The 56,821-nt window shown below is 71.1% G+C and carries 52 protein-coding genes, 3 tRNA genes and 1 pseudogene (1 of these 56 cut by a window edge); 30 read left to right on the top strand and 26 right to left on the bottom strand.

The genetic code is table 11. The features are described 5' to 3' along the window. Positions 1–110: 110 nt before the first annotated feature. The 8 genes from L1785_RS05540 to rpmH all read right to left on the bottom strand — a co-directional run bounded on the left by L1785_RS05540 (position 111) and on the right by rpmH (position 7,772). Complete coding sequence (locus tag L1785_RS05540) at positions 111–1,262, bottom strand: ParB/RepB/Spo0J family partition protein (RefSeq protein WP_443627193.1); 1,152 nt, start codon at positions 1,260–1,262, stop codon at positions 111–113. A gap of 304 nt (positions 1,263–1,566) precedes the next feature. Beyond that, the gene (locus L1785_RS05545) at positions 1,567–2,469 is read right to left on the bottom strand and encodes a ParA family protein (RefSeq protein ID WP_236088271.1); all 903 of its coding nucleotides are present in this window, start codon (positions 2,467–2,469) and stop codon (positions 1,567–1,569) included. Positions 2,470–4,266: 1,797 nt separating this feature from the next. Continuing rightward, complete coding sequence (rsmG, locus tag L1785_RS05550; protein ID WP_236088213.1) at positions 4,267–4,944, bottom strand: 16S rRNA (guanine(527)-N(7))-methyltransferase RsmG; 678 nt, start codon at positions 4,942–4,944, stop codon at positions 4,267–4,269. Between the two features lie 209 nt (positions 4,945–5,153). Continuing rightward, positions 5,154–5,723, bottom strand: coding sequence for a Jag family protein (locus tag L1785_RS05555; protein WP_236088214.1), 570 nt, complete (start codon positions 5,721–5,723; stop codon positions 5,154–5,156). Positions 5,724–5,736: 13 nt separating this feature from the next. After that, positions 5,737–6,807, bottom strand: a complete 1,071-nt coding sequence (gene yidC, locus L1785_RS05560; protein WP_236088215.1) for a membrane protein insertase YidC — start codon at positions 6,805–6,807, stop codon at positions 5,737–5,739. A 72-nt stretch (positions 6,808–6,879) separates the two neighbouring features. After that, positions 6,880–7,221, bottom strand: coding sequence for a membrane protein insertion efficiency factor YidD (yidD, locus tag L1785_RS05565; RefSeq protein WP_236088216.1), 342 nt, complete (start codon positions 7,219–7,221; stop codon positions 6,880–6,882). Next, positions 7,218–7,631 (bottom strand): ribonuclease P protein component, encoded by a 414-nt coding sequence (gene rnpA / locus L1785_RS05570; protein WP_236088217.1) that lies wholly within the window; start codon positions 7,629–7,631, stop codon positions 7,218–7,220. Before rnpA ends, yidD begins: the two co-directional genes overlap by 4 nt. Positions 7,632–7,634: 3 nt before the next feature. Further along, positions 7,635–7,772 (bottom strand): 50S ribosomal protein L34, encoded by a 138-nt coding sequence (gene rpmH, locus L1785_RS05575; protein ID WP_236088218.1) that lies wholly within the window; start codon positions 7,770–7,772, stop codon positions 7,635–7,637. A gap of 326 nt (positions 7,773–8,098) precedes the next feature. Here rpmH and dnaA point away from each other — a divergent pair, with 326 nt between their 5' ends. The 5 genes from dnaA (at position 8,099) to L1785_RS05600 (ending at position 14,368) form a co-directional block, all read left to right on the top strand. After that, positions 8,099–9,532, top strand: coding sequence for a chromosomal replication initiator protein DnaA (gene dnaA / locus L1785_RS05580; RefSeq protein WP_308113264.1), 1,434 nt, complete (start codon positions 8,099–8,101; stop codon positions 9,530–9,532). A 667-nt stretch (positions 9,533–10,199) separates the two neighbouring features. Beyond that, positions 10,200–11,333, top strand: coding sequence for a DNA polymerase III subunit beta (gene dnaN / locus L1785_RS05585; protein ID WP_236088219.1), 1,134 nt, complete (start codon positions 10,200–10,202; stop codon positions 11,331–11,333). 102 nt (positions 11,334–11,435) lie between these two features. Next, positions 11,436–12,332, top strand: a complete 897-nt coding sequence (gnd, locus tag L1785_RS05590; RefSeq protein WP_236088220.1) for a phosphogluconate dehydrogenase (NAD(+)-dependent, decarboxylating) — start codon at positions 11,436–11,438, stop codon at positions 12,330–12,332. Positions 12,333–12,588: 256 nt separating this feature from the next. Continuing rightward, on the top strand, positions 12,589–13,782 hold the full coding sequence (recF, locus tag L1785_RS05595) for a DNA replication/repair protein RecF (protein ID WP_236088273.1): 1,194 nt from the start codon (positions 12,589–12,591) through the stop codon (positions 13,780–13,782). Positions 13,783–13,873: 91 nt separating this feature from the next. Further along, positions 13,874–14,368 carry a DciA family protein gene (locus L1785_RS05600; protein WP_236088274.1) on the top strand — a complete coding sequence of 165 codons (495 nt, stop codon included), beginning with the start codon at positions 13,874–13,876 and terminating at the stop codon, positions 14,366–14,368. Between the two features lie 74 nt (positions 14,369–14,442). Here the strand turns inward: L1785_RS05600 and L1785_RS05605 are convergent, their stop codons facing one another. The 3 genes from L1785_RS05605 to L1785_RS05615 form a co-directional block, all read right to left on the bottom strand. Next, on the bottom strand, positions 14,443–15,387 hold the full coding sequence (locus L1785_RS05605; protein ID WP_236088221.1) for an LPXTG cell wall anchor domain-containing protein: 945 nt from the start codon (positions 15,385–15,387) through the stop codon (positions 14,443–14,445). A gap of 201 nt (positions 15,388–15,588) precedes the next feature. Then, positions 15,589–16,461: a hypothetical protein gene (locus L1785_RS05610; protein ID WP_236088222.1), complete on the bottom strand. Its 873-nt coding sequence runs from the start codon at positions 16,459–16,461 to the stop codon at positions 15,589–15,591. A gap of 191 nt (positions 16,462–16,652) precedes the next feature. Next, entirely contained in the window at positions 16,653–17,765 is a 1,113-nt protein-coding gene (locus L1785_RS05615) for a hypothetical protein (RefSeq protein ID WP_236088223.1), read from the bottom strand. Positions 17,766–18,137: 372 nt separating this feature from the next. On the opposite strand from L1785_RS05615, the gene gyrB reads away from it, so the two are divergent. The 9 genes from gyrB to L1785_RS05660 all read left to right on the top strand — a co-directional run bounded on the left by gyrB (position 18,138) and on the right by L1785_RS05660 (position 27,142). Beyond that, positions 18,138–20,258: a DNA topoisomerase (ATP-hydrolyzing) subunit B gene (gene gyrB / locus L1785_RS05620; RefSeq protein ID WP_372461791.1), complete on the top strand. Its 2,121-nt coding sequence runs from the start codon at positions 18,138–18,140 to the stop codon at positions 20,256–20,258. A 110-nt stretch (positions 20,259–20,368) separates the two neighbouring features. Continuing rightward, on the top strand, positions 20,369–23,020 hold the full coding sequence (gyrA, locus tag L1785_RS05625) for a DNA gyrase subunit A (protein ID WP_372461792.1): 2,652 nt from the start codon (positions 20,369–20,371) through the stop codon (positions 23,018–23,020). Beyond that, entirely contained in the window at positions 23,020–24,645 is a 1,626-nt protein-coding gene (locus L1785_RS05630) for a DUF3566 domain-containing protein (RefSeq protein ID WP_236088225.1), read from the top strand. The genes gyrA and L1785_RS05630 overlap by 1 nt, the downstream gene beginning before the upstream one ends. Before the next feature lie 129 nt (positions 24,646–24,774). Further along, positions 24,775–24,848: transfer RNA gene (locus L1785_RS05635), tRNA-Ile, on the top strand. A gap of 36 nt (positions 24,849–24,884) precedes the next feature. Then, positions 24,885–25,004 (top strand): DLW-39 family protein, encoded by a 120-nt coding sequence (locus L1785_RS05640; protein WP_236088226.1) that lies wholly within the window; start codon positions 24,885–24,887, stop codon positions 25,002–25,004. 16 nt (positions 25,005–25,020) lie between these two features. Beyond that, positions 25,021–25,096, top strand: a tRNA-Ala gene (locus L1785_RS05645). A gap of 222 nt (positions 25,097–25,318) precedes the next feature. Next, a complete protein-coding gene (locus tag L1785_RS05650) occupies positions 25,319–25,807 on the top strand; it encodes a MarR family winged helix-turn-helix transcriptional regulator (protein WP_236088227.1) in 489 nt (162 codons plus the stop codon). Positions 25,808–25,928: 121 nt separating this feature from the next. Next, positions 25,929–26,732: an MBL fold metallo-hydrolase gene (locus tag L1785_RS05655; protein WP_236088228.1), complete on the top strand. Its 804-nt coding sequence runs from the start codon at positions 25,929–25,931 to the stop codon at positions 26,730–26,732. Further along, the gene (locus L1785_RS05660; RefSeq protein WP_236088229.1) at positions 26,723–27,142 is read left to right on the top strand and encodes a nuclear transport factor 2 family protein; all 420 of its coding nucleotides are present in this window, start codon (positions 26,723–26,725) and stop codon (positions 27,140–27,142) included. Before L1785_RS05655 ends, L1785_RS05660 begins: the two co-directional genes overlap by 10 nt. Positions 27,143–27,316: 174 nt before the next feature. Here L1785_RS05660 and L1785_RS05665 read toward each other — a convergent pair whose 3' ends face one another. Continuing rightward, on the bottom strand, positions 27,317–28,417 hold the full coding sequence (locus L1785_RS05665; RefSeq protein ID WP_236088230.1) for a hypothetical protein: 1,101 nt from the start codon (positions 28,415–28,417) through the stop codon (positions 27,317–27,319). Positions 28,418–28,625: 208 nt separating this feature from the next. On the opposite strand from L1785_RS05665, the gene L1785_RS05670 reads away from it, so the two are divergent. Next, complete coding sequence (locus L1785_RS05670) at positions 28,626–29,165, top strand: peptidylprolyl isomerase (RefSeq protein ID WP_236088231.1); 540 nt, start codon at positions 28,626–28,628, stop codon at positions 29,163–29,165. A 111-nt stretch (positions 29,166–29,276) separates the two neighbouring features. After that, positions 29,277–30,086, top strand: a complete 810-nt coding sequence (locus tag L1785_RS05675) for a rhomboid family intramembrane serine protease (protein ID WP_236088232.1) — start codon at positions 29,277–29,279, stop codon at positions 30,084–30,086. A gap of 124 nt (positions 30,087–30,210) precedes the next feature. Here the strand turns inward: L1785_RS05675 and L1785_RS05680 are convergent, their stop codons facing one another. Beyond that, positions 30,211–30,465, bottom strand: coding sequence for a cell division protein CrgA (locus L1785_RS05680; RefSeq protein WP_236088233.1), 255 nt, complete (start codon positions 30,463–30,465; stop codon positions 30,211–30,213). Between the two features lie 256 nt (positions 30,466–30,721). Between L1785_RS05680 and L1785_RS05685 the strand changes: the two genes are divergently transcribed. From L1785_RS05685 to L1785_RS05700, 4 genes are read left to right on the top strand one after another with little or no spacing between them, the layout of a single operon-like run. Next, complete coding sequence (locus tag L1785_RS05685; protein WP_236088234.1) at positions 30,722–31,486, top strand: DUF881 domain-containing protein; 765 nt, start codon at positions 30,722–30,724, stop codon at positions 31,484–31,486. Beyond that, positions 31,483–32,349: a class E sortase gene (locus tag L1785_RS05690; protein WP_236088235.1), complete on the top strand. Its 867-nt coding sequence runs from the start codon at positions 31,483–31,485 to the stop codon at positions 32,347–32,349. Before L1785_RS05685 ends, L1785_RS05690 begins: the two co-directional genes overlap by 4 nt. Further along, positions 32,349–32,513 (top strand): hypothetical protein, encoded by a 165-nt coding sequence (locus tag L1785_RS05695; RefSeq protein WP_236088236.1) that lies wholly within the window; start codon positions 32,349–32,351, stop codon positions 32,511–32,513. The genes L1785_RS05690 and L1785_RS05695 overlap by 1 nt, the downstream gene beginning before the upstream one ends. A gap of 42 nt (positions 32,514–32,555) precedes the next feature. Beyond that, a complete protein-coding gene (locus L1785_RS05700) occupies positions 32,556–33,209 on the top strand; it encodes an aminodeoxychorismate/anthranilate synthase component II (RefSeq protein WP_236088237.1) in 654 nt (217 codons plus the stop codon). 134 nt (positions 33,210–33,343) lie between these two features. On the opposite strand, the gene pknB is transcribed toward L1785_RS05700, so the two are convergent. The 7 genes from pknB to L1785_RS05735 are packed head-to-tail and all read right to left on the bottom strand — an operon-like array spanning position 33,344 to position 42,908. Further along, positions 33,344–35,413 carry a Stk1 family PASTA domain-containing Ser/Thr kinase gene (gene pknB / locus L1785_RS05705; protein WP_372461794.1) on the bottom strand — a complete coding sequence of 690 codons (2,070 nt, stop codon included), beginning with the start codon at positions 35,411–35,413 and terminating at the stop codon, positions 33,344–33,346. After that, the gene (locus L1785_RS05710; RefSeq protein ID WP_236088238.1) at positions 35,414–37,027 is read right to left on the bottom strand and encodes a serine/threonine-protein kinase; all 1,614 of its coding nucleotides are present in this window, start codon (positions 37,025–37,027) and stop codon (positions 35,414–35,416) included. It abuts the gene before it with no gap. Further along, the gene (locus tag L1785_RS05715) at positions 37,024–38,526 is read right to left on the bottom strand and encodes a peptidoglycan D,D-transpeptidase FtsI family protein (RefSeq protein WP_236088239.1); all 1,503 of its coding nucleotides are present in this window, start codon (positions 38,524–38,526) and stop codon (positions 37,024–37,026) included. Before L1785_RS05715 ends, L1785_RS05710 begins: the two co-directional genes overlap by 4 nt. After that, entirely contained in the window at positions 38,523–40,130 is a 1,608-nt protein-coding gene (locus tag L1785_RS05720) for an FtsW/RodA/SpoVE family cell cycle protein (RefSeq protein WP_236088240.1), read from the bottom strand. Before L1785_RS05720 ends, L1785_RS05715 begins: the two co-directional genes overlap by 4 nt. Beyond that, positions 40,127–41,659 carry a PP2C family protein-serine/threonine phosphatase gene (locus tag L1785_RS05725; RefSeq protein WP_236088241.1) on the bottom strand — a complete coding sequence of 511 codons (1,533 nt, stop codon included), beginning with the start codon at positions 41,657–41,659 and terminating at the stop codon, positions 40,127–40,129. Before L1785_RS05725 ends, L1785_RS05720 begins: the two co-directional genes overlap by 4 nt. A 7-nt stretch (positions 41,660–41,666) precedes the next feature. After that, positions 41,667–42,182 (bottom strand): FHA domain-containing protein FhaB/FipA, encoded by a 516-nt coding sequence (locus tag L1785_RS05730; protein ID WP_236088242.1) that lies wholly within the window; start codon positions 42,180–42,182, stop codon positions 41,667–41,669. 9 nt (positions 42,183–42,191) lie between these two features. Beyond that, positions 42,192–42,908: an FHA domain-containing protein gene (locus L1785_RS05735; RefSeq protein WP_236088243.1), complete on the bottom strand. Its 717-nt coding sequence runs from the start codon at positions 42,906–42,908 to the stop codon at positions 42,192–42,194. Positions 42,909–43,361: 453 nt separating this feature from the next. Between L1785_RS05735 and L1785_RS05740 the strand changes: the two genes are divergently transcribed. Next, positions 43,362–43,445, top strand: a tRNA-Leu gene (locus tag L1785_RS05740). A gap of 182 nt (positions 43,446–43,627) precedes the next feature. Beyond that, a complete protein-coding gene (locus L1785_RS05745; protein WP_236088244.1) occupies positions 43,628–44,470 on the top strand; it encodes a class I SAM-dependent methyltransferase in 843 nt (280 codons plus the stop codon). A 24-nt stretch (positions 44,471–44,494) separates the two neighbouring features. On the opposite strand, the gene L1785_RS05750 is transcribed toward L1785_RS05745, so the two are convergent. After that, complete coding sequence (locus tag L1785_RS05750; RefSeq protein ID WP_236088245.1) at positions 44,495–45,547, bottom strand: alpha/beta fold hydrolase; 1,053 nt, start codon at positions 45,545–45,547, stop codon at positions 44,495–44,497. Between the two features lie 550 nt (positions 45,548–46,097). Between L1785_RS05750 and L1785_RS05755 the strand changes: the two genes are divergently transcribed. The 5 genes from L1785_RS05755 (at position 46,098) to L1785_RS05770 (ending at position 49,469) form a co-directional block, all read left to right on the top strand. Further along, positions 46,098–46,703 carry a low molecular weight protein-tyrosine-phosphatase gene (locus L1785_RS05755; protein WP_372461797.1) on the top strand — a complete coding sequence of 202 codons (606 nt, stop codon included), beginning with the start codon at positions 46,098–46,100 and terminating at the stop codon, positions 46,701–46,703. Between the two features lie 202 nt (positions 46,704–46,905). Further along, positions 46,906–47,775: an NAD(P)H-binding protein gene (locus tag L1785_RS05760; protein ID WP_236088246.1), complete on the top strand. Its 870-nt coding sequence runs from the start codon at positions 46,906–46,908 to the stop codon at positions 47,773–47,775. Further along, positions 47,772–47,897, top strand: a complete 126-nt coding sequence (locus tag L1785_RS22745) for a hypothetical protein (RefSeq protein WP_268914899.1) — start codon at positions 47,772–47,774, stop codon at positions 47,895–47,897. Before L1785_RS05760 ends, L1785_RS22745 begins: the two co-directional genes overlap by 4 nt. Further along, positions 47,894–49,087, top strand: coding sequence for an alpha/beta hydrolase (locus L1785_RS05765; protein ID WP_236088247.1), 1,194 nt, complete (start codon positions 47,894–47,896; stop codon positions 49,085–49,087). Before L1785_RS22745 ends, L1785_RS05765 begins: the two co-directional genes overlap by 4 nt. Positions 49,088–49,175: 88 nt before the next feature. Further along, a complete protein-coding gene (locus tag L1785_RS05770; RefSeq protein WP_236088248.1) occupies positions 49,176–49,469 on the top strand; it encodes a hypothetical protein in 294 nt (97 codons plus the stop codon). Positions 49,470–49,523: 54 nt separating this feature from the next. Here the strand turns inward: L1785_RS05770 and L1785_RS05775 are convergent, their stop codons facing one another. Then, positions 49,524–49,961, bottom strand: a complete 438-nt coding sequence (locus L1785_RS05775; protein WP_236088249.1) for an Lrp/AsnC family transcriptional regulator — start codon at positions 49,959–49,961, stop codon at positions 49,524–49,526. Positions 49,962–50,109: 148 nt separating this feature from the next. Here L1785_RS05775 and ddaH point away from each other — a divergent pair, with 148 nt between their 5' ends. Then, on the top strand, positions 50,110–51,015 hold the full coding sequence (ddaH, locus tag L1785_RS05780) for a dimethylargininase (RefSeq protein WP_236088250.1): 906 nt from the start codon (positions 50,110–50,112) through the stop codon (positions 51,013–51,015). A gap of 112 nt (positions 51,016–51,127) precedes the next feature. On the opposite strand, the gene L1785_RS05785 is transcribed toward ddaH, so the two are convergent. Then, complete coding sequence (locus L1785_RS05785; RefSeq protein WP_236088251.1) at positions 51,128–51,715, bottom strand: DnaJ family domain-containing protein; 588 nt, start codon at positions 51,713–51,715, stop codon at positions 51,128–51,130. Between the two features lie 596 nt (positions 51,716–52,311). Beyond that, the gene (locus L1785_RS05790) at positions 52,312–53,808 is read right to left on the bottom strand and encodes an HNH endonuclease signature motif containing protein (protein WP_236088252.1); all 1,497 of its coding nucleotides are present in this window, start codon (positions 53,806–53,808) and stop codon (positions 52,312–52,314) included. A 201-nt stretch (positions 53,809–54,009) separates the two neighbouring features. Between L1785_RS05790 and L1785_RS05795 the strand changes: the two genes are divergently transcribed. Continuing rightward, a complete protein-coding gene (locus L1785_RS05795) occupies positions 54,010–55,179 on the top strand; it encodes a pyridoxal phosphate-dependent aminotransferase (RefSeq protein ID WP_236088253.1) in 1,170 nt (389 codons plus the stop codon). Positions 55,180–55,243: 64 nt separating this feature from the next. Here the strand turns inward: L1785_RS05795 and L1785_RS05800 are convergent, their stop codons facing one another. Together L1785_RS05800 and L1785_RS05805 are read right to left on the bottom strand one after the other, a co-directional pair. Further along, positions 55,244–55,738 (bottom strand): DUF6328 family protein, encoded by a 495-nt coding sequence (locus L1785_RS05800; RefSeq protein ID WP_236088254.1) that lies wholly within the window; start codon positions 55,736–55,738, stop codon positions 55,244–55,246. A 138-nt stretch (positions 55,739–55,876) separates the two neighbouring features. After that, positions 55,877–56,165 (bottom strand): annotated as a pseudogene (locus L1785_RS05805) (SDR family oxidoreductase); the annotation flags it as partial. Between the two features lie 368 nt (positions 56,166–56,533). Here L1785_RS05805 and L1785_RS05810 point away from each other — a divergent pair. Beyond that, on the top strand, positions 56,534–56,821 hold the 5' end (the start) of the coding sequence (locus L1785_RS05810) for a PAS and ANTAR domain-containing protein (protein ID WP_236088255.1). The gene runs 444 nt beyond the window's last position; the window shows 288 of its 732 coding nt (coding positions 1–288); the start codon lies at positions 56,534–56,536; its stop codon lies off the right edge, out of view.

Genomic DNA, 56,821 nt, shown 5'->3' on the forward strand with positions numbered 1-56,821 from the left:
CCCCCGCCGGCGTCCGTCCGCCCGCCCGGGGGGGGGGGGGGGCCGCGGCCCCCCCCCCCCCCCCCCGGCCAGTTCTCTGTGCGCGTTCGGTTCTGGCGCGTCAGGCCTGGTCAGTCCTCGTCCAGGTCGTCGCCGCTCGCCCCGTCGTCAGTCTGGGACCGGAGCAGGCCCGGATCCTCGGGCGCCATGACGGCCAGGATGCGATTGAGGTCGTCCACCGAGGCGAACTCCACGGTCAGGCGACCCTTGCTCCTGCCGACATTGACCTTCACGCGGGTCTCGAACCGGTCGGAGAGGCGCGTGGCGAGGTCGTCGACCGCCTCGAGCCGACCCCCGGCACGCGGTGCCTTGCGGGGCTTTGTTCCCGCGCCGCCGGTCTCCGTGAGCATCACGATCTCTTCGGTGGCACGCACCGAGAGGCCTTCGGACACGATGCGCTGGGCGAGTCGCTCGATCTCCGCTGCATCGCTCAGGCCGAGCAGTGCACGCGCGTGGCCGGCAGAGAGAACCCCTGCCGCAACCCGTCGCTGCACGAGAGGCGGCAGCCGCAGGAGCCGGAGCGTGTTGGAGATCTGCGGTCGACTCCGGGCGATGCGGGACGCGAGCTGCTCGTGGGTGCAACCGAAGTCGTCGAGGAGCTGGCGATAGGCGGCTGCCTCCTCGAGCGGGTTGAGCGCCGCACGGTGGAGGTTCTCGAGGAGCGCGTCCCGGAGCATGTCCGAGTCGTCGGTCTCCCGGATGATCGCCGGGACGGTGTCGAGGTTCGCGGCCTGCGTGGCGCGCCAACGGCGCTCGCCCATGATGAGCTCGTATGCGCCCGGCGTCGTCTTGTCGGGCCGGACGACGATCGGCTGCAGCACGCCGATCTCCTTGATCGACTCGACCAGCTCGTCGAGCTCGCCCTCGTCGAAGATCGTTCGCGGCTGCCGCGTGTTCGGCCGGATCGCCCCGACGGGAATCTCGGCAAACCTGGCGCCGGGGACCGGCAGGAGGTCCTGGGTTTCACGTGAAACGTCGCCGCCGAAGAACGCTGAGTCCAGCGCGCTCGCCGAGTCGCTGGGCGTGCCGTCGTTCGAGACCGACAGGCGCCCGCTCTCGATCGCCGCGTCCCACTTCGGCCGAGAGGCCGGGCGGAAGGCCGACGGTGCCCGCCTTCCCGGCTCCACGACGTGCGACGCGTCCCCAGCCGACTCTGTCTCTGCCGCAGGTCCGGGCTCCCCGTCAGGCGTGGCGGAGACGATCTCGGTCGCGACCGGCGCCACTGCGCTCGCCTCTGGCGCCGCGCCCGCCGGGAGCCCGTCCGCACTGGGTGCGGTTACCGCCGCAGGTGCGGGGGCTTGATGGGGTGCCGCGACAGGCTCGGGCGTGACTGCCGGCTCATCAGGAGCGCCGGCCCCGGCGATCGCGGGAGGAGCCGGCCGCTCCTCGACTGCGAGAGCGGTCACCGCACCAAGACCGTCGCGCCGATCGTCATCCTCCGGGGAGGTAGGGATCAGTGCGCCCAGGCCGCGCCCGAGTCCTCGCCGCTTCTGGGTGCTCATCGTGCTTCCTCCATCGTCAACGCCCTCACCACTGGCCATCCTGCGCGACACCCGCCGGGCTCGGACGACGCGGGCTCGAGAAGCCCTGTCCTCGCTCCGCGAGCTCCCGAGCGGCCTCGAGATACGCCAGCGCGCCGGTCGACGACGGGTCGTAGGTCATGACCGTCTGGGCGTAGCTCGGAGCCTCAGAGATGCGCACCGACCGCGGGATCGTCGTGCGGAAGGTCTCGTTCGGGAAGTGCGTTCGGACCTCGCTCGCGACCTGCTGGGCGAGGTTGGTGCGGCCGTCGTACATCGTCAGGAGGATCGACGAGACGCGCAGGTCAGGGTTGAGGTGAGCGCGGATCATGTCGATCGTCTTCAGCAGCTGGCTCAGACCCTCCAGCGCGTAGTACTCGCACTGGATGGGGATGAAGACCTCGCGCCCCGTGACGAACGCGTTCACCGTGAGCAGGCCGAGGCTGGGCGGGCAGTCGATCAGAACGTAGTCGATCCGCTCCTCCCCGTTCGCGATGCGCTGTTCGAGGTACGTGTCGAGCGCGCGGCGAAGTCGCGTTTCACGTGAAACGAGCGACACGAGCTCGATCTCGGAACCGGAGAGGTCGATCGTCGCGGGGACGCCCCAGAGGTTTGGGACGTCGGGGCACTCCTGCACGGTGCTGGCGATCGGCGCGTCCTCGATGAGGACCTCGTAGACAGAGGGTGTGCCTGCGCGATGCTCCAGGCCGAGTGCTGTCGACGCGTTGCCCTGCGGGTCGTTGTCGATCACGAGGACGTTCAGACCGGCCTGAGCCAGGCCGGCGGCGAGGTTGACGGTGGTTGTCGTCTTGCCGACGCCACCCTTCTGATTCGCCACCGTGATGATGCGCGTCTTCGGGGGGCGCGGAAACTTGCGCCCGTGGAGCTCGAGGCGACGACGGGCGTCCATCGCAAGCTCGGCGGCAAGTGGTGTGGTCTCGTCGACGATCGGGACGCTGGCGATGAGTGCCGCACGGCGGTCTTCCTCGCTCACGTAGCGGTCCTCGCCGAGGCCCTGGGCGGACTGGGGCGTATTCGAGGGCCACTGCTCCGCCGACGCCGTTTCACGTGAAACGGCGGGGGTCGGAGCGGAGAGCCCTTGCACAGGGATCGGATCCGTCACGCGCACACTGTAGTCGCTGCGGTTGTCGTTCGGGCTGCTATCCGCGCTGGTGGGCGCCGACTCGCCGACGGCCTCGCCGGTGTCGGCACCCGCGTCCACCTCTGCGGGACGCACGGCCAGCGCCACAGAGGCCGACGACGCAGCGGCCGGTCCGGCGACGATCGCCTCCGAACGAATCCCGTCGAGCGACCCCGGCACGAGCGATGTCGCGCGGCCGGCCGGTTCTCGATCCGTGTCCACGACGGACCCGGCCGCCGACTCCTCGGCATCCTGCTCCTCGCCGTCCGAGTCCTCGCCCACCGAGTCCGCCGCCGAGTCCTCGCCCACCGAGTCCTGAGCCACCGATTCGGACGGGGAATCGGACGGGGAGCCGACCGCCGACGTGGCCGACGCGCCGGACGAAGGCTCGACGGCAACCTCGGGCTCAGGTGAGCGCTCGGTGTCCACCTCTGGATCGGACGGGTTGCCCGGATCCACCTCCGGCGTGACCGCCGGGTCTGTGTCCGGACTCAGGCCGGAATCGGGCTCCAGGTCCGGGACCGTCTCCGGGTCTGGCTCGACGCCCCGGACCACCTCCGGATTGGTGTCCGGGTCCGTCTCCGGCTCCGGCTCGGCGTCCGGTTCCGGGTTGGTGTCCGGTTCCGGGTTGGTGTCGGGCTCGGCGTCCGGCTCCGGCGCGACGTCCGGCTCTGCATCCGGCAATATCTTCGGCTCTGGGCCCCGATCTGCGTCAGGCAAGACCTCGGGGTTCCCCAGGTCTGCCTCCAGATCGGGCACGGACTCCGGTTCCGGGCTCTCCGACTCCACCCCGGCGGGAGACCCGCTCTCCGGGTCCACGTCCACCGTCGCCAGCGCTGCGGCCACCGGTGCCGGCGCCAGCTCGAGCGACCGAGCCGCCTCCGGCGCGGGCCCCGGTTCGATCAGAGGCCCAGCCGCCGCGTCCGCGACGGGCTCAGCAGCCGTTTCGGAACCGCTCGCCGGCTTCTGCCGCTTCGATTTCCTCCTGAAGAACCACACCCGTGTAACGCTACGGTCGTGGACACGGCCCCACCGGGTCGAAACGCCGCCCGTCGACGAATTGTCCGCCCGACCTCTCGCCGTTTCACGTGAAACGTGCCGGATCGGAATCAGCGGGTCACACCGGTGCGCGTTCGCCGGAACTGACAATCCTCGACCTGAGTCGATGCGCCCTCCGGGCACGGCGTCGCGCCTAGGTTCTTCGACGCAGGCGTGCCCTACCGCACGAGGAGCTGCCGACCCCCGACTTCTCAGACGTGCCGTCTCCTGGGTCGTCGCCGTTCTCGTCCTCACGATCGCCCCACGGGCAAAGGCCACGACGTTCGCCACCCCCGCGCAGGCCGTCGCTCAGCGCAGCGGCGCCGGCATCGGCTGGGCCTCGAGCCGTGGGTGCAGCCACCCGTACAACGCGACGGGCACCTCACTCGAGCAGATCCGGCAGACGACCAACCAAGGCTGCGGCCGCTGCACGGGCCGTGTGACGCGCATCGGCCCGTCGCCATCAGGCGACGGGCCGATGACGGGCCGATGCTGTTTCACGTGAAACGGCTCCGCCGGGCGAACGAGCTACTTCCCGCGACGAACACGCAGGATTGTCGTCGCCTCGACGCCCGGGACCGTCACGCCCTCGAGGATCTCGGGCTCGCCGGCGCGGAACGAGCGGAGCGCCTTGCGCGCCGGCTCGATCTCGAGCGCCACATTGCGCCCCTTGAGGATCACCATCTCCCCTCCCGGGCGGACGAGCGGCATGCTCATGCGAACGAGCTTCGACAACGCCGCGACCGCGCGGGAGGTCACGGCATCCGCCTCGAAGGCGCCGTGGAACTCCTCCGCGCGCCCGCGCTTCACCTGGATGTTCCCGAGTCCCAGGGTCGTCGCCACCTCGGACAGCCAAACGGTCCGCCGCTCCATGGGCTCCACGAGAAGGACCTCGACGTCGGGCCGCATGATGGCGATCACGATGCCTGGCAGGCCCGCCCCAGATCCGATGTCGGCCACCGAGCCCGACGACGGCAGGTAAGGGACGACCGCGGCGGAATTGAGGATGTGCCGTTCCCAGATGCGCGGCACCTCCCGCGGGCCGATCAGTCCGCGGAGCTCGCCCTGCTCGAGCAGCAACGCCGCGAACTGCGCCACCTTGTCGTAGCTGCCGCCGAAGTACTGGCGTACGGCGTCACTCGTGCCGAGCGTCTCGGCGTCGCTCGCGTCGAGCGTCTCGCCTCGGGGCTCTCCGACCTCGTCCATCGTCTCTCCATCTCTCCTGCCGCCAATCCTCCTGGCGGTCTCCCGACAGCACCATCAGACAGCCTGGCGAGCACCACACCCGACGCCGCAGCAGGCACGACAACCCACGCTCCACGGAGCACCGCCCGGCATCAGCCCGACGCAGCGGGACCGAACAAAGGGCCGGTGCGCATCGGTCGACGCGCACCGGCCCCTCGCACCTGCCGGGTTCAGTCGCCGGAGCCCACCTCGGCGTCGGCCGAACCAGCCAGCTGCACCACGACGTACCGCTGCGGCTCGACACCCCGCGAGTCGCTCGCGAGGCCGGCGGCGGCGACGGCGTCGTGCACGACCTTGCGCTCGAAGGCGTTGAGGGGCTCGAGCTCCACCTCGGCACCCGTGGAGCGCACCTCCTCGATCGCCGCCTCCGCGATCCGCGTGAGCTCCTCGCGGCGCGCCGCCCGGAAGCCGGCGATGTCGAGCATCAGCCTGCTCCGCTCGCCCGTCTTGGCCTGGACGGCGAGGCGCGTCAGCTCCTGCAGTGCGTCGAGGACCTCACCGTCGCGGCCGACGAGCCGCGCCAGCGGCTCGGTGTCGTCCGCCACCACCTCGACCGCCGCGCGGTCGTACTTGATGTCGAGGTCGATGTCGCCATCGAGGTCCGCGATGTCGAGCAGCTCCTCGAGGTAGTCGGCGGCGATCTCGCCCTCCTCTTCGAGGCGTGCCGTGAGGTCCTTGACGACCGGGGTCGCCTCGTCCTGCGCGGGTGTGCCGGTCTCCGCCGGGGTGGTGGGGCTCATCTGCGTGATCCTCCTACTTCTTCTTCTGCTTCGAAGTGTCGTCGTCCGCCTCGCCGGTCGCACGGTCGGCTTCGTCGCCGCCCGCGGGAGCGGACTGCGCCGTGGCGGGCCGCGGGTTCACCTGCGAGCTCGGCTTCTGCCGGCTCTTGCGCTTGGGCTGGACGCGCTGTCCTCCGCGCGGCGCCTCGACCTCGGGGGCGTCCACGACGACGACCTCACCCCGGGCTGCAGCCTTCTCGGCCGCCTTGCGCGCCTGGCGCTCCTTGAGCTGCTTCTCGGCGAGCGACCCCGGTGTCGGCATGCGCTTGATCGTGTAGTACTGCTGGCCCATCGACCACAGGTTGGTGACGGTCCAGTAGATCAGGACGCCCACGGGGAAGTTCACGCCCGAGATCGCAAAGACGACGGGGAGCAAGTACAGCATCATCTTCTGCGTCTGAGCCATCGGGCCCTCGAGCGCCGACGGCGGCATGTTCTTCATGGTCAGCTGACGCTGCGTGAGGAACGTCGTGGCCGACATCGCCACGATGAGGGCGATGACGACGGCGCGCGAGACCCACGAGTCCGTCGTCAGGAAGACGTCGGACAGCTGGGCGCCGAACAGCGTCGAGCTCTCGATGTCACCGGCGACGTTCTGGGTGATCGGGCCGATCGCGTCGCGGGAGTGCGTGCCGTTGGAGATCGGCTCCAGGCTGTTCAGTACCCGGAAGAGCGCGAAGAAGATCGGCGACTGCAGCAGGAGCGGCATGCAGGACGCGAACGGGTTGGTGCCGTGCTTCCGGTACAGCTCCATGGTCTCGCGGGTCATTGCCTCGCGGGACGCCGGGTCCGTCTTGCCCTTGTACTTCTTCTGGACGGCCTGCAGCTCGGGCTGGATCATCTGCATCCCGCGGGACGCCTTGATCTGCCTGAAGAACAGCGGGATCAGGGCGATACGGATCACGATCACGAGCGCGACGATCGACAGCACCCACGCGGTGCCCGGTCCGGATGCAAGGCCGAGCATCGTGAAGAGCGTGTGGGACCCGTACATGATCCAGGCCACCACCCACTCGATCGGGTAGAGGAACGCGAAGAAGTCCATCAGGAGTGCTCCAAAGTCGTGTACCGCGAAGTCCAGGGTTCCCGGGCCGCGTCCCGGGGCGAGCGCAGGGGCTCAGTGCGTGTGCGGCTTCCCGTCTGGCACGTCGGCCGGGGCATCGCTCGCCCGGCCACCGCGCGCCGGCGGTACGTCGTTCACGCCCCCCAGGCTCCACGGGTTGCACCGCAGGAGCCGCCACAGCGCGAGCCCGAGCCCGCGCAGGGCGCCGTGCCGTCGCAGCGCGATGACCGCGTACTGCGAGCACGAGGGGTAGTACTTGCACGTCGGCCCGCTCATCGGTGAGATGAACGTCTGGTAGACCCGGATCATCCCCACGAGGACCGTCACGGGCAGGTCGCCGAGCCCGGCTCGCGCAGTCCCCGGGGCGAGCGTCGTCAGGCGGAAGAGGCCGGTCATCGCACGCCACCGGTCACGCGTCGGGCATCGTTGCCCGACGTCGGACGGGTCGCCTCGGGGGCGGCCGTCGCCCGCGCGACGGCCCGGGTGAGGCACGAGGCCAGGTCGCCGGCGAGGTCCGCGTAGCTTGCCTTGGAAGCGGCCGGGAGGGCACGCACGACTGCCCGGGCCCGGGGCGGCAGGCCCGCCACGTGCGGGGCGGCCGCGGCCCGGAGCCGGCGCTTCACGATGTTGCGCTGCACGGCATTACCAATGGCCTTAGATACGACAAAACCGACCTGTGGAGGTTCAGAGTCCTCCTCGGTGACGAGGAGGTGAACCACCAAGGTCGATCGTCCTGCACGCGTGCCGCGGCGCACCGCCCGCTCGAAGTCGACGGAACGGCGCAGTCGGTGCGCCGCGGGAAGCACGGCTCAGGCAGAGAGCTCGACGCGACCCTTGCTACGGCGAGCGGCCAGGATGGCGCGGCCGGCACGGGTGCGCATGCGCAGCCGGAAGCCATGGGTCTTGGCACGCCGGCGGTTGTTCGGCTGGAAGGTCCGCTTGCTCACGAGGTACTCCAAGAACGTCGGGGAGGCACACCGTCAGTCCTCGACGATGCAGGGGTGGTAACAAGGCCGTGCAGCGTAGCGCGCTCGACCGGGCCGAGCCGGGCCTGGGGCCTCAGTACGGTGGGTTCTGGGCGCGCTGAAGTACCTGGAACGGCTACCAGACGTTACGCCGCGGGCGGCTCTCGGGTCAAACCGGGAGCCTGTCACGAGCACCACACGAGCACCGTGTTTCACGGCATCCACAACCTGTGGACAACTGTGTGGACGGTGACCCATCATGGCAGACTTCAGTGATCCCACGAGCACGACGACACGAAGGAACACCAGTGGCCAACCCGGACGAGAACATCGGTGACGTCTGGGCACAGACCCTGGCCACGCTCGAGTCCAGACCCGATATGAGTCCGCGGCAGCTCGCCTTCATCAGGCTCGCGAAGCCGATGGCGGTCCTGGACGACATGGTGTTCATCGCGGTGCCGCACGAGCAGACGCGAACCTACCTCGAGACCGCGGTGCGCGACGACCTGGTGTCCGCGATCTCCTCGGTGCTCGGCCGGGACATCCGCTTCGGTATCACCGTCGACCCGGAGCTGAGCCACGTCTCGCTCGCCGGGCCGTCGCAGATCTCAGGCCCCGCCGCGCTGTCCCTGACACATGAGCCGCCCGAGCCCGAGGCGGCCCAGATCCCGGTCGCGCCGCAGCCGGCGCCCAAGCCGTCGAACGAACCGACACGACTGAACCCGAAGTACATCTTCGAGACGTTCGTCATCGGCTCGTCCAACCGGTTCGCGCACGCGGCCGCAGTCGCCGTGGCCGAGGCGCCGGCGAAGGCCTACAACCCGCTGTTCATCTACGGCGACTCGGGGCTGGGCAAGACGCACCTGCTCCACGCGATCGGGCACTACGCCCACAACCTCTATCCGCACGTGCGGGTGCGCTATGTGAACTCCGAGGAGTTCACCAACGACTTCATCAACTCCATCGGCGAGGGCAAGGCCGGCGCCTTCCAGCGCCGCTACCGGGACGTCGACGTCCTGCTCATCGACGACATCCAGTTCCTGCAGGGCAAGGAACAGACGATGGAGGAGTTCTTCCACACCTTCAACGCGCTCCACAACGCCAACAAGCAGGTCGTGATCACGTCCGACGTTCCCCCCAAGCAGCTCAACGGCTTCGAGGACCGGCTCCGCTCACGATTCGAGTGGGGCCTCATCACCGACGTCCAGCCTCCCGACCTCGAGACCCGCATCGCGATCATGCGGAAGAAGGCGGCCTCCGAGCACCTCGACGTGCCGGACGAGGTCCTCAGCTACATCGGCTCCCGCATCTCGACGAACATCCGCGAGCTCGAGGGGGCCCTGATCCGGGTGACGGCATTCGCCAACCTCAACCGCCAGCAGGTCGATCTCGCACTGGCGGAGATCGTCCTCAAGGACCTCATCACCGATGACGACTCCGCCGAGATCACCGCCGCCGTCGTCATCGCGCAGACGGCGGCCTACTTCGGCCTCACCATCGAAGACCTGTGCGGGTCGTCCCGCTCGCGCGTGCTGGTGACCGCTCGGCAGATCGCGATGTATCTGTGCCGCGAGCTCACCGACCTGTCGCTGCCGAAGATCGGCCAGCAGTTCGGCGGCCGCGATCACACGACGGTGATGCACGCCAACAAGAAGATCGCCGGCCAGATGGCGGAGCGGCGCTCGACCTACAACCAGGTCACCGAGCTGACGAGCCGGATCAAGCAGCAGCACCGCGGCTGAGGCGCTCACCTGCGCAAACACCCGCGAGAGCGCCAACACGACCCTGCGTCCCCAGTCGGTCCACAACCCTGTGGACTCCGCCTGGGGACGTTGCGTATCTGCACCTCCACACCTTCGTCCACATCCTGAGGCGCGGAGTCCCGCGGCTCGACTCCGGCCGTCCCCATCCATGTGGACCGAAGCTGTGCAGAACTCGGTCGAACCGACCATCGAACCCGTGCACACCTGTGAACAACCTTGTGGACGGGTGTGGACTACTGGCCTATCTCTGTGGGCGCAGAGGCACTCATCGGTGGACGGCGTGTGTGTACAGATCCGCTGCCCACAGGCACCCCCAGTTAACCCACAGGTCACCCCACAGATGCTCCACAGCCAGATAGCACCGCTGACCTGCGGAAACAGTCGATTTCCCCAAGTTCCACAACACCTACTACGACTACGACAGAGTTAATGGAAGAGGAAGATCCCCCGCCTTCATCAGGCACCCGGCCGACTCGACCGGCCATCCCGACGCTCCTGCCCCGTGGCCTCGAACACCCGTTCGTTGGAACACTAGTACGAGGTCAGATCCCACCGCAAGAGTGGCAGCTCCCCGGGTGCCTGAGAGCCCGGACCTCGCGTAGGGTTTGCCAGGACAGTCGGCGTCATAGAGGGAGATGGAAGCGGCATGAAGTTCAGGGTCGAGCGCGATGTCCTCGCCGATGCCGTGACCTGGACCGCCCGCACGCTCCCGACGCGCCCGCCGGCGCCGGTTCTCGCGGGCGTCCGCATCGAGGCTGACGCGCAGGGGATCATCAACCTCGCGAGCTTCGACTACGAGACCTCCGCCCGCTCCGAGATCCCCGCCGAGGTCGCCGAGCCAGGCACCGTCCTCGTGTCGGGCCGCCTCCTGGCCGAGATCTCCCGTGCCCTCCCCAACAAGCCTGTGGACGTCGCGCTCGAGGGCACGAAGGTCATCGTCACCTGCGGTGCCAGCCGGTTCACGCTCCTCACGATGCCCGTGGAGGACTACCCGTCGCTGCCCGCGATGCCGGAGCTGAGCGGCACCGTCTCGGGCGAGGCGTTCACGCAGGCCGTGTCACAGGTCACCGTCGCGGCGAGCCGGGACGACACGCTGCCCCTGCTGACCGGCGTCCGCGTCGAGATCGAGGGCGAGAAGATCACGCTCCTGTCCACGGACCGCTACCGCCTGGCGCTCCGCGAGCTCACGTGGACCCCGGCCACGCCGGGCTACTCCGCGGTCGCCCTCATCCGTGCACGCACGCTGAATGACGTGGCGAAGTCGCTCGGTGGGAGTGGCAGCCTCGTCAACGTCGGGCTGTCCACAGGTGCCGGCCTGGACCTCGTGGGGTTCGAGGCGGGCGGGCGTCACACCACCTCGCAGCTCGTCGACGGCGACTACCCGGCCGTCCGTCGTCTCTTCCCGGACGCCACCCCGATCCACGCGGTCGTGGCGACCGGCCCGCTCATCGAGGCCGCGAAGCGCGTCAGCCTCGTCGCCGAGCGCAACACGCCGATCCGGCTCAGCTTCACCGACGGGCAGGTGGTCCTGGACGCCGGCCAGGGCGACGACGCCCAGGCGTCGGAGGCCCTGGAGGCCGTGCTGGTCGGCGAGGACATCGCTGTGGCGTTCAACCCGCAGTTCCTGCTCGACGGCCTGGGCGCCCTCGGAACAGACTTCGTGCGCCTGTCGTTCACGCACCCGAACAAGCCTGTGGAGTTCACGGGTCAGGAGTCCCTGGACGGCGAGGACGACTCGTCGTACCGCTACCTGCTGGTCCCGATCCGCTTCGCGGGCTGAGCTCGCGCGGGGCAGCCCGCAGTTTCTGCCCCGGGCACGACCCGAGGCGACCGTCCGTCGTCGGGCACGGCGCGATCCGCGCCCATCTGGAGGAAGCTGGAAATGGTCACCCACATCGGCCTGGTCGGGCTCGGGAAGATGGGCAACAACATGCGTGCCCGCCTGCGCAGGGGCGGTATCGAGGTCACGGGCTACGACCCGCGGCCCGAGGTGTCCGACGTCCCGACCCTCGCGGACCTGGTCGCGGCGCTGCCCGCGGAGCAGCGCGTGATCTGGGTCATGGTGCCGGCGGGAGCGCCGACCCGCGGCGTGGTCGACGCCCTCGGCGAGCTCCTGGGCCAGGACGACATCGTCATTGAGGGCGGTAACTCGCACTACGTCGAGGACCAGGAGCGGGCAGCCGCTCTCGCCGTCAAGGGTGTCGGGTACGTCGACGTGGGCGTCTCGGGCGGCGTGTGGGGCCTCGACAACGGCTACGGACTCATGGTCGGCGGCTCCCCCGCCGACATCGCGTCGCTCATGCCGGTCTTCGACGCCCTGCGCCCCGAGGGCCCGCGCGAGGAGGGATTCGTCCACGCAGGGCCGGTCGGCGCCGGCCACTTCGCGAAGATGGTCCACAACGGCATCGAGTACGGTCTCATGCAGGCGTACGCCGAGGGCTACGAGCTGCTGGCGGCGAAGAAGGACGTCATCACCGACGTCCACGGCACGATGAAGGCGTGGACCCGCGGCACCGTCGTCCGCTCCTGGCTGCTCGACCTCATGGTCAAGGCGCTCGAGCAGGACCCGGAGCTCGAGCTCCTCGACGACTGGGTGGACGACTCCGGCGAAGGTCGCTGGACGGTCGACGAGGCCATCGATCTCGCCGTGCCGCTCCCGGTGATCTCTGCCTCGCTCTTCGCGCGGTTCGCGTCGCGACAGGACAAGTCGCCGGCCCTCAAGGCCGTCGCGGCGCTCCGTCAGCAGTTCGGCGGGCACGCGGTCAAGGCCGTCGACTGACCGGACGTGCACGGCTGAGCCCACTGCTTCATTCACAGGCCCCTGTGGACGACGGCGGTCGCTCGCTCAGGCGGTCGGGTCGCCTGGCCCGGCGGTAAATTTGGGCCAGTTTGAGCCAGTTTTGAGGGATTCTCGGCCCTGCAAGGGCAGTCCTCATCCCCGGTGGTGTCCTGCCTGACAGCAGGGTTCTCCACACGGTTTTCCACAATGCGTGTCCACAGGTTTGTCCACAGGAATCCGTCGCCTCGGGATCGTCATGTACGTGTCGCACCTCTCTCTGCTCGACTTCCGGTCGTACCCGGCCGTCGACGTCGAGCTCGAGCCCGGGGTGAACGCCTTCCTCGGCCCGAACGGGCAGGGAAAGACGAACCTCGTCGAGGCGATCGGGTACGTGGCGACGCTCGGCTCGCACCGGGTAGCGACCGACACTCCGCTCATCCGGGCCGGCGCCGACCGGGCCGTGGTGCGTACCCGGATCGTCCGGGGCGACCGCGCAAGCACCGTCGAGGTCGAGATCACGCCCGGGAAGGCCAACCGCGCCAGGATCAACCGGGGGCAGCCCGTCCGCTCGCGGGACGTCCTCGGGATCCTGCGGACGGTGCTCTTCGCGCCCGAGGACCTCGCCCTCGTCAAGGGCGACCCGGACGGCCGCCGCCGCTTCCTCGACCAGCTCCTCGTGCTCATGGTTCCCCGTGTGGCGGGAGTCCTGTCGGACTACGACCGCGTGCTGCGGCAGCGGTCCGCGCTGCTCAAGTCTGCGCGAACGATCCGTCGGGGGGCGCGGACCGCGCCGTCCACAGGGAGCGCATCGCCCGAGGTGGCGACGCTGGAGGTGTGGGACGCCCGGCTCGCCGAGCTCGGCGCGGAGATCCTCTCGCTGCGCCTGCAGCTCGTCACGGCGCTCCGACCGGCAGTCGCGGCCGCGTACGAACAGGTGAGCGCGGCGGTCGGGGCCGCCGAGATCGGCTACCGCTGGTCGCTCGCAGGCGACGTGCCCCGGGAGGTTCCTGGTCTCGCGGAGCTGCGCGAGGCACTGCTGAAAGGGATCGCCGAGGCACGGTCGCAGGAGCTCGAGCGCGGCGTGAGCCTGGTCGGGCCGCACCGGGACGACCTCGTGCTCACGCTGGCCGGCCTGCCTGCGAAGGGCTACGCCAGCCACGGGGAGTCGTGGTCCTTCGCCCTGGCGCTACGGCTCGCCTCGTACCGGCTGCTCGGCGGAGGAGAGACGGGGCCCGCATTCTGGAACCCGGACCTCGGCGTCGACGCCGATCCGGTACTGATCCTCGACGACGTCTTCGCCGAGCTTGACGTCCGCCGCAGGGAGCGGCTCGCCGAGCTGGTCGCGCCCGCGCGGCAGGTCCTCGTCACGGCCGCGGTGCCCGACGACGTGCCGGCCGCCCTCCAGGGTGCTCGGTTCCACGTGGAACCAGGGAAGGTGACCCGTGCCTGAGGTGAACGAACCGCTCGAGCCGAGCTCCGGCGTCGGGCAGCCGCGCGATGCGGGTACCGGTGCGGGCGCCGATTCCGGGGGCGACGCACCCCTGACGCCTGCCTCCGAGGTGGCGCGTGCCGCGCTCAACCGGGCCAAGGCGGCCGCGCGGGCCAGGGGCCTGCGGCCCGGCTCGTCCGCACGACGCTCTCCCCTGGCCGAGCCACGCAAGGAGCGCACCGGGCCCGGGGCGCGCGATCCGCAGCTCGTGTCCGACGTGCTGGGCCGCCTCCTGCGCGAGAAGGGGTGGACCGAGGACGTCTCCGTCGGTGGCGTGATCGGACGGTGGCGCGACGTGGTGGGGCCGGACGTGGCCGAGCACTGCACTCCCGAGACGTTCGAGGACAAGGTGCTCCTGGTGCGCGCCGACTCGACGGCCTGGGCCACCCAGCTCCGGCTGCTCGTCCCGACGCTGCTGCGCCGCATGGCCGAGGAGATCGGCGAGGGGGTCGTGGAGGAGGTGACGGTCCTCGGTCCGGCGGGTCCAGGGTTCCGCCGGGGGCCACGGGCCGTTCGTGGGCCCGGGCCGCGGGACACCTGGGGCTGAACGGACGCGAGAAGGGCGGACACCCCGGTGGGGTGCCCGCCCTCCTTCGACCGACGGTGTCAGGGTGGTCGCGGTCAGTCGCGCGCGACGAGCCGCCGGCGGTACCAGAGCAGGCCGGTCCCCAGCGCGAGCAGGAGAGCCGTCGCGCCAACAGCTGTGCCCACGGTGGCGCCCGTCTCGGGCAGCACCTCGGTGCTGTCGGCGGCGGCCGACGGGCTCTGGCTGGTCGACGAGACCGGGTTGGCGACCGGCGTCGCGGCCGGGACCGTCGCGTCCGTGCCGCAGGGGTTGGTGATCGGCGCGTCCTCGAAGAAGGTGGCGTAGTACCGCCGAATCCCGTCGGCTCCCAGGTACCCGGCCGAGAAGTGGAGATCGACGTCGGCCACCCGCACCTGGGGGTTGTCGCGGCTCGAGTAGGTGCCGTCCGCATTCACGACGATATCCGGCCAGTGGTAGAGGCCGGACAGCGGATAGTCGTGGCCGGACCCGGAGGCAAGGACCTCCCACCCAGCGCGGTCACCCTCCCAGGAGATCAAGGCGATGTCATCGCGCGTGGCACCCTCCGGCCGTGCGATCTCATACTTCAGGTGAGGTGTGCCGTCCACGCAGACGGGCTCGTACGAGAGAACCGTCAGACCGCACCGGGGAGCGACAAGCTGTTCGATGCCGAGCTCAGCGGTGTGGCCGGTGAGGAACCCGCCCTGTCGCGGGTCTTCGTCGGGCGTGTGCCGGTACCTGCCGAACGACCCTCCCGACCCGAAGGTGTAGCCGGGCATCGTCCGGGCGACGAGGTACCTGCCGTCGAACGTGTAGTCGATCGCCTCGGTGTCCTCGGGGACGACGACGTCCTCGATCGTGGCGTCGCAGTCGGTGATCTGCCCGGGGTCGGCCGGCACCACGAGCTCGGGCGCTGCAGGCGAGGAGGGCGGGGCGACGTCGGCTGCGGCGGGCATCGCGGCAACGGTCAGTCCGCCCAGGGCGAGCGCGGTCGTCGCCACGCTCGCAAGAATCTTGTGCATGGAATTCCTAGCAGAGGACGCACGGGACCGTGCGCACAAGGGATGTTTGAGCCGTATTGAACCAGTCCGGCGAGGCCCCTCCTGACCACCTTCCGGTCTTTCACCCCCTGTGTGGTGCGTCCGGCCGGGGTGCGCGCGGCGGGAACGACGGAGGGCTCCCCGCCATGGCGGGGAGCCCTCCGTGAGACCGGGGCGGTCAGATCAGCCGTTGTTGTGGATCCGCTTCCGGGCCCAGACCAGGCCGAAGCCGCCGGCGACGAGCAGCAGCGCGAACAGGATCGCGCCGCCCACCTGGGCGCCCGTCGAGGCGAGGATCGGGGGCGTGCCGGCGACCGGCGCCGGCGAGGCGGAAGCCGAGGGCGTCGGCGTGACCGACGGTGACGGCGTGGGCTCGGCGGACGGCGTCGGGGTCGGCGTGGGCGTCGTCACCGGAGTGGGAGCCGCCTCGGTGGGCGTCGGGGTCGGGGTCGGCGTCGGCTCGGTCTCGCACTCCTGGGCCTCCAGGAGCTCCGCGAGTGCGGCGGCCGGGTAGGTCGCGGTCGTCGTCGACTGCTGCGTGTACGGGCCGAGGTCGCCCCAGGCGAAGCCGCGGCTCAGCGTCGCGAGGATGCCCGCGGCGTCCTTCGTGTAGGTGATCGACTCGGTGTCCTCAGGCTTGGCGATCTCGTCGACCGAGGTGATGTCGCAGTTGACGGTCGGTGCGGCCGGCGACACCGGCGTCGTCGTCGGCGTGCAGTCCTCGAGCGGGCCACCCCTGAGGGTCCGGTCGAACTGGTTGCCGTCGGTGGCGTCGATCGCGACGGACCAGGACTTCACGGACGCCGGGTCGATGCCGTGCCCGGCCCACTCGTACGTCTCGTGGAAGCTGCGGGCGAACGTCGTCGCCTCGAGCTCCTTGCCGTCGACGACGACCGTCACGGAGTTGCGGCCGTTCGAGTAGGCCGTGAGGTCGACCGTCAGACCGGTGCAGTCGGCCTTGGCAACGGGCGTGTGAGCAGAGGCCGGTGTCGCGGTGGCGACCAGCCCTCCGAGAGCGAGCGCCATGAGGGCACCGCCCGCCAGGATCTTCTTCATCATCGGATTCCTTCGCGGTAGCGAGAGTGCGCAACTTTCGAGATGCACAGTCGGGTGGCGCCTGGTATTAGACCAGAAATCGGCAGATGGGCGAAATGCCCATCTTTGAGTGGGGATACCCAGGTCTCCGTGAGCAGCGGACATGACTGAGGCGGGCACCCACGAAGGGTGCCCGCCCCGGTTGTCCGGCGTCAGCGGTGCGCGGTCAGCGGGCGATCACGCCGTCCTGCCGACCACCTCTCCTTCCGGGGCCGACAAGCGCCGAAGGCGGGCGCCCCGTGGGGGTACCCGCCTTCGGCGCTTGTCGGCCCCGAGGCCAACCGGCCAGGCGGGCGCCCGAACCCCCCGCGGGAGCTCAGGAGGGCCAGGCCGGCGGCGACGAGCAGTCCGGCCAGGACGGACGCGCCGGTGACGGTGGCCCCGGTCTCCGCGAGCATCGGGATCGTCGGGGTTGCAGCGGCGGCCGGGGTTGCGGCGGTCGGGGTCGCGGCGGCGGCCGTCGGCGCATCTCCGCAGGCCGGCGTCAACGCCGGCATGCTCAGTGCCGTGACCACGTCGTAGTAGCCGAAGTAGTTGCCGGCGGTCGAGCGCGGAGTCCACGGCAGCTTGCTGCTGACCTCGCCGTACCACCCGAACGAGTAGCCGGAGCTGGCTGTCGCAACAAGGTTGCTCCCGTCGAGGCGGTAGCTGATCGCCTCGGTGTCCTTCGGGAGCGGCACGTCCTCCGGTCCGGCATCGCAGGCGGTGATCGGGTACTGGACACCGGCGGGAAGCTCGGGAGACACGACGACGTCGAGCGGCGCGGGCGGCCCGCAGGGGTTGTCGAGCGGCGGCTCCTCCACGGTGACCTCGATCTGTGTGAACCCGTCGTCCTCGCGCGCGGTGTTCGCCGAGAAGTACAGGTCGATGTCGTCGACAGGGATCCCGTACTCACGCATCACCCAGCCGTCACCCTGCGGGGCCAGGTCGAACCAAGGAAGGCGGCCCGTGAACGCCCCCATGTAGACGCCGTGCGCCTCGCCGACGGGCTGGCCCTGGTAGGAGTACTTCCAGGTCGCGGTAGCAAGGCTGGTCTCCGCGTCGGGGTGGGGCTCGATGACGTAATCGAGGAAGGCCTCGCCGTTGTCGCAGACGGCGGTGAGGGAGATGGGGTTGAGGCCGGTCGGTACCGCCGCGTCCGCAGTCGTCGCGGCGTCGGAGACGGGGTCGAGGGACTCCGTCTCGTCGGCGATCGCCGCGGTCGGGGTGAGGATGAGGCCGGCGGTCAGCGCGGCAGCCGCGGCGCGCACCAGGTTCTTGGGCATGGGACCTCTTCGGAGAGACGGGCGACCAGGAGGTCGCCGAGGCGGTGAGGGGTGAGGGTCGCAAGGCGGAGATTTCCCGATATGCGCCCTCATACCGACCCCACGAACTGCTTCCTGGAAACGTTGTGGCGCTCTTCCGAGAACGTCGACGCACCGCCCTGTCACCCCTGTGGAAGAACCTTGTGGAGAACTGTCCACAGGAGCCGGTGAGATCCCTGGTTTCCGGCCCCCAGAAGGTAGACTGAGCAGGTCAACCGCGCCGGGTTCCGCCCGGAACGCTGAGCACCGACCAGCCGCCGACGAGCGTGGCTGCCGCCAGTCTTTTTTCACCCGGGTCCGGCCCAGCCGTCACCTGTGGGGCGTGCTCGTCGTGTGCCTGAAAGACGAGGAGTACCACAGCCCGTGACAGAGCGAATCGACGGCGGCTACGACGCCGGGAACATCACCGTCCTGGAAGGCCTCGAGGCCGTCCGCAAGCGCCCGGGGATGTACATCGGATCAACCGGCGAACGCGGACTCCACCATCTCGTGACCGAGATTGTGGATAACTCTGTGGACGAGGCTCTGGCGGGCCACGCAGACACGATCGACGTGACGCTGCTGGCGGACGGTGGCGTGCGCGTGCAGGACAACGGCCGCGGCATCCCGGTGGCCATGCACCCGACGGAGGGGCGTCCGACGCTCGAGGTCGTCATGACGATCCTGCACGCCGGTGGAAAGTTCGGCGGTGGCGGCTACGCCGTCTCGGGCGGCCTGCACGGCGTCGGCATGTCGGTCGTGAACGCCCTGAGCACGCGGTTCGTCTCCGACGTGAAGCGCGACGGCTACCGGTGGCGCCAGGAGTACGCGGACGGCGGCAACCCGGTCACGGAGGTCGAGCGCCTCGCGGCGCTGGGTCCGGACGAGCACACCGGCACCACCCAGACGTTCTGGGCGGACGGCTCGATCTTCGAGACCACGGAGTACGACTTCGAAACCCTGCGGTCGCGCTTCCAGCAGTACGCGTTCCTCAACAAGGGCCTGCGAATCACCCTGACGGACGAGCGCGAGGGCCACGCTGACCTCGAGGACGAGGTCACCGGCGCGGTGCCGCAGATCACGCCCGAGATGCTCGCCGCGGCGGCCGAGGGCGCCCAGCCGGGCGACGCCCCGGCAGTCAGCGGGCTGGATGTCGAGCGAGCGGCGTCGGGCCGAAGCGTGAGCTACCGGTACGACGGCGGCCTCACCGACTACGTGAAGCACCTCAACTCGGCGAAGAAGGTCGAGCTGGTGAACCCCGAGGTCATCGACTTCGAGTCGGAGGACACCGAACGGCGCATCAGCGTCGAGATCGCGATGCAGTGGACGAGCGCGTACAGCGAGTCCGTCCACACCTTCGCGAACACCATCTCCACCCCCGAGGGCGGCACGCACGAGGAGGGCTTCCGCGCGGCACTGACGACGCTGGTCAACAGCTACGCCCGCGAGAAGGGCATCATCAAGGAGAAAGAGGAGAACCTCACGGGTGACGACATCCGCGAGGGTCTCACCGCGGTCCTGAGCATCAAGCTCGGCGAGCCGCAGTTCGAGGGCCAGACCAAGACGAAGCTGGGCAACACCGAGGCCAAGACGTTCGTGCAGCGGGTCGTGCGCGAGCGGCTGACCGACTGGTTCGACGCGCACCCCGCCGAGGCGCGGGACATCATCCGCAAGGCGATCCAGGCCTCCCAGGCCCGCATCGCGGCGCGCAAGGCACGTGAGGCGACGCGTCGCAAGGGCATCCTCAACAGCGGCGGCATGCCGGGCAAGCTGCGCGACTGCCAGTCCAACCGGCCCGAGGAGTGCGAGGTCTACATCGTCGAGGGCGACTCCGCCGGCGGTTCGGCCGTCCGCGGCCGCAACCCGCACACGCAGGCGATCCTCCCGATCCGCGGCAAGATCCTCAACGTCGAGCGGGCACGCCTGGACAAGGCCCTCTCGAACCAGGAGGTCCAGTCGATCATCACGGCCTTCGGCACGGGAATCGGCGAGGACTTCGACATCTCGAAGCTGCGGTACCACAAGATCGTGCTGATGGCCGACGCCGACGTGGACGGCCAGCACATCGCGACGCTGCTGCTCACGCTGCTTTTCCGGTACATGCGCCCGCTCATCGAGCACGGCCACGTGTACCTGGCGCAGCCGCCGCTGTACCGCCTGAAGTGGTCGAACGCCCCGCACGACTACGTGTACTCCGACCGGGAGCGTGACGCCTTCCTGGCGGCCGGCGCGGCCGCGGGCAAGCGGATCCCGAAGGAGAACGGCATCCAGCGCTACAAGGGCCTCGGCGAGATGGACTACACCGAGCTGTGGGACACCACCATGGACCCCGAGCACCGGACGTTGCTGCAGGTCACGATGGATGACGCGGCCGCAGCGGACGAGATCTTCTCGGTGCTCATGGGCGAGGACGTGGAGTCCCGCCGCAGCTTCATCCAGCGCAACGCCAAGGACGTGCGGTTCCTGGACATCTAGCACGTTGCCCGACGGCGGTCGCCCACCTGTGGCGGTCGTCGCCGGCTCGCGCAGCCGGAGCCCAGGAGTCGAAGTGACACGCCCACCGGCGTGGGAAGGAAGAACAGACGGTGACGGACGAGACACCCGGCGTGGAGAACCCCGACAACGGCATCCCCGGCGGTGAGGCACCCCTGGCGGTGCATCACGGCCGCGTGGAGCAGGTGGACCTCCAGCTCGAGATGCAGAGGTCGTACCTCGACTACGCGATGAGCGTGATCGTGGGGCGCGCCCTGCCCGACGTGCGGGACGGCCTGAAGCCGGTGCACCGGCGCGTGCTCTACGCGATGTACGACGGCGGGTACCGGCCCGACCGCGCCTTCTCGAAGTGCTCACGAGTCGTCGGCGACGTGATGGGCAAGTTCCACCCGCACGGCGACACGGCGATCTACGACACGCTGGTCCGGCTGGTGCAGGACTGGTCGATGCGATACCCGCTGGTGGCGGGCCAGGGCAACTTCGGTTCGCCCGGCAACGACCCCGCGGCCGCGCCTCGGTACACGGAGTGCCGCATGGCCCCGCTCGCCATGGAGATGGTGCGGGACATCGACAAGGACACCGTCGACTTCCAGGACAACTACGACGGCCGCACGCAGGAGCCCGTCGTGCTCCCGGCGAGGTTCCCGAACCTCCTGGTCAACGGGTCCGCCGGCATCGCGGTCGGCATGGCGACGAACATCCCGCCGCACAACCTGCGCGAGGTCGCCGAGGGCGTCCGGTGGCACCTGGCCAACCCGCAGGCCTCCCGCGAGGAGCTGCTCGAGGCCCTGCTGCAGCGCATCAAGGGCCCGGACTTCCCGACAGGGGCGCAGATCCTGGGCCACAAGGGCATCGAGGAGGCGTACCGCACGGGTCGCGGCTCCATCACGATGCGAGCCGTGGTGAACGTCGAGGAGATCCAGAACCGGATCTGCCTCGTGGTCACCGAGCTGCCGTACCAGGTGAACCCTGACAACCTCGCCTCGAAGATCGCCGACCTCGTCAACGAAGGCCGGATCCAGGGCATCGCCGACATCCGCGACGAGACGTCTGGCCGCACCGGCCAGCGCCTCGTGATCGTGCTCAAGCGCGACGCCGTGGCGAAGGTCGTGCTCAACAACCTCTACAAGCACACGCAGCTCCAGGACTCCTTCGGCGCGAACATGCTCGCGATCGTCGACGGCGTCCCGCGCACGCTGAGCATCGACGCGTTCATCCGCCACTGGACGACGCACCAGATGGACGTGGTGCGCCGGCGCACGGCCTACCTCTTGAAGGAGGCCGAGGACCAGATCCACATCTATGTGGGCTACCTCAAGGCTCTCGACGCGCTCGACGCCGTCATCGCGCTGATCCGCCGCTCCCCCGATGTGGACGAGGCCCGGGCGGGCCTGATCGAGCTGCTGGAGGTCGACGAGCAGCAGGCCAACTCGATCCTGGCGCTGCAGCTCCGACGGCTCGCTGCCCTGGAGCGCCAGCGGATCCTGGACGAGCACGCCAAGCTCGAGACGGCGATCCTCGACTACCGGGACATCCTCGCGAAGCCCGAGCGCCAGCGGTCGATCGTGGGCGACGAGATGGACGAGATCGTCACGCGGTACGGCGACGAGCGACGGACCACGATCCTCCCGTACGACGGCGACGTGTCCATCGAGGACCTGATCGCCGAGGAGGAGATGGTCGTCACCATCACCCGTGGCGGGTACGCGAAGCGCACGCGCTCCGACAGCTACCGGCAGCAGCGGCGCGGCGGCAAGGGCATCCGGGGCACTCAGCTCCGTGAGGACGACATCGTCGACCACTTCTTCGTGACGACGACCCACCACTGGCTGTTGTTCTTCACGAACCTCGGCCGGGTGTACCGCGCCAAGGGCTACGAGCTTCCGGAGGGCGGCCGCGACGCCAAGGGACAGCACGTCGCGAACCTGCTCGCCTTCCAGCCGGACGAGCACATCGCACAGGTTCTCGACATCCCCGACTACGACGCGGCCGACCACCTCGTGCTCGCGACGCGCCGCGGCCTGGTCAAGAAGACGCGCCTGGCCGAGTACAACTCCCCCCGTTCGGGCGGCCTCATCGCGATCAACCTGCGCGAGGACGAGGAGGGCAACCCCGACGAGCTCGTCTCCGCACGCCTCGTGAACGCCGACGACGACCTCATCCTCGTCTCGCGCAAGGGTCAGTCGATCCGCTTCACCGCCGACGACGAGACGCTGCGCCCGCTCGGTCGTGCAACCTCCGGCGTCACCGGCATGAAGTTCCGCGGGGACGACGAGCTCCTGTCCGCGGACGTCGTGGCCGAGGGGTCGGACCTGTTCGTCGTGACCGAGGGTGGGTTCGCGAAGCGCACCCGGGTCTCCGAGTACCGCGTCCAGGGTCGTGGTGGCCTCGGCATCAAGGTGGCCAACCTCGTCGAGGCGCGCGGTGACCTCGTGGGGGCGCTCGTCACCGAGCCGGACGACGAGGTGCTGGTGATCATGGAGCGTGGCAAGATCGTGCGCTCGGCCGTCGCGGAGGTGAACCTCACTGGACGGAACACCCAGGGCGTGACTTTCGCAAAGCCGGACAAGGGGGACCGTATTATCGCGGTGGCCCGGAACGCCGAGCGCAACCTCGGTGACGAGGAGGGCGAAGTGCCTGAGGACGGCGAGTCCGTCGACCGCGATACGGTGGGCGGCGAGGCGAGTCTCGGCGAGGCTCCGAGCACCCCTGAGCAGGACAGCACCGGACGCGAGGACAGCTGATGACGACGAGCGAGAACAGCGGGCCGAAGACGGGCACGGCCACGTCGCCGGAGCTCGACGAGGACCTGGACATCACAAAGGTGCGGATCGGCACCGTGCCGGGGAACGCATCGCCCGGCAGCGCCGCGTCCAGCGCCGGCAGTACCGGCGCGGGTGAAATCCCCGAGCCGGCTGCGGTTCAGGAGAAGACCACGGCCGAGCGCGTGGACGACCTCGCGAGGCCCAAGACCGCGACGGGGCCTGGATCGACGGAGTCGCCCGACGGGGCCGCGCGCACCGAACCCGAACCCGGGCCCAAGGCTCCGCAGACCCCCGCGCCGGGATCCGGGCCCACGGAGTCGAAGGCCGCGGAGTCGAAGCCTGCGGCCGAGGCGTCCTCGGCGCTGAAGCCTGCCGCGCCGACGCCCGCCCCGCCGACGCCTGCCGTGCCGACGCCTGCAGCTCACGAGTCCGCGCCGACGCCGGGCACCTCGCCGTCAGGGCTCTCGTCGCCCGTGCCGCCGTCCGCGCCGCCGACCGGCTCGTCGTCCTCGAGCTCCACGTCGGGTGTCCCCGTGCAGGGCGGCATCTGGCGTTCCGCCTACGCCGCGGGCGACAGCTCGCCGGCAGCGACGGCCCCGTCGACGTCCGCCCCCGGTCCCGCAGCCGTCAACGGGTCCGCCTCCGGGCGGACAGCGGTGCCGCCGGTCCCGCCGCCTCCGGCGGCGAACCCGTTCTCCACGGTGCCGACGAGCGCGGCGTCCGGGAAGGGGTTGCCAGGGCGCTCTGCGGCCGACGCAGTGCCCGGTACCGCGCCCGCCACGGTCGGGGCCTCCCCGGTGCGCGAGCCGTGGAACCGTCCGGTCCAGCAGAGCACGTCCAACGACGTCCCTGCGGTAGAGGGCGAGGGCGACGAGGCGTCGTCCCCGCTGGCCGATGCCGCGGCCGGCGTCAAGGCCGGAGCAGTCAAGGCTGCGGCCGCGGCCCTCGCGGCTGCTCGCAGCGCCGCCAAGAAGGTGTCTTCCGTGCTGCCCGAGTCAAGCACCGACGACGAGACCCCTGCCCCTCCCCCGCCGGGCTCGCGTCCGGAGATGCACTACGCAGCCGGCGGGGTGCGCGGCACCGCGGTCCCGGTCGGCGTCCCCGTCGGAGTGCCGGGTGTCGGAACGCCGGGCGGGATCCCGGGCGCCATGCCCGGTGCGGGCGGCGTGCCCAGGCCCGGCGCGGTTCCGCCCGGCGCCCCGCAGCCGCAGAGCGGGCAGCTCCCGCGCGTTCCCGCCGGTCCGCGTCGCGTGCGGCTGGCCGTGTCTCGGGTGGACCCGTGGTCGGTCATGAAGCTCGCGTTCCTGTTGTCGGTCGCGGTGGCCATCATGGTCGTGGTGGCCACGGGCGTGTTCTGGTCGGTGCTCAACAGCTTGGGCGTGTTCGTGAGGGTCGAGGAGTTCGTCGCGAACGCCATCGGGCCGCAGTACGACGTGACCAACCTGACCCAGTACTTCGAGATGAATCGGTGGCTCTCCCTCGCGACGCTCGTGGCGATCTGCAACATCATCCTCACCACGGCGCTCGCGACCCTCATGGCGTTCCTGTACAACATCACGGCGGCGCTCGTCGGCGGCGTGCACATGACGCTGACGGACGACTGACGTACCCTCGACGTGCGCCCGGGATCACTCGGGCGCACGTCACACCGCAGACCCTGCTTTTCGGTTTGGGACAGACCCCCTGCCTGCGGTAAGGTCTCGTGCGGCGCAAGGGCACGACGCTCGCGCTATGGGGCTATAGCTCAGACGGTTAGAGCGCTTCCCTGATAAGGAAGAGGTCGGAGGTTCAAGTCCTCCTAGCCCCACTCCCCGGACCTCGATCGGTCCCACCAGGAGGAATCGTGAAGAAGCTGCTCATCCTGCTGCTCGCGGCTGGTGCTGGCTACGTCCTGTGGCGCAAGCTCAACGAGGACGCAGAGGGCCGGGACCTCTGGTCCGAGGTCACGGACAGCTTGGACTGACTCCGGGCCGTTCCCCGGGGCCATGGCGCAATTGGTAGCGCACCTGCTTTGCAAGCAGGGGGTTAGGGGTTCGAGTCCCCTTGGCTCCACCACCGCCCACCAGGGCCGATACATTCGGCTCTCGGTGGGCGTCGTCATTCCCGGCGCCGGAGAGTTCACGAACGGTGGCCGCTCCTTCACCATGCGCTCTCCCCCGGGAATCGCCGCTCCCGCGAGGCATCGCCGCTCTCTGGCCGGCCCCCGACAGCTCGCCAGGGCGCGAGACACAGTGCTCGCCGTCGTATCTTGGGGTTCTGCGATGGGAGAGGGGCACTGTGGGCGAGGAGATCATGACGGCCGAGGAGGCCGCCGGCAACGACCTGGTGCTTGCCTTCGGGCGGCTGCTCGGAGCGGCGAACCGGCTGGAGTACCTGCTCGGGCGCGCGATCGAGGAGCAGTGCGGGATCTCGCACCTGATGTACGAGGTGTTGCTGATCTTGGCCCGCGAAGGCAACCGGGGCATGTCGATGCGCGCGATCAGCCGCGAGCAGGTGCTCACCACCGGCGGCGTGACGCGGCTGATCGACCGTATGGAAGCGCTCGGACTCGTCGAGCGCACTCTCGATCCGGGCGACCGGCGCGGACGTCTGGTGCGGTTGACGGGAGCGGGCGCGGCCAAAGCCGTCGAGGCGACCCGGGTGCACCTGGAGAACGTCCGGCGGCACTTCGTCGAACCCATTCCGGTCGAGCACCGCAAGCGGTTCGCTGAGGACCTGCGGACGCTGAGCCACTCGGCCCGCGAGGCGATTCCGCGCCTGCGCTGAATCCAGTGATCCGGGCCACACCCCCTGACTCGCGGAATATCTGACTGCGCAGATACTTTCTGTTAGGTGAAGCGGGCCCGCAGCAGGCGGGGTCGCAACGAGCACCTTACGAGGAGCAGCGATGACGACGCTCGAGTTCACGATTCTCGACCTGGACTTCCCCGCCGGGAGCAAGGCCAAGACCGCCACCCTCGTCACCGGCGAGCGGGAGGCGCTGCTGGTGGACGCAGGGTTCACCCGAGCCGACGGCCACCGCCTGGCCGCTGCGGTCCTCGACTCGGGCAAGACCCTGAGGACGGTGGTCATCAGTCACGGCGATCCCGACTTCTACTTCGGCGCAGAAGTCCTCGCCGACGCCTTTCCCGGCGCACGCTTCGTCGCCACCCCGCCGGTCATCGACCACATCCAGCATTCCTACGAGGGCAAGCTCCAGGCCTGGGCCGCATCGGGGGCGAACCTCCCGACGCGGTTGATCGAGCTCGAACCGCTCACCGGCGACCTCGAGCTCGAAGGCCACCCGTTCGAGCTCAAGGGCGGCGCCGCGGGGCTCGCCGACCGCCACTACCTCTGGCAGCCCGACCACCGCGTCGTTCTCGGCGGCGTCCTGGTGTTCTCGGGCCAGCACGTCTGGACCGCCGACACGGGTGCCGACGCCCGCACGGTCTGGAAGGGCGTCCTCGACGAGATCGAGGCACTCGAGCCCGAGCTCGTGGTGCCCGGCCACCGCGCCCCCGGGGCGCCGGCGACCGTCGAGGCGGTCCGCCACACCCGTGACTACCTCAATGCCTTCGAGGAGATCCTCGCAGACCAGAGCGACGGCCAATCCGTCACAGCCGAGCTGGTGCGCCGCTACCCCGACGCCGAGCTGCTTGTCGCCGCCCAGATCGGCGGCAAGGTCGCGAAGGGTGAGATGCAATGGGGCTGAACGACACCGACCTCGCGAGCTCCGCGGCTCCGCGCGACGTGGTGCGCCGCCAGTACCTCGCCTCGGCCGCGGGCGACCTGCCGGCGCTGCGCGCCACCCTCGCCCCCGACGTGGAATGGACCGAGATGGCTGGGTTCCCGCTCGCAGGGACCTACCGGACTCCCGAGGGCGTCACGTCGAACGTCATGGAGCGGCTCGGCGCCGACTGGGAAGGCTGGACCGCTCACGACGACACCTATGTGGTCGACGGTGAGCACGTCGTGGTCCTGGCCCGCTACACGGCCCGCAACAAGGCCACCGGCAAGGACCTCGCCGTCCGCGTCGCCCACCACTTCACCGTCAGAGGCGGCCTGATCGTGCGCTTCGAGCAGTTCGTCGACACCGCCAAGGTCCGAGACGCCATGGCCTGAGGCCGATACGTAGGCACCAGTGCGGCGAGGTGGTCCGCCCGCGTGACGGGGTCGGGATGGTGGCCGACGCGTCAGGCGGAGAGCGCTGGACCCTTCTGACCGGCTGTGCGACCGCGGGTAGCAACACGACGGCCCGGTCCCCAAAAAGGGACCGGGCCGTCGTGATCGATGGAGTCAGCCCTCGGGCCGGTGCTCGCTCGTCTTCTCCGCGACCTCGTCGGCCGCGTCGGCGACGGCGTCAGCGGCCTTCTCGGCCGCCATGTCGGCCGCCTCGGTGACCTTGTCGGCGGCCGCGTCGGCCGCCACTGCGGTAGAGTCCGCCGCCGACGTCGCCTTGTCGGCAACCGCGCCCGACACCTTCCGCGCCTGGGCGCTCGCCTTCTGCGCCGTGACCTTCGCCGTCGTGGTCGCCCTGTCAGCCGCCGACTTCGCGGCCTCCGAGGCCTTGGCCGCAGCCTCGGCCGCCATCGTCCGCACCTCCTCCGCGGCCTGCGCGGCCTTCGCGCTGAGGTCCTCGGCGGCCTGGGCTGCCTTCGCGCCGGCCTCGCGGCCCATGGCGACGGCCGTGCCCGCCGCCTCGCCCACGGACTCGGCGGCGTGCGCCACCGCGTGCTTCGCGTCGCGCGCGGCACCGGTGTAGTCGGGCTTCGTGACCTGCTCCCACGGCTCGGCCCACGGGTCGTTCTGCGGCTGGGCGCGCCGCCAGAACACGTAGCCGACGGCTGCGGCGCCCACACCGAACAGCGCCCACAGCCAACCCCGCTTCCGTCCGGAGCGGGACGCCTTGTCCGCCTTTGCGGCGACCTTGTCGGCGAGGGACCTGGCCGACTGGGCTGCCGCCGTCGTACCCGCGGCGACCTTGCCCTCAGCAGCATGGGCGGCGTTGGCCGCCGCGCTGTTGAAGGCGGCCACCACCTTGGGCAGCACGTCGTCGACGAGCTTGTCGTGGGCGGTGTCGATGAGCGGCCCCGCCTTCTCCGCGGCCTTCTCGACCCGCGGGGCTGCCGCCTGGACGCTGTCGTGCCAGGCCTTCTCGGCGCGCGGGGTGAGCCAGGCGATGAACTCCGCCACTCTCGGCTCGGCCCAGTCCTTGGCCTGCACGGCTCTGTCCTTGGCCTGGCCGGCGAGCGTGCCCGCCTGGGCCGCAGCCTTCGAGCTCACGTCGGCGAGCACGGCCGCTGCGACCGCGGCCTGCTCCTTGACCTTCTCCGTGTCGATCTTGGCCACGTCGATCTTGCTGGTGTCGACGTAGTCGGTCACCTTCTTGCGCGTCATGAACAACCCCCAGGACGCCGGTCTCGGGCCGGATGATCAGTGCATATTCCTCGTGTGCCCACTCTGCCACCGGTGCGCGACCGAAGCGAGGCAAGCCCGGACCAAAGGGCGGCAATCCTCGCGGAGGCTCCACGCAGATCCGCGCGGACCCGGCGCGGATTGCGCGCGGGCGCGGCGCGCCACCGCGTCGTCGTGGGAGGATTGAGACATGTTCGCAACCCTGCACACGACCTCCGGCGACATCCGCATCGAGCTCCTCCCGAACCACGCTCCCAAGACGGTAGCGAACTTCGTCGGGCTCGCGACGGGCACCAAGGTCTGGACGGACCCGCGCACCGGCGAGGAGAAGAAGGACCCGTTCTACGACGGCCTGATCTTCCACCGGGTGATCGACGACTTCATGATCCAGGGCGGCTGCCCGCTCGGCACCGGGACGGGCGGTCCGGGCTACACGTTCAACGACGAGATCCACCCGGAGCTCGCGTTCGACCAGAAGTACCTCCTGGCGATGGCGAACTCGGGCAAGCGCCGGAACCCGGTGACGGGCGAGACCGAAGGCACCAACGGCTCGCAGTTCTTCATCACGACCACCGAGACGCCGTGGCTGAACGGCAAGCACACGATCTTCGGCCGCGTGGCCGACGACGAGTCGCGCGCGGTCGTCGACGCGATCGGTTCGGCGCGCACCCGTCCGGGCGACCGCCCGGTCGAGGACATCGCCATCACGTCCGTGACGATCGAGGACTGAGCCATCGGCGAGCGAGCGGGCGGGCCCGAGGGCCCCTCGGAGCCCGCCGGCCCAGGCGTGGGACCCGGGTCAACGGCAGAGGTTCCCGTCTGCCCACGGCACCCGGATCGCGTGTCGTACGTGCGGTGCCAGCGCTGCGGCCGTCCGGCGTGCCCGGAGTGCCAGCGCCCGGCGGCCGTGGGCGTCCAGTGCGTCGACTGCGTGCGGGAGGCGGCGCGGCGGGCACCTCGCGTGCGGACGGCGCTCGGCGGCTCGCTGACCGACGGCCGCCCGGTCGTCACGCTCACGATCGTGGCGGTGTGCGTGGCGAGCTGGCTGCTGCAGCTCGCGACGGGCGGCGCCTGGACCTCGCTGTGGGACTTCTGGCCGGGCGGCGGTCTGCAGGAGCCGTGGCGGTTCCTCACCGCCGCGTTCCTGCACTCGACGAGCCCGCTGCACATCCTGTTCAACATGTACGCCCTGTGGATCACCGGCTCGTTCCTCGAGCCGCTGCTCGGGCGGGCGCGGTTCGCCACGCTGTGCGGGCTTGCGGCGGTCGGCGGCTCCGTGGGCGTGCTGCTGCTCTCCGGTGAACCCGTCCTCACCGCCCAGGGCTGGGTCTGGGGACCGTCCGTGGTGGGCGCCTCGGGCATGGTGTTCGGCCTGTTCGGCGCGATGCTCCCGGTGCTGAACCGGCTCGGCCGCTCTGGCGGGCAGGTGCTGGTGCTGCTCGGCGTAAACTTCGCGATCGGCTTCCTGGTGCCCGGGATCTCGTGGCAGGCCCACCTCGGCGGGCTCATCACGGGCGCCGCCGTGGCCGCTGCGTTCGCCTACGCGCCACGGTCGCTGCGACCGGTCACGGCGTGGCTGGTGCCGGTCGCGGGCGCGGTCCTGCTGGTGCTGGCTGCGGCCTGGAAGTACTCGAGCGTCGGGATGCTCTGATCCGTCGGCTCAGTTCGTCCAAGCCGAGATCTGTCGCGTACCTCTCTTTTCCCCAGCTTTACCCACAGCTGTGGAAGACGGCGGTGGGCCGGTCACCCGGCCCGCCGCCTTCAGGCTCGGCGGCTCACTTCCAGCGCGTCGTGAGCCCGAAACCGGCGATCAGCAGGCCAAAACCGACGGCCAGGTTCCACCTGCCGATCCACGGCAGCGGGAGCTGGAGGTCGGCGCTGGTGAGGTAGAACGTCACGATCCAGGCGAGGCCCAGCACCATCAGACCGACCATCACGGGCGCGAGCCAGGGCGGACTGGGCCGGTCGGCTGCGGCCGTCCGCTCCGCACGCGGGACGACCTTCTTCTTGCGCGTCTTCGACTCGGGCACGAGGCGGGCTCCTGTCCTGGGGGGACGGCCGCATGCGGCCGACGGTAGCTATCGTGGACTAGCGTAGTGGTCACCGGGACCTGACAGGGACGCGGCCGTGACCGGTGCGTGACGACAGGCGCCGGCAGGCCGATGACAGGCCGGCGACACAAGGCCTGAAGGCCGATCAACGACAGACGCCGGCCAGCCGGCCGCCAGGCCGGGCGAGCATGACGGACGACAGATGCGTGGGCGACGGGCGCGTGGAGGGGGCGGCATGACGGAGACGGGCACGCTCGAGGCCGCCCCGGTGCGCCGGGGGCTGCGGTCGTCGATCACGGTCGGTGCGGTCCTCGCGGCGGCGGGGTTGATCTTCTCGATGAGCGCACAGCTCGCGGGCGGGGAGGATGCTCGACAGCCGCAGGACCTGGTGTCGCTCGCCGACGCCGAGACACGGCGCGTCGCCGAGCTGTCCGAGCAGGTCGAGGCGCTGACAGCACAGATCGGCGCGCTGGACGACCCGGTCGGGACCGTTATCCCTTCGCGCGACGCCCTGCTCGCCGCGCGCGAGGGCGTCGTGTCCGGCTCGGTGGCCGTGTCCGGCCCGGGCCTGACGGTGTCGCTCGACGACGCACCGCCGTCGTCGGTCTCGGTCGCGGGTGCCCAGGCGGACGACCTGGTGGTGCACCAGCAGGACCTGCAGGACGTGATCAACGCCTTGTGGGCCGGGGGCGCGGAGGCGATGACGCTCCAGGGCGAGCGCGTGACCGCGACGTCGGCCTTCCGGTGCTCGGGGAACATCCTCCTGCTGCACGGCAAGGTCTTCTCTCCCCCGTACGTCGTGACCGCGGTCGGCGACCCGGATCGGCTCAGTGCCGCGCTCGACCGCTCGCCTGGGGTGCAGACCTACCTCGACTACGTCGACTGGGTGAACCTCGGCTGGTCCGTCCATCGTCACGAGCAGGTCGAGCTGCCCGCCTTCACGGGCGGCAGCGGTCTGCGCCACGCTCGCGTACCCGAGGGAACGGACGTCTTCTCGTGACCCTGCGCCAGTCGTCACCCGCGCCGGGCGGGGCAAGCTCGGGCCGTGGCCCGGAACCCGTGTGGCCGGGTCCGCAGCATGCGGGTGCCCGACGTCGGTCGCCCACCGCGGGCGGCGTCGTCGCCGCGGTCGTCGGCGTCGTGGGCGAGCTGCTCGTCACGGCCGGCGTGCTGCTCGGCCTGTTCGTCGTCTGGCAGCTCTGGTGGACCGACGTGGAGGGTGACCGCCACCAGCAGGAGATCATCGCGGGTCTCGACTGGACGCCACCACCGGCGCCGGCCGAGTCGGCCGGGCCGAGCGTGGCGACCCGGCACGAGGAAGCGCCTCCGGTCGACGCCCAGCCCGCCGAAGCGACCGTGTTCGCCCAGCTCTACGTGCCGCGCTGGGGCGCGGACTACGTGAAGCCGGTCGCCGAGGGCACCGACAAGCCGACGGTGCTCGACACGATCGGCATCGGCCACTACCCGGACACCGCGATGCCGGGCGACGTCGGCAACTTCGCGACGGCCGCCCACCGCACGACCTACGGCAAGCCGTACAACCGGATCGCGGAGCTGCAGCCGGGCGATCCCGTCGTGGTGCGGACGGAGACCACCTGGTACGTGTACCGCGTGACCGAGTCGAAGATCGTCGCGCCGACGCAGGTCGAGGTGGTGGCCCCGGTACCCGGCCTGCGCGCGGGCGACCCCCTGCCCGAGCTGACGGAGCGATACCTCACGATGACGTCCTGCCACCCGATGTACTCCGCGAGGGAGCGGTACATCGTCCACGGGACGCTGGACTACTGGGCGCCGGTGAGCGAGGGCACGCCGCAGGAGCTGCTCGACGCCGGAATCACGTTCGACGCGGCGGGGGTGGAGTGATGTACGGGGCGATCTGGCGTCTGCTGCCGGGGCCGCTGTGGCTGCGGGTGGTCCTCGCGGTCGTGCTCGGGGGCGCGGTCGTGGCCGCGTGCTTCGAGTGGGTGTACCCGTGGCTCGCGGAGTACATGCCGTTCAACGACACGACCGTGGGCGCCGGAGGCTGAGCCGGGAACCGGTACTCGCCCGCGGCCCAGTACGATCGGGGGATGACGCGCATCCTCGTGGTCGACAACTACGACTCGTTCGTCTACACGATCGTGGGCTACCTCGACCAGCTCGGGGCGAGCACCGTCGTCGTGCGCAACGACGCCGTGCCGGAGCCGGACGCCGACGGGGTCTTCCACGACGAGGACGGGACGCCGTTCGACGGCGTGCTGGTGTCACCCGGGCCCGGTACGCCGCACGAGGCGGGCAGCAGCGAGGACGTCATCCGCGCGTGCGCCCGTTCGGCCACCCCGATGCTCGGTGTCTGCCTCGGGCACCAGGCCCTGGCGGAGGTCTACGGCGCCAAGGTGACGCACGCGCCGGAGCTCATGCACGGCAAGACGAGCCTCGTGGAGCACGACGGCGCCGGTGTGCTCGCCGGCCTGAAGAACCCGTTCACGGCGACCCGCTACCACTCGCTCGCCGCGACACCCGACAGCATCCCGGACGAGCTCGTGGTCACGGCCACCACCGGGAGCGGCGTGATCATGGGCCTGCAGCACCGCGTCCTGCCGCTGCACGGCGTGCAGTTCCACCCTGAGTCCGTGCTGACCGAGGGCGGACACCGGCTCCTGGCCAACTGGCTGGAGACCTGCGGGCTCGAAGGTGCGGTGGAGCGGTCGGCCGGCATGGCTCCGCTCGTGCACCAGGACTGACGCTCCCGCGCAACCGGTCTGGTCGCGCAACCGGTCTGATCCCGCAACCGGCGTCTCCTGCAACCAACCTTGCCGCGCAACGACGAAGGCTGCCTCCCCGACCGGGGAGGCAGCCTTCGTCGTTGCGCGTCGCGCTATGGCGTCGGGGTCGGCGTCGGGGTCGGGGTGCTGTTGCCCGATCCCTGCGGCCCGAGCGAGATCACGATCGTGACCTCCGTGCCGGTCTCGACCTGCGAGCCGGGCGTCGGGTTCGAGGAGATCACCTCGCCGCGGTCGACCACCTCCGAGTACGCCGTCTCGATGCGGGAGTTGAGGTTCGCCCCGCCGAGGGCCTCCTCGGCCTCGGCCTGCGTCATGCCCACGAGGCCGGTCGGGACCTGCGTCAGGTCAGGGGCCGGCTCCTCGGCGATGCCGAGCGTGATGCGCGAGCCCTGGTCCACGTCGCCCGCGGGCGGGTTCTGCTCGACCACCGTACCGACCGGCTCCTCGCTCTCGACGGTGCGCGTGTCCACGTTGAGACCGAGGTCCTGGAGCGTGCGGACCGCGTCGTCCTGGGCGTCGCCGCGGACGTCGGGCACCGTCACCTTGCCCGTCGACACGTAGAGCGTGATCGTCGTGTCGGTGGAGACGGTCGCACCGGCGCCCGGGTCCGTCTTGATGACCAGGTCCTTCTTGATCGTGGGGTGGTTCTCGGCGGTGGGGACGGCGTTCACGGTGAAGCCGCGCGCCTCCAGCGCGGTCGTGGCCGCCTCCCGGGTCTGGCCCGACACGTCCGGGATCGTCGCCGCCCCGGGCTCGCCCGCGTAGTAGACGAGAACGTCGGAGCCCTCGTCGACCTCCTCGCCGGCGGGCGGGTCCGTCACGCCGGTGACGGTGTCCTGCTCGACGGTGGCCTCGGCATCGACCGTCAGCACGGGGACCAGCCCGGCCTCCGTGATCGCGGCCTCGGCCTCCGCCGTGGTCATGCCGGCCGTCAGGGTGGGCACGCGCACCTGCTCGGTCCCGGGCTGCATCAGCAGGAAGATCACGATCGCCACGAGGGCCGCCGCGGCGATGCCCACGAGGGTCCACAGCAGGGTCTTCTTGGTGTCCGTCTCCTGGCGCTGCGGCGCCCGCCCGCCCGGTCCTCCGGGGCCCGGGAAGCCGCCGCCGGGCGTCGTCGGGCCCGCCGGGGCGCCCCACGGGGAGCCGGGCGCCGCAGTCCCGTTGCCCATCGGGGCCATGACCTGCGTGGCCCCGGCGCCGCCGTACGGCGGGTACTGGCCGGCGGCCGGGCCCATCATGACGGTGGTCGCGGCGCCGCCCATGCCCACGCCGCCGCCGATCATCGGCGCGGCGACCTGGCCGCCGCGCATCGCGGCGTCGAGGTCGGCGCGGAACTCCGCGGCGGTGGAGTAACGCTGGTCGCGGTCCTTGGTGAGGGCCTTGAGCGTGATGCGGTCCAGCACGTCCGGGACGTCGGTCGCGATCTCGGACGGGCGCTGCGGCGCCTGCCCCACGTGCTGGTACGCGACGGCGACAGGCGAGTCGCCCTGGAACGGCGGACGTCCGGTGAGCAGCTCGAACAGCACGCAGCCCGTCGAGTACAGGTCGGAACGGGTGTCCACCTGCTCGCCGCGCGCCTGCTCGGGGGAGAGGTACTGGGCGGTCCCGATGACGGCGTGCGTCTGCGTCATCGTGGACGCGGAGTCCGCCATGGCGCGCGCGATGCCGAAGTCCATCACCTTCACCGCACCGGTCGGCGTGATCATCACGTTCGCCGGCTTGATGTCACGGTGCACGATGCCCGCGTGGTGCGAGTACTCGAGCGCGGACAGGACACCCACCGTGATCTCGACGGCCTCCTCGATCGGCACCGCGGCGCCGTCGTGCAGGATGTCGCGGACGGTGTGGCCTTCCACGTACTCCATGACGATGAACGGGACGTGGACCTCACCGCCCTGGGAGTCGTGGTGCACGTCTTCGCCCGTGTCGTACACCGCGACGATGGACGGGTGGTTGAGCGCCGCCGCGGCCTGCGCCTCGCGGCGGAAGCGCGCGAGGAAGGACGGGTCGCGGGCGAGGTCGGAGCGCAGCACCTTGATCGCGACCGTACGACCGAGTCGCGTGTCGTGCCCGATGTGCACCTCGGCCATGCCGCCGCGACCGATGAGCTCGCCGACCTCGTACCGGCCGGCGAGTACCCGGGGCGTGTTGTCCACCACTCAGACGTCCTTCGGTGTCGTGGCCACGCGATGACCATCGCGCAACTCGTCAGGGAGCATCATCCCAGAGTCGGGGCGACTGGACGTCGCCTCGGCAACCATGGTTTCAGCGTTCTCGGTGTTCAGTTTCCACAGACCCTGCGTGTCGCGGTGCGGCGTGACGGCCGCGTCGTCGTCGCCACGGCTCGCGAGGAGGCTCGCGACCAGGACCACGAGCAGGAGTCCCACCAGCGCGACGAGCGGCCAGGAGAGCCGGCCGCCCAGCGACTCGCGCAGGCGGTCGAGCATGCCCGACGCCGTCCGGGCGCCTCTCCCGGAGCCCTGCGGACCGCGGGACGTACCCGGACGGGCGGGCTGCACGCGCCGGATGTCCGACCGGGTCGTGGCCTGGACCTCGCGCCGTGACGGGTAGGAGCGGGACGGCGCGTCGGTCCCGAGCGCGCTCGGGATGTAGCCCGAGCCCGGCTGGTACCCCTGCGGGACCGGTGCACCCGGGTGCGCTCCGGCGTCGGGCAGCGGAGCCGGCGCGGCGGTGTGCTGGTGCACCGCCCGGCCGGACGGGGTGGCGTGCCGCGGCGGCAGGAGGTGGGGGTCGAAGGCGGCGCCGTTCCCGCTCGCGTGGCCGCCGCCGTATCCACCACCGTGGCCGGCCCCACGTCCGCCGCTCTGTCCGTCGCCACGTGCCGGCGCGACGGTCGGCGGGAACGACACGGCCTGCGGGTCGGCGGTCGCGCCGGCCGACTCGCGCCGCGACCGGCGCGAGGTGTACCGCGCCGTGCCGAACGGGTCGGCGGCGATCTCGGTGGCGAGAGAGTCCAGGAGCCGGGCCAGCTCGTCGGCCGACGCGTAGCGCCGCCCGGGGTCCTTCTCGAGCATGCGGACGATGACCTCGGAGAGGCCGGGGTGCACAGACGTCGGCAGCGGCGGCACGGGCGAGTTCACGTGCGCGATCGCGATGTCCACCGGGGTCTTGCCCGTGAAGGGACGGCGGCCCGCCGTCGCCTCGTACGCGACGACGCCGAGGGCGTAGATGTCGGAGGCGGCGGTCGCCGGCTGGCCCACGGCCTGCTCCGGCGAGAGGTACTGGGCCGTGCCCATGACCATGCCCGTCGCGGTCATCGGCACCTGGTTCTTGGCGACCGACACGCCGAAGTCGGTGATCTTCACCGTGCCGGAGTGCTCCAGCAGGATGTTCCCGGGCTTCACGTCGCGGTGCACCACCTGCGCCCCGTGCGCGGCGTGCAGGCCTCGCGCCGTCTGCGACAGGATCGGCAGGAGCCGTGCGGGTGCGAGGACGGGCTCCCGCTCCAGGAGGTCGGCGAGCGGCTCACCGAGGACCAGCTCCATGACGAGGAAGCCGGCGCCGCGCTCCTCGCCGTAGTCGTACATCTGGGCGATGTTCCGGTGCACCAGCGTCGAGCTGTTGCGGGCCTCCGTGCGCAGGCGGCGCAGGAAGTCCTCGTTCCCCGTGTACTCCTCGCGGAGCACCTTGACGGCCACGTCGCGGCGCAGCGTCTCGTCGAACGCGACCCAGACCTCGCCCATCCCGCCGACGGCGAGCCGCCGCACGAGGCGGTAGCGCTCGCCGAGCCGGGCCCCCTCCATCGGCCTCATCTGCTCAGCACCGCCTGGATGACCTGCTGGGCGATCGGCGCGGCGCGACGGCCGCCCGTCGACTCGTTGGTCGACTCGCCGCCGTTCTCCAGGACGACCGCCACGGCAACCTCCGGGGCCTCGGCCGGTGCGAACGCCGTGAACCAGAGAGTGGGCTGGCGGGGGTCGTCCTCGGCGGTGCCGGTCTTGCCCGCGACGGCCACGCCCGGGATCTGGGCCGCCGTGCCGGAGCCGTCGTTCACCACGGCCAGCATCATCTGGGTCAGCGCCTCGGCGGTGGACGGCGAGATCGGCGTCTTGTAGCGCTTCGGCGAGGTCTCCTCGATGACGGCGAGGTCGCTGTCCTGAATCTGCTGGACCAGGTACGGCTCCATGAGGACGCCGTCGTTCGCGATGGCGGCCGCCACCATCGCCATCTGCAGCGGCGTGGCCTTGACCCCGCCCTGGCCGATGCCGGTCTGCGCGACCTTGTCGGGCGACATGTCGGCCTCGTAGCTGCTCGCGGTGGTCGACATCGGGATCTCGAGCGTGTCGTTGAACCCGAACGCCTCGGCCTGCTCGCGCAGCGCGTCCTCGCCCAGAGTGGTCCCGAGCTGGGCGAACGCCGTGTTGCAGGAGATCCGCAGCGCATCGAGCAGTGTCATCTGGCCCGTCGCCGAGCACCGCTCGCCGCCGAAGTTCTGCATCTCGGTGGAGGTGCCCGGGAGCAGGTAGGTGTCGGGCGCCGGGATCTGCGTGCTCGGCGTGTACTGACCACTCTCGATCGCGGCCGCCGACGTGACCAGCTTGAACGTCGAGCCCGGGAAGAAGGTCGCGCCGATGGCGCGGTTGGTCAGCGGGCCGTAGGGGCTGTTCGCGGCCGACCCGTCGATCGTGGCCGTGGGCAGCTTCATGTTCGCCAGGGCCTCGTAGTTCGTGGTCGCCGTGTCGTCGTGGGTCGCGAGGACGTTCGGGTCGAACGTGGGTCGGGAGACGAGCGCGAGGATCTTGCCCGTGGCCGGCTCGATCGCGACGACGGCGCCCTTCTGGTCACCGAGCGCGTCCCAGGCGGCCTGCTGCACGGCCGGGTCGAGGGTGAGCACCACGGAGGAGCCCTGGACCTCCTCGCCCGTGATGAGGTTCTGCAGGCGGTCGAGCCAGAGCGAGTCGGCACTGCCGGAGAGAAAGGAGTCCTTGGCGTTCTCGATGCCCGAGATGTTGCCCGTCACGGAGTAGAAGCCCGTGACCGGGGCGAAGATCTGCGCTCGGGTGGCGTCACCGCTCCCGTAGACCCGCTGGTAGCCGTAGCGGTCGTCCACTGCCACGGAGGCGGCCACAGCCTCGCCGCCCACGACGATCGGACCCCGGAAGTTGCCGTACTCGGCGTAGATCTTGCGGTTGTTGTTGGGGTTCTCGTTGTACTCGCCGGACCGGACGAACTGGATCCAGGTGGTCGAGACCATCAGCGCCATGAACATGGCGATGACGACCGTCGACAGGCGGCGCAGGGTCGCGTTCACCGGGTACCTCCTTCGCGGGGGCCGTCAACGATCACGGTGGTCTCCGCACCGCCGGCCGCTCCATCGGCGGCAGCACCGTCGGCCGGTCCGGCAGGCGGGCCGAACGACGACTCGCCCGGAGGGTTGGCGGACCGCCCGGGCACGGCGACGGCGTCGCGCGCGGCACCGGCGGCCACGGGCAGCGCGCCCGTCCCGGAGGGACCCTGGCCGACCTCGTGCGGTGTCGGGCCGGCGAGCTGACCGCGCATCGGCAGGGCGGACGGGCGTCGGGCGTTGTCCGAGATCCGCAGGAGGAGGGCGACCACGACCCAGTTGGCGAGCAGCGACGAGCCACCCTGTGCCATGAAGGGCAGCGTGAGGCCGGTCAGCGGGATGATCCGCGTGATGCCGCCGATCACGACGAAGAGCTGCAGGGCCATGACGAACGCCAGACCGCCGGCGAGGAGCTTCCCGAAGCCGTCGCGGACCGCGATCGCGTTGCGCAGGCCACGCTCCACGATGACCAGGTAGACGAGCAGGATCCCGAGCAGGCCGGTCAGGCCGAGCTCCTCGCCCAGCGCCGAGTAGATGAAGTCCGAGTAGGCGTACGGAACGAGATACGGCATGCCCTCGCCCCAGCCGGCGCCGAACATGCCGCCGTGCGCGAGCCCGAAGAGTCCCTGGACGATCTGGAAGGACGCCCCGGTGATCAGCTCCGGGTCGAACGGGTTCAGCCAGATGTCCACACGCCTCTGCACGTGCCCGAAGATCGACCAGGCGAGCACGGCGCCCGACGCGAACATCACCAGGCCGATCGCAACCCACCCGCCACGCTCGGTCGCGAGGTAGAGCATGCCGACGAAGAGGCCGAAGAAGAGCAGCGACGTGCCCAGGTCGGTCTGGCCGACGAGGACGCCCAGCGAGATCGCCCAGACCACGAGGATCGGACCGAGGTCCCGCGCACGCGGGAGCTGCAGCCCGAGCACCTTGCGGCCGGCCAGCGCCAGCGTGTCCCGGTTGGTGACCAGGTACCCGGCGAAGAACACGGCGAACGCGATCTTCGCGAACTCCGCCGGCTGCAGGGAGAACGGGCCGATGAAGATCCAGACCTTGGCGCCGTTGATGGGCCTCCCGAGGCCCGGGATCAGCGGGAGCATCACGAGCACGATGCCGGCGATCATCGCCGTGTAGGTGTACTTGCGCCAGGAGCGGTGGTCGCGCAGGAACCACAGCAGCACCCCGGCGCACAGCATCGCGAGCAGGATCCACATGAAGTGGCGTCCCGCGTTCGCGGGCGTGGCGAACCGCGCGTCCTCGAGGTCGATGCGCAGCACCATCGCCAGGCCGAGCCCGTTGAGCAGGACGACCGCCGGCAGGATCACCTGGTCGGCGTACGGTGCCCGGAACCGCAGCAGGAGGTGGAGAGCGAGCGCGAGCCCGGTCAGCCCCAGCGTGTACGTCCAGAATCCCGGCGGCAGCCCGCCGACCATCGACTCGCCGACCATCCAGATGGCACCAACGCTGAGGACGAGTGCCACCACCAGGAGGAACGCCTCGGCGACACGGGCCGGCACACGCTCGTCCGTCTGCAGCATGCCGGGCTCGGCCGGCGCGACGCCGCTCATCCCGCGGTCTCCGACGGGTTCGGCGTCGGGCTGACGACCTCGCTCGGGGAGGCGGTGGGGGAGGCGCTCGGCGAGGCGGACGGCTCCGGTGTCTCGGCCTCCGCCTCGGCGATGAGCCGGTCGACGCGGCTGCGGGCGTCCTCGAGCGACGAGGCGCGGATGGTCTCGCCTACGGCGTCCGCGATGTACGCCGGGAGGTCCGCCACCGCGGTGCCGGTCAGCTCGACCGGCCGCGAGAGCGTGATCGGGCCGGCTGTGGCCGGGATGCCGCGGTAGATGGCGACCTGGCCGTCGGCGGCCCCCACGTAGTACTGGCCCTGGGTCCACCGGTACCCGGCCCACCCGGCGACGGCGAGCCCGCCGACCAGCAGGAGCGCGCCGAGCACCGTCAACCACGGGCGAGCCTTGGGCGCGGGGCGCGCGTCGGCGTCGTCCGCCGTCGGATCGTCGAGGTTCTCCGGTCCGGCCTCGGCGCCGTCGACGGAGCGGGGGACGGCGAGCGGGTCGGTCAGCGTCGCGACGGCGCCGTGCGCCTCGGAGGATCCGTCCGTGCCGCCGCCGTCGTGCGCCGCCGCGACGGCGTCGAACGCCTGCGCCATCGTCTGCGTCATCGAGGAGGGGGCGTCGCCGCCGTCGGGCGGAGCGGTGCCGGGTGCGCGCGGGGCACCGGGGGCCGTCGTCCCGGAAGCCTGCCCCGACCTGCTCGCGGAGAGGCGGGCGCCGACGCCCGCGAGCTCGGCGGCGCCGACGACGAGCGGCTCGCGTGCGGCGGCGGCCTCAGGCCCCGCGACGGCGGCGTTCCGGTCGTCCAGGACGTCGGCGACGACGACCGTGATGTTGTCCGTGCTGCCCGAGCGCATCGCGAGCGAGACGAGGCGCTCCACCGCGTCGATCGGTTCGGGGGTCTCCGTGAGGAGGTCCGTGATCTGCTCGAACGGAACGAAACCGGACAGGCCGTCCGAGCAGAGCATCCAGCGGTCGCCCGGTCGCGCCTCGCGGACCGACATGTCGGGAGTCAGATCGAGGTCGAAGTCGCCGAGCACTCGCATCACGACGTTGCGCTGCGGGTGGTGCTCGGCCTCGTCGGGCGAGATGCGCCCGGTGTCGACCAGGTGCTGCACGAAGGTGTGGTCGACCGTGACCTGCGTCAGGACGCCCTCGCGCAGGAGGTACGCGCGCGAGTCGCCCAGGTGGGCCATCGCGAGCGTGTTGCCCGTCCGCAGCAGCGCTGTGACCGTGGTGCCCATGCCGGCGAGCTCCGGGCTGGCCACTGTGGCGCGGACCAGGTCCTGGCGCGCGCGGTCGACAGTCTGCTCCAGGTCGGTCAGTGCCTGGTCCGGACCGTGGTCCGGCCGGTCGAGGGGCGCGAGGGCTGCGATGGTCAGCGCGGACGCGACGTCGCCCCCGGCGTGCCCGCCCATGCCGTCGGCGACGACGAGAAGGTTGGGTCCGGCGTACGCCGAGTCCTGGTTGTTGGAACGTACGAGGCCGACGTCGGAGCGCGCGGCATAGCGCAAGGTCACGGTCACGTGCTGGTCATCCCTGGAGCTCGACGACGGACTGGCCGATCTGCACGCCGACACCCGGCGCGAGCGGCACGATCCCCTGGATCGGCTGTTCGCCGATGAACGTGCCGTTGGTGGAGCCGAGGTCCTCGACGTACCACTGGCCGCCCTGCGGGAAGATACGGGCGTGCCGCGACGAGGAGTAGTCGTCGTCGAGCACCAGCGTGCAGCTGGGCGCGCGGCCGATGAGGATGGCCGACGCCGTCAGCGGGATCGTCGTACCCGTCAGCGGGCCCGCGACGACGACGAGCCGCGCAGGCCCGCGTCGCGGCTGCGGGGCCCGCCCCCCCGCACCGCCGGCGACCGGGGTGGGGGTGCTGACCGGCGCGGCCGCGCTCGTCATCTCGGGACGGCGGCTGCGGCGGGTCGACGACGGCTGGCGCGGGCCAGAGAGGTCACGCCGCAGGACCGCGACCGCGGAGAGCACGAACACCCATAGCAGCACCAGGTAGCCCAGCCGCAGCAGGGTGAACGTCAGCTCGCTCATGCGGGTGGATCACCACTCCTCGTTCTCGGCCCCGGAGGCCTGGCCCGTCCAGAACATGATCCTGGTGCGGCCGATCGTCAGGGTGTTGCCGTCCAGCAGCGTCGCCGCCGGGACCTGGTGCCCCTCGACGTACAGACCGTTCGTGGAGCCGAGGTCCGTGGCGATCACGCCCTCCGCCGTCACGCGGATCTCCAGGTGCCTGCGGGAGACGCCCGGGTCGTCCACCACGATGTCCGCCTCCGCGTCCCGCCCGATCACCGTGACCGGGCCGGTGAGCAGGTAGCGCTGGCCGTCGATGTCGATCAGCGGGTGGCGCACGCTCGGGCTCGCCGAGGTCGCCGGCGCGACGTTTCCCTGCACGCTCCGCGAGCGCACCTGGAAGCGGCCCGGGACCAGCTCGTACTTCTCGTCGAAGGTCACACTGACCGGCCCGACGAACGCGTAGTGCTGTGACGCCGCGTAGGTCGTGATGTTCGCGGCGAGCTCGTCGGCCAGGGTCTGTGCGCCCCAGGCCTCGATCTGCGCGAAGTCGTCCGGTGAGAGCTCGATCGTGAACTCGTTCGGTGCGACGGTACGGTCACGACCCACCACGGCGGCACGGTCGTCGATCTCCTTGCGGAGCCTGCTCGCGAGCTCGACAGGCTTCACCTCGCCACGACCCACCTTGGCGAACGCGTTGTTCATCATGCGCTCCACGCTCTTCTCGAAGCGATCAAGGGCGCCCATGCCACCTCCTTTCCCGGAGCCTGCGATCCGACGTCGTCCTTCCGGTAGGTTGTGCGGCGGTTGCCGGACGGGTACCGAAGCTTCTTCGTTGTCCTACGCCATGGTTACGGCGCGTCGCGGGCAGACTACCTAGATCGTATAGATCGGCGGGAGGCCACAGACCGGAATCCTGTGGATGTCCTGCGGATCTTCTCGAATCTTCCGGGCGAGAGATGGGCGGGCGGACTCGCACCGTACCGGACTGCGCCGGTGCCGGCGGACCACCCACGAGCACATCGGCGCGCCGGACCGGGTGATTGGCGGGTGATTCGGGAAGATCGCCCACCGATCACCCCGCAGTGATCGACCGACGAGCCTTCCCCGCCGGGGATTCTGCCCCGCGCGGGTGTGGTCGGCATCTCCCGATATGGATTCGGGATCGCAGATGGGGACGTGCTAGTCTCCTTCAGCAGCGCGCGAGTGGCGGAATAGGCAGACGCGCACGGTTCAGGTCCGTGTGCCCGAAAGGGCGTGGGGGTTCAACTCCCCCCTCGCGCACAGAGCACGACAGTGCACGTTGTAGGCAAGCGCTGCGAAGCCCCGGCTCCCCTCAGGGAGCCGGGGCCTTCGTCATGCTGGGGCCTCCCCGGGGGCGAGCCCCCGGAGCCCGCTCGGGCCGTTCGGAAGCCTGGTTTGACCGGTGTCGAGTCGTTGCCCGGAATTGCGCCACAATCTCCCCCATGCTCGACGTCTCGCTCGCTCCCGCACCGGCGCCGGACGCGCCCTTCGAGGACCACGTCTCCTGGGCTCGCAGCGCGCCTGCCGCGCCGGCGACGCCGGCCACGCTCCTCCCCGACGGCCTCGAAGCGACACCCGTCGCGGGCCGCCTGACCGAGGACCGGCCACCGTGGGACTACACCGCGACCGCCCGGGAACTCGTCTCCGGCGCTCGCGGGCCGGTGCTCGACATCGGGACCGGCGACGGCACCCTCTTCGCCGGCCTCCGCCCGCCCGCCGGGTCCGCCGCCACCGAGAGCGGGCACACGTTCCTGGCAGCCCGGCGCAGGCTCGCGCCGCTGGGCGTGGACGTCCGGCAGGTCGAGGCGGCGGCCGGAGAGGTCCTGCTCCCCTTCTTCGACGCCCGCTACGCCGTGGTGCTCAGCCGTTACGGCACGATCGACCCCGTCGAGGTTGCGCGCGTGCTCTCGCCGGGCGGCACGTTCTGCACGGAGCAGATCGACACCCGCGACGGCATCGGCATCAACCAGGCCCTCGGCGTGCCCCTGCCCTGGGACCCCGACGACGTGACCGTCGACGTCATCGCCGACGGCCTGACGGCGGCAGGGCTCGAGGTGCTCCGGACCGAGGAGCACGCGGGCGTGCGCACCTTCACGGACCTCGGTTCGCTGCTCTGGTACCTGCGCGTCGCGACCTGGCAGGTGCCCGGACTCGCCGGCCTCACGCCGTCCGCGGTGGCTCGGCACGAGGCGGCACTTCGCGCGCTGCACCTGCGGTTCGCGGCCGGCCAGGAGCTGGTCGACGAGGCGCCCCGGATCCTGGTCACGGCGCGCAAGCCGGGCTGACGGTCGCCTGGTTGACGGCCGGGCTCAGCCCGGGCAGTCCACCAGGCCGTGCCGTAGCAGGGCCCCGAGGGCGGGCGCGAGCGCGGCGGCGTCGACGTCATGGCCGGACTCCGGACCGCACTCCAGCAGCGTCACCCGGTGTGCGTGGGGCAGCGCCCGGGCGAGGGAGTCGCCCGCGGCGCGCACGAACGCGGCGCTCGCTCCGCCGTCGGCCACGAGGACCGGCTGGGTGACCTCCTGCCAGCGCGCGACGAGCGCGCCCTCGCCGCCGGTGACGGACCGCATGACCCGGCCGTCGTACGCGAGGGTGGGCGCGACCGCCTCGAGTGACGCCCACGACGGCGAGCTCCGCATCCTCGTGAGGTACCGGGCCGGCATGCCGAGGACGTCAAGGAAGACCTCGACAGCGCCGCCGGGGTCGCCCGCGCCGACTCGCTCCTCGACCCCGTGGATCTGGCGTGGGTCGGCTGCCGGCCCGCCGCTCGCGACGTCGTACGGGGCCTCGTAGGCCGCCACCGCCACGACCCGGTGGGGGCCGAGGTCAGCCGCGGCGCGTAGCGCGAGGAAGGCGCCCGACGCGACGCCGAGGAGCGCGGCCCGCCCGCCGACGGTGTCGATCACCGCGGCGAGATCCTCGATCTCGCGCTCGACCGCGTACGGCGGGGTGTCCGAGCTGCCGCCACGACCTCGGCGGTCGTACCGGACGACGACCACGGGCAGCAGTGCGGCCAGCGGGAGCACGCCCTGGAGGCGGCGCGTCAGGGCGCCGTCGACCACCACGAGGGCCTGGGCGAGGTCCGTTCGCCCGGCGGGGTCCGTCGGTCGGGTTGTGTGGGTTCGTCCGGCGGGACTCCTCCCGTCATTGGTGCTCGCCCGGCCGTTGGTGCTGGTCCGGCCCTTGGTGCTGGCCCCGTCGGTGGTCGCGTCGCTTGCGGCGGTCGTGTCGTGGGCGAGGGTGGTGCCGTCGGCCGCGGTCGTGTCGTGGGCGAGGGTGGTGCCGTCGGCCGCGGTCGTGTCGTAGGCGAGGGTGGTGCCGTCGGCCGACGTCGTCGTGGCGTCGGTGGTCGTCACGGTCATGCTGGGAGGACCGTCGGTGCGACACGGACTCATCGGCGGGGGACTCCGGCCACGCTCACCTCCGGCTCATCGGCGGGGGACTCGGGCCACCTCCGGACACGAGCCGTGTTCACCCGTGGAAAAAGGTGTTGGCGACGGGGGAGGTGCGGCGTAAGTTCGTGGGCACATGAGAAAGGAGGTGATCGAAGAGCATGAAGTTTCTTCGGACCCATGAGGTGGTCGCGCGCTAGTCGCCGCGCGACGCGTTAGCGTTTCGCGCCCTGATGAGGGGCGCGCGGGACGGGTAGCGAGTTTCTCGTGACCACCGGAGCCCGCGGGTGCCGTGCACTCGTCCAGCACGGCAGGGAGGTTCGCCTCCGGCCCGCGGGCTCTTCCATGCCTGTCGCCCGCCTCGCCTCGCCTGCGCCCGATCTCTGCACAACCGGCTCCGCCCGCGCGGGTCGCACAGGTCGCAGGGCGTTCTCGCCGGTCCCCTTTTACGGGTCCGCCCCGGCGGGCACGGCTGGCACGGCGGGCACGGCGGGCACGGCGGGCACGGCACAATGACGCGGTGACGTACCGCGTGATGACCGTGTGCACCGGCAACATCTGCCGCTCCCCGATGGCCGAGGTGGTCCTGCGCGAGCGCTTCGAGGCGGCCGGGCTCGGCGACCTGGTGGTCGTCGACTCCTCCGGCGTCAGCGACGAGGAACACGGCAACCCTGTCGACCGGCGGGCGCGGGCGGTGCTTGCGGCGCACGGTTACTCAACCGGTGACGGGCACCGCGCCCGCCAGGTGACCCCGGCTGACCTTGCCTCCCGGGACCTCGTCCTCGCGATGACGGCCCACCACGCGCGCCGGCTGCGCGCGCTGGCACCGGGCCGTGTGGCGGATACGCCGGTCGGCGCTGCGTCGGAGCCGGCGGCAGGCGGGGTGGCCGGCACCGCCTCCGAGATCCGGATGTACCGCTCGTTCGACCCCGCGGCGCCGGCGGTGCCGCCCGGCGGCTCGGAGCACGTGCTCGACGTCGAGGACCCCTGGTACGGCGGTCACGACGACTTCGAGACGTGCCTCGCGGAGGTCGAGGCTGCGGCGGACGGAGTGGTGGCGTTCGTGCGGGCAGAGCTCGCGCGGACCGGCCGGAATCCCCGCCTCGCCGAAGACGCCACCGCCTGACCCGCCACGGACCCGCCACGGACCCGTCCCGGACCCGTCCCGGAACAGCGCCCACAGCCGAGTTTTCCACAGGGTTTGTCCACACCTGTGTGGATGGATCGTCCTCGAAGCGCTGCGTGCGAGGTAGGCCGGGGGGCAGCCCTGTGGATCGTCGGCCGGGAGCCACGCGCGGGAGAGCGACCGGGCGGCATACGGTGGGATTATGGCGCGCACGACGAGGGACGGGCTGGTCGCGGTCACCGGAGCCGGCGGCCGGCTCGGTTCGCGCCTTGCGTTCCGGCTCGCCGCCGAGGGCGCACGTCAGCGGCTCGTCGTCACCGACCGCCGTCGAACGCCGCACCTCACGGATGGCCGCCCCCTTCCGGAGACGGAGGTCGCCGTCTGCCCGCCGGACGACCTCGTGGCGCTCAAGGCCGCCTTCGTCGGTGCGGACAGCGTGTTCCTCGTCGGGGGTCGCAACAGCGAGGCGGCCGTCGCCGCCGCGACGGAGGCCCGAGTCCGGCGGGTGGTCCTCGTCTCGCAGGCCGGTGCCGACCGCCACGCGATCGCGACGGGGGCCCGCGACCTGTGGCATGCCGAGGAGCGGCTCAAGGCCTCCGGCCTCGCGTGGACCATCTTGCGCACCTCGGTTTTCCACAGCTACCTCCCGGAGGCGGTGCACAACGACGTCCTGCGCGCCCCGTGCGCGGACGGTCGCGTGGCCTCTGTGGCCCACGACGACGTCGCCGACGCCGCGACAGCCGTGCTCCTCGACGAACGTGCCCACGTCCACGACCGCGCGACGTACCTGCTCACCGGCCCGGAGGCGCTCACGCTCGCTGAGGCGGCCGAGGTCATCGGCCGGACGGCGGGGCGAGCCGTGACCTACGAGCCGCAGACGGTCCAGCAGGCGTACCGGAACTGGGGCCGGCTGGCCCGGTCGGACCTCGAAGCCTGGGTCACCTGCTGCGCGGCGATCGCCGCGGGGGTCTACGAGGAGATCGGCGACACCGTCGAGCGCCTGGCGTCGCGCCCGGCCCGCTCGCTCGCCGCCTGGCTGGACGACTACCCGGCCGAGTGGGCGCTGCGGTGACTCCCAGGTGGGGCCTCGAGCCGAAGATCGACGCGCTCCTCGAGGAACGTGGCATCCACCCGGACGAATTCCACCACGAGGAGCGCAAGGAGCTGGCCCTGACGCTACGTTCAGTAGCGTGATCAGCGACTCCGACGTCGGGTGGGGGCCCGACTTCCTGCACGGCTACGAGCGGCTCACGCTCCACCTCGCCCCTGACGACGAGGGCGACGTCGTAGCGACCCTCGTTCGCCCGATGCTGCGCCCGCCCGAGGACGCGGGTCCTGCGGCCGAGCGCGCGCCGGGCGGTCGTCGCACCGAGTCTCTCGCCGAGCGGTTCGCCCGTTTCTGGCGAGACCTCTCCGCAGTGCAGGGGCCACCCGGAGTGACCGGTCCGACGTCGGGCGGCGGCTCGGCGGACGGTACGGGTGGCGTGCCCGACGCGGGCGTGGACCTGCTCTACCTCCACGGCTGGCAGGACTACTTCTTCCAGACGCACCTCGCCGAGTACTGGGAGGGTCTCGGCGTGCGGTTCCACGCCCTTGACCTGCGCAAGTACGGCCGCAGCCTGCACCAGCACCAGACCCCCGGGTACGTGACCGATCTGGCGACGTACGACGAGGACATCGAGGCGGCGCTCGCGGCCATCGGCCACGGCCTGGGGCCATCCGCGTCGGCTACCGAGACGACGTCGGGCCGACGGCTCATTCTCATGGGCCACTCGACCGGCGGGCTCACCCTCAGCCTGTGGGCGGCGCGCAACCCCGGCCGGGCGGCCGGGCTCGTGCTCAACTCGCCGTGGCTGGAGTTCCAGACGCGGCAGGTCGGCCGGCGGGTGCTCGAGCCAGGGATCGGCGCGCAGGCCGCGATCGCCCCGCGCAGCCAGGTGCTGTTCCTCGACCGCGGATTCTACGTCCGGTCCATCTCGAGCAGGCTGGACGGCGAATGGGACCTCGACGTGCCATGGCGGTCGGACGAGGCGCCCTGGAAACCGACGTCGGGCTGGCTCGCAGCAATCTTCCGCGGACACCAGCAGGTCGCGCGCGGACTCGGTCTCAACCTGCCGGTGCTGGTGCTGCTGTCGGCCCGGTCGACGGCCCCACTGCGGTGGAGCGACGACATGGTTCGGACCGACACGGTGCTTGACGTGGTGGGCATCGCGCGCCGGGCGACGGACCTCGGAAACCTGTGCACCCTCGTGCGCGTCGAGGGTGCGCTCCACGACGTGACGCTGTCCGCTCCGCCGGTGCGAGAGGTGGTGTGGCGGGAGACGACCCGCTGGTTCCGCTGCTATGTCGGTTCCGCGACCGTGGCGCCTCACGCCGCGGGCTGAGGTCGGGGGGCGGCCTGGTCTCCTCGCCCGCGCGGTGGGACGATGGGGACAGGTGTCGATGACGTCGTCCGGCACCGGAGGGAACATCATGGCAACGCACCAGAGTGCTCAGCCGCATGCCCGCCCTGGCGGGCCGTTCCTCACGCGCGACGAGCGCGTCGTCGGCATCGCGGTCGCAATCTTCGGGATGCTCCTGTCTCCCGCGATGGCCGAGGCCATCACCATCGCCGGGTGCCTCGTGCTCCTCGGCGCGGCCGCTGGGCGGGCCGGCGGGTGGAAGGGTGCGCGGACGACCGCCGTCGTCGGAGGAGCGCTCCTGCTCGGGTCGATGCCGTACTGGCTCGTCGCGGGAGCGCTCATCGTCGCGCAGTACGGGTTCTGAGGCGCAGTACGGGGTCTGAACCCGGGGTGAGCCCGGGCGGACCGGCCTGAGCGCTCAGGATGCCGGGCGGTCGATCACGCGCGACATGACGATCGCGGTGCGCGTCTTGTCGATCTTCGCGCTCGACCGGATGCGCTCCACCGTCTCCTCGATCTCCGCCATGCTCCGTGCCATGACGTGCACTATGGCGTCCGCGTCGCCCGTCACCGTGACGACGCGCACCACCTCCGGGATCGGGGCCAGGTCACGGGCGAGCGCCGTCGGCGGCATGATGCCGCGGTAGAAGACCTCGACGTACGCCTCGATGTCCCAGCCCAGGGCGTGTGGGTCGACCTGCACCGTGAACCCGGCGATCTCGCCGCGCGCCACCATGAGGTCGACCCGCCGCTTCACCGCCGGGGCCGAGAGCCCCACGGCGTCGCCGATCTTCTGGTACGTGGCGCGGCCGTCCCGCAGCAGGTAGCCGACGATGCGGCGGTTGGTCTCGTCCACGGCGGACTCCTGTCCACGTCGGGCCCGGGTGGTCAGATGGGCGATGAACGAATCGTTCACCACGAGGACGCGTGTCGCAAGAAATGCTGACCATCTGCGCAACGGATCGTGGTTTGTTGCGCAACGGGCCGATCCTACGGTGGAGGCCATGACGCTGAGCCCCACGCACACCGCCGTTGCCAGCCCCGCCGGGAGCCCGGAGACCGAGGCCTCGCGCGCGGCGACCCCGCGCCACTACCTCATGTGCCCGCCGACGTACTTCGACGTCGTGTATGCGATCAACCCGTGGATGGACCCGACGAGCGGCGTCGACACGGCGCGCGCCGTCGCGCAGTGGGAGGAGCTCAAGGCGACGTACGAGGCGCACGGCCATCAGGTCGAGGTCGTCGACCCGGTGGCTGACCTGCCGGACATGGTCTACGCGGCGAACGGCGGCGCCGTCGTCGGAGGGCGCGCACTCGCCGCGCGGTTCGTCCACGCGGAGCGGCGCGCCGAAGGCCCCGCCTACGAGGCGTGGTTCTCGGGGCCGGGCGCCGTCGTCGGGCTGAAGAGCCTCGGTCAGGCGGTCGAGCTCAACGAGGGTCAGGGGGACTTCCTGCTCGCCGGGGACGTCCTGCTCGCCGGCACCGGCTTCCGCACCACCCTCGCGGCGCACGCCGAGGCCGCCCGGCTGCTCGACGTCGAGGTCGTCACCCTCGAGCTGGTCGATCCGCGTTACTACCACCTCGACACGGCGCTCGCCGTGCTCGACGACGGAGCCGTCTCCGGTGAGCGGACGCTCGCCTGGTATCCGCCGGCGTTCAGCTCCCGCTCACAGGAGGTGGTGCGTGACCTGTTCCCGGACGCGATCGTGGCGAGCGACGAGGACGCCGCCGTCCTCGGGCTCAATGCCGTGTCGGATGGCCGGCACGTGTTCCTCACCGACCGGGCGACGGGCTTGCACGAGCGCCTGCGCGAGCGCGGATTCGAGCCCGTCGGGATCGACCTGTCCGAGCTGTTGAAGGGTGGCGGTTCGGTGAAGTGCTGCACGCTGGAGCTCGACCTTCCGCGCTGATGCGGCATCGGACGCGGGACCCGGGCGTACCGCGCCGCCGCCGAGCCGGACCGGGTTGATGGCTCGCCAGGCGCAGCGATGCTGCCCCGCGTGCTGAACCGTGAGTGCGGCCTTACCAGGGCCGCCACCAGGGCTTCTTCTCGCTCGTGGCGCGATCGCTCGTCGTCTGCAGGTCTGGATTCCCCCGCCTGTCCGACGCCGGCCGCTCGCGTCCTCGGGACGGTGACGCTCCGGCGTCGGCGGTGCGGGCCGCGCCCGCCGCGCGGTCGGTGCGGTCGGTGCGGGCCTTGCTGTCCGGGCCTGACCGGGCCGCCCTGCGTGTCGCGCGGCGCTGCCGCCAGCGGGCGACCTCCTGGTCGACGTCCCGGGTCGGCGTGACGACGGGCGGGCCACCCAAGAGCTGGCGGCGCGCGTCGATCACGCGGGCGTTGAACTCCTCGACGATCTCGCGGACACGCTCCTCTTGAGCCTCCCTGTCGAGCGCCTCGTCCAGCTCGGCGTCGTCCTTGCGGAGCTGGGCTGAGGGCAGCACGCCGGTGATCTGCTCACGCTCGACGAGGTTCTTCAGCCACCAGTCCGGGTCGTGAGCGCCGCTCTTCAGGCTGGGGATCGGCTTGCCATGCAGCGGCAGGTTGTCGAACTCGCCGCGCCGGATCGCCTGGTCGATCACCGTGTCGACATAGCGTGAGCGTTCATCCATCCGGATGCGTCGCGGGCCGCCGGGGACCCCCTCCGTTGCGCCGGGGTCGTCGTCAGCGTCCCGAGTGTCCCCAGCGTCCTGGGTGCTCGCGGCGTTCCGGACGCCGCGGCCTGTCCCCGCCCGCCCGGGTTCGGTTGCACTCTCTGCAGCCTCGCGCGCGGCCTCCCGGTCCACGCGGTACTGCGCAGCCCTGCGCACCGGGTCGTCCTCGCGATCCTCGCCTCGTCCCGCCATGAACCCACGGTACCTGCGGTCGAAATGCATCGGAATGGCACTGAATGCGCCGCTACGACGGTGTCCCCGGCTGGCGGCCCGCCTCGAAGGTGACCGGCCACTGGCGGCCCTGAAGCATTGGCTGCCCCGACGGCTTGCCCGGTGCCGCTGACGGCTAGGTGCTCGGTGCCGGGGTGACCTGTGTTGCGTGCCCTGTGCCAGGTGCCGGGGTCACCTGTGCCGCGTGCCCTGTGCCAGGTGCCCGCTGCCCGGTGCTTGCGGCCCGGACGCCTTGCTGCCGGTGCTCCACTGTCAACAGGCAGCGGGCCCCTGCGGCTGCCCACGATGGGGTCGAGTTCGGAGTGAGCGGCGATTGCACGGACTCATGCCGCGGCCGTGTGTTCGCGGTATCCCGTGATCGGTTTGCCGTGGCGGTCGGTGAAGGCCCACCCGCTGGTGCTGCTCATGCCGTCCTCTCTTGCACCGATCGGCTCCTCGCTGTTCGGGCGGCCTCCCCAACGCATGCTGATGCGACCGGTGTCGACGAGCGTGTGGTGATGCCGGCACAGGAGCGCGGCGTTGCGGACCGAGGTCTCCCCTCCGTCTGCCCAGTGGCGTTCGGCGTGATGCACGTCGCACCGGCCGGGCGGCTGGTCGCAGTCCGGGTAGACGCAGTGCTGGTCACGGGCGATGACGGCGCGGCGGAGCTGCCCGGTCACGGTTCGCTGGGCCCGACCGACGTCGAGGACCTGCGAGTCCGGGCCGAACACGACCCGGGTGACCTCGCTGTCGCACGCGAGCTTCCGCAGGAGCGATGGTGGGACGGGTGTGCCAGTCTCGGTGAAGTAGGCGGGCAGTCCGGGCCTGCCGGAACGGCCAGGCTCCCCCGGCCGACCAGGCTCGCCAGTGCCAGTGCCAGTGCCAGTGCCAGTGCCAGTGCCAGTGCCAGCCATGGCCTGCAGCTCCGACCAGGAGACGGTGACAGCGAGGTGCGGGCGCACGGCGGCCCCCGTGCCGGTGTGGCCGTTGTCCAGGACGGTGCGGGCGACATCCGCCAGGGCCGCAGCACGACGCCGGCTCGCGGTGCGGTCGTCGGCGGCCGTCGGGGCGCCCATGACGGAGGCGAGCGCGGTAGCCAGAGCCAGGCCGTTCTCGTCGGTGAGGAAGCCGGCCACGTGATAGCCGCCGAACGTCTTTGCCAGCTCGAGGAACTCGCGGTCGACGGCATCCTTGTAGCCTCGGTCGTCCGACTCGGGGTCGGTGATGCGCGCGAAATGCTGAACCAGACGACGGAACGGCGAGGGCTTGCTCGCGACGGCCAGGCGGAGCAGGCGCTCCTCGCCCGTCACCGGCTCGCTCGCAGGGTCCTCGGGGTCGACCGCACGGCCGGCGAGGGCCTCGCGGCGGGCCTCCGACGTCGGGCCGCCGTCGACGAGGATCCTCAGGTGGTCAGGGCCGATCCGGCCGGTGGCCGCGGCCTCGAGGGTCGCGGGCAGGTGTTCGCACAGGGTGGTCGCGGTTCGGACCTCCCGCTTCGCGGTGCCCACCTCGACGTTCTCAGCGGTGGCGAGCCAGGACGCGAACGTACGGGCTCCGCGCACGGCCCACATGCCCTCGGCCTCGATCCGGGGCAGCCACGCCAGCCGGGCTGTCTGCAGCCGCGACGCGACGGCACGGACTCGCGGAGAGGCCGCGGTCAGCCGGACCGCCAGCCCCGAGACGACCGACCCGGCGGCGTCCGCGGCGTCGAGCGCGGACGGCCCGGCGACCGCGACGAGCTCCTCGGTGAGGCGTTCCAGGTCGGCCAGCACGGCCTCGAGGGGACGCGCGCCGGGCGTCGCCGTCTCGCTCGCCGTCCCGCTTGCCATCTCGATTGCCATGCCACCTCCCTGGTGCGTTCGATCCTCGTCCGGAACCCCTTGGGCGACTCTATCGAACGGCTGTTCGTGATGCATGGCAGGATTTGATATTGTGGACAACTTCTTTATGAAGGCTCTTGTGGTCGACCTCCGACCCGCGGACCGTCGTCAACGCGACCCGGCCGGAGCGGTGGGCGAGCCGGCGAGGGCATGATGGCCCGTATGAAGGTCTCGCGCCGGTCCCATGTCCCGCCGTTCGCCGTCATGGAGGTGCTCGCGGCCGCGAACGCGCGGCGCGCCGCCGGGGAGGACGTGCTCAACCTCTGCGCCGGGGAGCCGTCCACGGGCGCATCGGACGTGGTGCGCGAGCGTGCCGCCGAGCTGCTGCGCACCGCCGACCTCGGCTACACGGAGGCGATGGGCGTGCCCGCGCTGCGGGCCGAGATCGCTGGCCACTACCGCCGCTGGTACGACGTGGAGGTCGACCCGGCGCGGATCGCGGTGACGACGGGTTCGAGCGGCGGGTTCCTGCTGACGTTCCTCGCGGCGTTCGACGTCGGCGACCGCGTCGCCCTGGCCCGGCCGGGCTACCCGGCGTACAAGAACATCCTGGCGGCGCTCGGCTGCGAGGTCGTCGAGCTCGACTGCGGCCCGGAGACCCGCTACCAGCCGACGGTTTCGCAGCTCCAGGAGGCGTACTACGGCGGCGGGCTGGACGGCCTCGTCGTCGCGAGCCCGGCCAACCCGACGGGCACGATGATCACGCCGTCCGAGCTGGCCGCCGTCGCCGAGTGGTGCGCGGAGCACGAGGTGCGCCTCATCAGCGACGAGATCTACCACGGCATCGCGTACTCGGACGAGGTGTCGCAGGCGACGGCCGCCACGTACACCGACCGCGGTGCCGTTGTCGTGAACTCCTTCTCGAAGTACTGGGCGATGACGGGGTGGCGACTCGGCTGGCTCGTCCTCCCCGACGAGCTGGTGGCACCCGTTGATGCCCTCGCCGGCAACGTCGCGCTCTCGCCGCCGGCGCTCGCGCAGCATGCGGGCGTCGCGGCCTTCTCGCCGGAGGGCTACGCGGCCGCTGCCGCGAACGTCGCGCGTTACGCGGCGTCGCGGGAACGCCTGCTGGACCGGCTCGACGAGCTCGGCTGGCGGCCCGTCGCGCCCGCCGACGGCGCGTTCTACCTGTACGGGAACATCGACTGGACCGGCCTTGACTCCGTCACGTACTGCGAGCGGCTGCTCGCCGAGGCGAACGTCGCGATCACGCCGGGCACCGACTTCGACGGCGTGCGCGGCCGCGACTGGGTGCGGCTGTCGTTCGCGGCGGCGCCCGACGTCGTCGCACGGGCGACGGACCGCATCGTCGCCTGGCACAAGACGCTCTGAGGCGACGGCCGGGCCCGGGTTCGCGAGCAGACGGCGGCCGGCCGGTGGCCGGCGAGGCGCGCGGCTAGCCGCGCCGCCGCAGGACCTCGGGCAGCACCATCCAGAGGAGGAGCAGGACTGCGAGCACCGCGCTGCCGGCGACCATTCCCGCCGTGCGCCCGACGACGAAGTCGAAGATCAGCAGCGCCGTGCCCGTCACGGTCAGCGCGAGCACGAGGAGCGCGGCGCGCGTGATGCGGTCGCCGACCGTGACGACGCTCATCTTGAGGTGCTTGCGGAAGAGCGATCGGTGCACGCTGACAGGCCCGACGATCAAGGCCGTGGCGGTGACGGCCGCGACGACCAGGATGAGGTAGACCGTCAGCTGGTACTCGTCGAGCCGCGTGAACCGGGGCTGGAACGGGAGCGTCAGCAGGAACCCGGTGAGGATCTGCACGCCGGTCTGCATGACCCGCAGCTCCTGCAGCAGCTCGTTCCAGTTGCGGTCCGCCCGCTCCTCGGGGGTCTCCTTCCGCCCCTCGGGCCCCAGCGATCGCGACGCCGGGCCATCGTCCGTCATGGCCACCTCCGGTCGGTGCCTCGAACCGCGATCCTGGTCATGCCATCATCGCCGCACGTCGCCGTCCTCGCGTGCCCGGCGGCTTGGCAGCCCGGCAGCGGCGGCTTCGCAGCCCGGCAACACAGCAAGACCAGCGTGTCAGAACACCGGCCTGCCGCCGGTCACGCCGAGCACGGCGCCCGACACGTACGACGCCGTCGTCTGCGACGCGAGGAACACGAACGCGGGCGCGAGCTGGGCAGGCTGTGCCGCGCGCCCCGGCGGGGTGTCCTGGCCGAACGTCGCGACCTTCTCCTCGAACTGCGTCGCCGGCTGCAGGGGTGTCCACACCGGACCGGGCGCCACTGCGTTGACCCGGATGCTGCGGGGGACCGACCTCCGCCGCGAGGTTCACGGAGAAGTTGTTGATGGCGGCCTTCGTGGCGGCGAGCCGGGCGGCACCTGCTGCTGCGGCGGAAACTGGGTCTGGTCCTGGTTCACGTCGTCCTCCGTCGTCGTGAGACGCCCGGTCCGGGGACTCGACTTCGGTGGCCGCTCCTCGACCGCATCCCACGCTAGACCGGGCGGCTTCCGGTCGCTCTCAGGGACCGGGAACCTCGACGATTCACTGCGACCAGCGCCGGTCGCGGGACCCGGATCGGCTAGATCTTGCGGGTGAGCGGGGAGAACGTCTGCTGCTTTTCGTCTGGCCATCGAGTACTGTCGAGAAGCACCGGTTCCGACGCCCGCCTCGCGCGGGTGGTCTTGCTCAGGGTCGAGCAGCGGCCCCTAAAGCGCCTAGGACGGGGGAGAGAAGTGAACTCCATCGCGCAGCTCAACGAAGTTCCGCCTCTCGACGATGCCGTGGAGGCAGCCCTGGCATCCGGTGACCGGCCGCCCGTCGGCCGGTACCGCCTCGACCTCGCTACCGGCCGCTGGAGCTGGTCGGACGAGGTGTACGTCATGCATGGCTTCGAGCCGGGCGAGATCGTCCCCACCACGCAGCTCATGCTTTCGCACAAGCACCCGGAGGACCGGTCGCGTGTCGACGGCCTCCTGCGGTCGGCGGCGTCCACCGGCGAGCCGTTCAGCTCGGTGCACCGC

Origin of the sequence: Antribacter soli (genome assembly GCF_021568775.1) — a bacterium.
Lineage (GTDB): Bacteria > Actinomycetota > Actinomycetes > Actinomycetales > Cellulomonadaceae > Antribacter > Antribacter soli.

Excerpts from the sequence above, each read along its gene's own strand:
- yidC (WP_236088215.1), bottom strand. The coding sequence starts at position 6,807 with ATGGACTTCTTCGCGTTCCTCTACCCGATCGAGTGGGTGGTGGCCTGG.
- dnaN (WP_236088219.1), top strand. The coding sequence starts at position 10,200 with ATGAAGTTCAGGGTCGAGCGCGATGTCCTCGCCGATGCCGTGACCTGG.
- L1785_RS05655 (WP_236088228.1), top strand. The coding sequence starts at position 25,929 with ATGACGACGCTCGAGTTCACGATTCTCGACCTGGACTTCCCCGCCGGG.
- L1785_RS05735 (WP_236088243.1), bottom strand. The coding sequence starts at position 42,908 with ATGGGCGCCCTTGATCGCTTCGAGAAGAGCGTGGAGCGCATGATGAAC.
- L1785_RS05610 (WP_236088222.1), bottom strand. The coding sequence starts at position 16,461 with ATGAAGAAGATCCTGGCGGGCGGTGCCCTCATGGCGCTCGCTCTCGGA.
- L1785_RS05555 (WP_236088214.1), bottom strand. The coding sequence starts at position 5,723 with ATGAGCCCCACCACCCCGGCGGAGACCGGCACACCCGCGCAGGACGAG.
- L1785_RS05800 (WP_236088254.1), bottom strand. The coding sequence starts at position 55,738 with ATGACGGACGATGGCCCGGCGTCGCGATCGCTGGGGCCCGAGGGGCGG.
- L1785_RS05660 (WP_236088229.1), top strand. The coding sequence starts at position 26,723 with ATGGGGCTGAACGACACCGACCTCGCGAGCTCCGCGGCTCCGCGCGAC.
- yidD (WP_236088216.1), bottom strand. The coding sequence starts at position 7,221 with ATGACCGGCCTCTTCCGCCTGACGACGCTCGCCCCGGGGACTGCGCGA.
- L1785_RS05760 (WP_236088246.1), top strand. The coding sequence starts at position 46,906 with ATGGCGCGCACGACGAGGGACGGGCTGGTCGCGGTCACCGGAGCCGGC.
- L1785_RS05730 (WP_236088242.1), bottom strand. The coding sequence starts at position 42,182 with ATGAGCGAGCTGACGTTCACCCTGCTGCGGCTGGGCTACCTGGTGCTG.
- L1785_RS05615 (WP_236088223.1), bottom strand. The coding sequence starts at position 17,765 with ATGCCCAAGAACCTGGTGCGCGCCGCGGCTGCCGCGCTGACCGCCGGC.
- L1785_RS05695 (WP_236088236.1), top strand. The coding sequence starts at position 32,349 with ATGTACGGGGCGATCTGGCGTCTGCTGCCGGGGCCGCTGTGGCTGCGG.
- L1785_RS05630 (WP_236088225.1), top strand. The coding sequence starts at position 23,020 with ATGACGACGAGCGAGAACAGCGGGCCGAAGACGGGCACGGCCACGTCG.
- L1785_RS05605 (WP_236088221.1), bottom strand. The coding sequence starts at position 15,387 with ATGCACAAGATTCTTGCGAGCGTGGCGACGACCGCGCTCGCCCTGGGC.
- L1785_RS05795 (WP_236088253.1), top strand. The coding sequence starts at position 54,010 with ATGAAGGTCTCGCGCCGGTCCCATGTCCCGCCGTTCGCCGTCATGGAG.
- L1785_RS05710 (WP_236088238.1), bottom strand. The coding sequence starts at position 37,027 with ATGAGGCCGATGGAGGGGGCCCGGCTCGGCGAGCGCTACCGCCTCGTG.
- L1785_RS05770 (WP_236088248.1), top strand. The coding sequence starts at position 49,176 with ATGGCAACGCACCAGAGTGCTCAGCCGCATGCCCGCCCTGGCGGGCCG.
- L1785_RS05665 (WP_236088230.1), bottom strand. The coding sequence starts at position 28,417 with ATGACGCGCAAGAAGGTGACCGACTACGTCGACACCAGCAAGATCGAC.
- L1785_RS05785 (WP_236088251.1), bottom strand. The coding sequence starts at position 51,715 with ATGGATGAACGCTCACGCTATGTCGACACGGTGATCGACCAGGCGATC.
- gnd (WP_236088220.1), top strand. The coding sequence starts at position 11,436 with ATGGTCACCCACATCGGCCTGGTCGGGCTCGGGAAGATGGGCAACAAC.
- L1785_RS05545 (WP_236088271.1), bottom strand. The coding sequence starts at position 2,469 with ATGGACGCCCGTCGTCGCCTCGAGCTCCACGGGCGCAAGTTTCCGCGC.
- rsmG (WP_236088213.1), bottom strand. The coding sequence starts at position 4,944 with ATGGACGAGGTCGGAGAGCCCCGAGGCGAGACGCTCGACGCGAGCGAC.
- L1785_RS05670 (WP_236088231.1), top strand. The coding sequence starts at position 28,626 with ATGTTCGCAACCCTGCACACGACCTCCGGCGACATCCGCATCGAGCTC.
- L1785_RS05685 (WP_236088234.1), top strand. The coding sequence starts at position 30,722 with ATGACGGAGACGGGCACGCTCGAGGCCGCCCCGGTGCGCCGGGGGCTG.
- L1785_RS05745 (WP_236088244.1), top strand. The coding sequence starts at position 43,628 with ATGCTCGACGTCTCGCTCGCTCCCGCACCGGCGCCGGACGCGCCCTTC.
- L1785_RS05700 (WP_236088237.1), top strand. The coding sequence starts at position 32,556 with ATGACGCGCATCCTCGTGGTCGACAACTACGACTCGTTCGTCTACACG.
- L1785_RS05720 (WP_236088240.1), bottom strand. The coding sequence starts at position 40,130 with ATGAGCGGCGTCGCGCCGGCCGAGCCCGGCATGCTGCAGACGGACGAG.
- recF (WP_236088273.1), top strand. The coding sequence starts at position 12,589 with ATGTACGTGTCGCACCTCTCTCTGCTCGACTTCCGGTCGTACCCGGCC.
- ddaH (WP_236088250.1), top strand. The coding sequence starts at position 50,110 with ATGACGCTGAGCCCCACGCACACCGCCGTTGCCAGCCCCGCCGGGAGC.
- L1785_RS05750 (WP_236088245.1), bottom strand. The coding sequence starts at position 45,547 with ATGACCGTGACGACCACCGACGCCACGACGACGTCGGCCGACGGCACC.
- L1785_RS05790 (WP_236088252.1), bottom strand. The coding sequence starts at position 53,808 with ATGGCAATCGAGATGGCAAGCGGGACGGCGAGCGAGACGGCGACGCCC.